Consider the following 56,458-nt stretch of genomic DNA (forward strand, 5'->3'; position numbering starts at 1 on the left):
AAAAACACATCACTCATCACGGTCTCCTTTCCGAAACCGTGAATCACATCTCAAACCAAATTAATAGGTCCTGAGCCTAGCTCTGACCTCCGTCGTAATTTCGAACTGCACGGGTCGTCCGGTCTTCTGCTGGACGACCATCGCCCAAGTGCGAATGTCGTGGCCGGTGACAAGTGTCCCGATTCTGAGTTTTACCAGATCGCAGCCGCGGAGCTTGCTGTCGATGGCAAGATCGAAAAGCGCCCGATCTCGCATCCTTCCTTCACGGTCCATGAAGAAGCGGACTGCCCAGATCTGGCGCTGCTTCAACGGCTTCTTGATGCCAACTTGCTTGCCTGCGTTCCAAGCCGGTCGACCCAGTGCGCCAGGATCATATTATGAGATACCCATTTCAGTTCTCCTATGGCCACCATCGGCCACAGGGAGAACGCGCACCTTCGATTCCAATGACCGGGCCGACATCGGGATGTCCGGTTACAGCGCACGGATCTTCGATAGCGGCCACCTTAGAAAACGCGCGTTGCAGGCCTCTTTCACACGATTAGCGCGGTCGCTGGAAGCGGAGCAGGCTTGCGAAAGAGATGACTGCCATGACTGCAAGGCCGATGATTCCACCAATCGACGCCGAGATCCCGAACGAGCTCATCGTAAGGGCGAGGACAAAGGGCGCCAGTGCCGAAGCGACCAGACGGGCCGCCATCATGCGCCCCTGAAGCCTGCCGTAGCCGTCGCTGCCAAACAGCGACAGCGGAAGTGTGCCCGAGACGATACTCAACAGGCCATTGCCCATGCCGAAGATCACGGCGAACAGCATCGCGCCTGGAACGGACGGTGCGGTCAGGATCAGGATCACCGCGCTGAACGGGATAAGAGCCGCGGAAATCAGAGCGAGATGCAGGGGATCGAGCCGCCTTCCAAGACCCATGTTGATCAGGCGGCTTGCGACCTGCGACGGGCCGAAGAGCGAGCCGACCACAGCAGCACTCGCGCCAAGTCCCAGCCCGGCCAATAGTGGCACCATGTGCACCAGCACCGCGGAGCCAGCAAGGTACTGCAGGGCGAATGCAAGCGTCATGACCACAAACGCCACGCGCCGACGCTCTGGCGGCAGAGTGCCGATGACTGGCTGTGGCAACGCTGACGCGGACTGCTTGCGGCTCCGTGACACTCTCTTTGCCAGCCACGCATGCAGAGGAAGACATATCAGAAGGTTCAGTGCTGCGAAGATCAGATAGACGTCCTGCCAGGAGAGAACTGCATGCAGCCTTGATGTCAGTGGCCAGAAAAGCGTCGAGGCGAACCCGGCGATCAACGTTAGGTAGGTGATGCTGCGCTGGGCCGAGTTCGGCTGAAGCTGGACGAGCAGCGCAAACGCGGCTCCGTATTGGACGAGGTTGGCGGCGACCTCAATGCCGATCAGGGCGGCAACGTAGGTGCTTCCACCAGGCGCGAAGGCGCAGGCGACCAGGGCGGCTGCTGCCGCAACAGAGCCGAACGTCATGACAACACCGGCCCCGACGCGATCGATCAGGCTACCGAACCATGGAGCTGTGAAGCCGCCGACGAGCAGCGCGACCGAGAGAGCGGCGAATACCCATTCACGCGACCAGCCGAAGGAGGCACCCATGCCCGGTGCCAGGATGCTGAAGCTGTAATAGAGCGTGCCGTAACCGACGATCTGCGTCACGCCCAATGCGGCGATCGCGCCAATTGGCAGTCTTGCGGTCATATGGATTTGAGGCTCACGCGCTGTTCCAGCTTCTCCGCCTCTTCTTTCCGCTCGCTGTAGCGATCGGTGAGATAGGTGCTCGCGTCCCGCGTCAACCATGTGAACTTCACCAGTTCCTCGCAGACGTCGACGACGCGGTCATAATAGGACGACGGCTTCATGCGGCCATCTGCGTCGAACTCCTGGAACGCCTTGGCAACCGAGGATTGGTTGGGGATCGTGACCATGCGCATCCATCGGCCAAGCACGCGGAGCTGGTTCACGGCATTGAACGACTGGGAGCCTCCGGAGACTTGCATGACCGCCAGCGTCTTGCCCTGCGTCGGTCGGATCGACCCGACCGCGAGCGGAATCCAGTCGATCTGGGCCTTCATGATGCCCGTCATCGCCCCATGACGTTCCGGCGAGACCCACACCTGCCCTTCCGACCATTGCGTCAGCTCGCGCAGCTCCTGGACCTTGGGATGGGTTACGGGTTCGGCGTCAGGGAGCGGTAGGCCGGCCGGGTCGAAGATCCGTACCTCGCAGCCGAAGTGCTCCAGCAGCCGGCCGGCCTCCAGCGCCAAGAGGCGGCTGTACGAAACCGAACGCAGCGAGCCGTAGAGGATCAGAATGCGGGGTTTATGGCTCGAGAACGCCGGACGCAGCGCGTCCAGGTCCGGCTGGCGCAGATGCTCCAGCGAGGCTGCGGGCAGGTCAGCCAATGCGCTTGCCCTCCGCATCGAGCACCTGCTCGCCGTCTTCCTTCGTGAACGCCCCCCGGTGCGTGTCCGGCAGGATGTCGAGCACGACCTCCGAGGGCCGCGACAGACGGGTGCCGAGAGGGGTTACGACAAAGGGACGGTTGATGAGGATCGGATCCTTGAGCATGGCCTCGAGCAGTTGGTCATCCGTGAGCGCCGGATCGTCGAGACCAAGTTCCGCATAGGGCGTCCCGTTCTGGCGGATCGCCTCGCGCACAGTGAGCCCGGCATCCGTGATCATCCGCACCAGTTCGTCGCGGCTGGGCGGTGTCTTCAGATACTCGACGACCGTCGGCTCGATCCCGGCGTTGCGGATCATTTCCAGCGTGTTGCGCGAGGTGCCGCAGGCGGGATTGTGGTAGATGGTGACGTCCATGCTATTCAAGCCTTTCGGATGGCAGAAGTGCCGGGCCGCACGGCCGCGCCACGCTCGTACCAGCCCTTGCTGCGGTTGACGATCCAGACCACCGACAGCATCACCGGCACCTCGACCAGCACACCGACAACCGTGGCCAGAGCCGCGCCGGAGGTGAAACCGAACAGGCTGATGGCGGCCGCGACGGCCAGTTCGAAGAAGTTGGAGGCACCGATCAGCGCAGAAGGACCGGCGACGCAGTGCTCCTCCCCGCTTATGCGGTTGAGCAGGTAGGCGAGCCCAGAGTTGAAGTAGACCTGGATCAGGATCGGGACCGCCAGCAGCGCGATCACCGCCGGCTGCGCGATGATCTGTTCGCCCTGGAAGCCGAAAAGCAGTACGAGGGTCGCAAGCAGCGCCACAAGCGACACCGGCTGCAGGCGCGCAGCCAGTCGCTCCGCATGGGTCATGCAGCGCAGGACCTGCGCTACGATCACCGGGAGCACGATGTAGAGGACCACTGAGAGGATCAGCGTGTCCCACGGTACCGTGATGGCGGACAGGCCGAGCAGCAGGCCGACGATCGGCGCGAAGGCGACGACCATGATCGCGTCATTCAGCGCCACCTGGCTCAGCGTGAAATGCGGCTCGCCACGCGTCAGGTTCGACCAGACGAAGACCATGGCCGTGCAGGGTGCGGCAGCCAGGATGATCAGGCCGGCGATGTAGCTGTCGATCTGGGTTTCCGGCAGGTAAGGCCGGAACAGCCAGCCGATGAACAGCCAGCCGAGCAGCGCCATGGAGAACGGCTTCACCGCCCAGTTGATGAACAGAGTCACGCCAATCCCGCGCCAGTGGCGGCCAACTTGGCCGAGCGCTGCGAAATCGATCTTGAGCAGCATTGGGATGATCATCAGCCAGATCAGCACCGCCACAGGCAGGTTGACCTTGGCGACTTCGGCTTCGCCGACGGCCTGAAACACGCCGGGCATCAGATGCCCAAGCGCGATGCCGACAACGATGCACAGCGCGACCCAGAGGCTTAGGTAACGTTCGAATGTCGACATCAGGCCACCTGGTTTGGAGATGTACAGCAAGGAGCGAGCGCCGAGATGATCGGCGCGCAGAGTTCCGCGCTTCCGCCACAGCAGTCTTTGACCAGGTATAGGGTAAGGTCGCGCAGGGCGTCGATCTCGGCGCGGTAGATGATCGAGCGGCTATGGCGCTCGCCTTTGATCAAGCCGGCGCGCGACAGGATCGCGAGATGCGCCGACATGGTATTTTGCGGGACGCCAATCAGCCGGGCGAGTTCGCCGGCAGGAACACCCTCCGGCTCATGACGCACAAGCAGGCGGAAGGTATCCAGGCGGGTGGATTGGGCAAGGGCGGCAAGTGCCGCTATAGCGCTTTCTGATTCCATAAATCCAGATTATCGGATTCATAATGTATAAGCAAGGATCCTGAGGTCGGTTGGGTGACACAGGTTTGCGCTCCTCAGTTTCTGTCGCCATGCCATCGACAGGCTCGCGACCGCTACTGTTGAGCGCGACGACCTGGGCAGAACCAGCCATGTCTGCTTTCGGGCAAAAAAGGGAGTGACCGCCAGGTCCGGAAAGACGGCTGAAGCTGCCAGTCTGGAACACCTGTGCCACGAACACTGAGAGCGGAAATCATTTCCGCTCCGGTGGACCTGCTTTCCGCTTTCGCCGAGCGATCGCCTCGAAATCCAGTCCCTCGAAGATCGAGTAGTCGATCTCTGGATCGAGCGGCAGGGCTTTGAGCTTGCGCGCCTCCTTCTCGGTCGCGACGTCGAAACCGTAGAGGTCGTGCTCATCGACCCCGGCGCTGTGCCCTGCCTGGACACGGCGTTCGCGCGGATCGATCCCGATTCGCGCATGTCCTGGATGTTGCCGCTGCGGAGAGAGTGGAAGACCTCGCGCCGCCCGTTGCTCTCCCCACCAGACTTCGGCTTGATGCCCGCCTTGACGAACAGCCTCTGCATATAGGACGAGCCGCTCTTGCTCGGGTCCTTCAGGTTCATGATGTTGGGGAACAGGAAGTTCGATTCCTGGCTGATAGCCCAGTCGATGAATCCGATCTGCTTCAGGAAATCGTGGAGGACGAAATATCGTTCGCTGTCCTGCGTCTTCACGGGAATCGTGGTCCATGTGCCGTTGACGTTCGACAGGCGCGTTACCTGCCCGACCCAGACATCCGGATACTGCTCGCGAATATCCGTGCCGCGCAGATGGATCAGCAGGCCCAGGCGTCGGGAGGTGAGATGGCCAAGCAGCGGCAACATGATGTCTTCCATCAGTCCGGACTCGATACCTGCGCGGAACGGGCCGTTCATCTTGGTGAAGCCGATCGGGGTTGCCTTGCGAGGGCTCGCCGCCGTTTTCGGAATCGTGATCTTGGCACCTGCAAACGGGTCGCTGAAGCCGCCTGCGGTGATGGCTGAGCGGATCGCGGCCTTGACGACGGCGAGATAGCCCTCATCCAGCGTCTTCCTGGCCAAAGGGCTTCAGGTGAAGGTCCCGGTTGTCTTCGATGACCTGCCAGGGTGTCAGATCGGGGTCGCGTTGATTATTGTCTCCCGGCCAAAACTGCATGTGGTTGACGAAGGCCTGCAGGTCGGCGGGAACATAGGTGTCGACGCGATGGTCTCCGATCAGTTCGATGAACAGCGCGAGGCGGCTCTGTGCCGTGGCAAGGTCTCGGGCGATATTGGCGCCGCCGGAAGGACGGCGTGCGGCGACGTAGGTCGGGATCACGTCGCTGAGTTTCGGCTGCACGGACTTCGGCCGCCGAACGGTTCGCCGATCCAACTCGAAGGCAGGGATCAGCCTGCCCTGGGCGTCGCGCGGCAGATCCTCATCGTCGGATTGGTCGTCAGCGCCCGTATCGCGGTGAAGGACATCGGCGCGCGATACCGGAGGTGCCACTGTCGCAGACGTCGCGTTCGGAACCTGCAGCGGTGCGGGATCGGAGAGCACCGACGACGCAGACAGTTTCGCGATCGCGGACTGCTTCAGCATGTCCGCATGACCAACGATGAGTTCGCTGAAGGGCTCGCCCCGGGCCTGATGCTCCAGTTCACGATTGAGGCTGACGAGGTCGCGGATACCAGCAGCCTTCTGCATCTCCTCGACGGGGATCGGTGCGTCCGAGCGGTCGATCATCCGAAGATAAGTCTTTAGCTCACCCTTCATCTCGATGACCGCTTCGATCGCCCGTAGCGCGCTGTCGTCGTCGTCCTCGTCGTGCATGCCTTCGCCGCCAGAAGGTCGGCCAGAAGCCGTGCGCGTCTGTGGGAGCAGGCGCCGAGGCTGAGCCGCAAGGGCGGGATGGCACGCGTGCCGCCGCTCGTCTTCGGCAGCTTAATCTGGAAGATGTAAACGGACCCTGATTTCGCAAGATAGGCGCCGGGCCCTCTGGCGCGCTTCAGCGTGGCAGGTTCAGTCTGATTCGACGCCTCGGGCGATACCCCGACGTGTGCCGGAAGGTGTACCGGACGCGATACCCGCATGATGTCCACTCCTCAACGGCCGCTGAAGAGCAGGGGTTTTGCGAGGAAATCCAAAGCTTTGCAGGTAACTGGCGGAGAGTGGATACAACCATGGCGGAGAGGGGGGGATTCGAACCCCCGATGGGCTTGCACCCATGCCGCATTTCGAGTGCGGTGCATTCAACCACTCTGCCACCTCTCCGCGGGGCTGGTTGTCGCTGTAGCGCGGGGCGGTTCATAACGGCAGATTCGGGTTGTGACAAGGGGATTTCCGAAGAAGTTTTCATAAGAGCGTCACAAGCAGGGTGTCGCGCCGGCGCTTTGCGCGGCGTGCCAAGGGCAAGGGGCGCGCATTTGGCGCGGTGAGCCTGTCGGATGGGCTTGATTGGGGCGCTGGTGAATGGTGTGTTCGGCGGCAGGCGGCAGGCGGCAGGCGGCAGGCGGCAGGCGGCAGGCGGCAGGCGGCAGGCGGCAGGCGGCAGGCGGCAGGCGGCAGGCGGCAGGCGGCAGGCGGCAGGCGGCAGGCGGCAGGCGGCAGGCGGCAGGCGGCAGGCGGCAGGCGGCAGGCGGCAGGCGGCAGGCGGCAGGCGGCAGGCGGCAGGCGGCAGGCGGCAGGCGGCAGGCGGCAGGCGGCAGGCGGCAGGCGGCAGGCGGCAGGCGGCAGGCGGCAGGCGGCAGGCGGCAGGCGGCAGGCGGCAGGCGGCAGGCGGCAGGCGGCAGGCGGCAGGCGGCAGGCGGCAGGCGGCAGGCGGCAGGCGGCAGGCGGCAGGCGGCAGGCGGCAGGCGGCAGGCGGCAGGCGGCAGGCGGCAGGCGGCAGGCGGCAGGCGGCAGGCGGCAGGCGGCAGGCGGCAGGCGGCAGGCGGCAGGCGGCAGGCGGCAGGCGGCAGGCGGCAGGCGGCAGGCGGCAGGCGGCAGGCGGCAGGCGGCAGGCGGCAGGCGGCAGGCGGCAGGCGGCAGGCGGCAGGCGGCAGGCGGCAGGCGGCAGGCGGCAGGCGGCAGGCGGCAGGCGGCAGGCGGCAGGCGGCAGGCGGCAGGCGGCAGGCGGCAGGCGGCAGGCGGCAGGCGGCAGGCGGCAGGCGGCAGGCGGCAGGCGGCAGGCGGCAGGCGGCAGGCGGCAGGCGGCAGGCGGCAGGCGGCAGGCGGCAGGCGGCAGGCGGCAGGCGGCAGGCGGCAGGCGGCAGGCGGCAGGCGGCAGGCGGCAGGCGGCAGGCGGCAGGCGGCAGGCGGCACTGGGCCGTAGGGGAGGGGCGGTTGTCCACGGCTTTGCGCATCCCGTCGCTTGACATATTCGGCGCCGGAGACCTTGACAAAATTGCGACTGTCCCGTAAGTCGCGCGGGTCGGAGCTGTGTCCTGCCTCAGGATTTCGGGTCCGGCCGGGCTTTTTGGCCTGTTCGCCGGCGGGCGCCTTGTCGTCCCGCCATCCCTCCGACTGAAAAAAGACGGCCGCGTCCTTCGTCCGAGCATGCTCGGCCGGCGGTGCAGAGCCGGTCCGAACATAAGGAAAGAACAATGTTCGCAGTCATCAAGACCGGCGGTAAGCAGTACCGCGTGGCCGCCAACGACGTCATCACCATCGAGAAGCTCGAAGGTGTCGCAGGCGACAAGATCGAATTCACCGAGATCCTCATGGTCGGCGTCGGCGCCGATGCCAAGATCGGTGCGCCCTTCGTCGAGGGCGCGCTCGTCAGCGCAGAAGTCGTCGAGCAGGGCCGCGCCAAGAAGGTTCTGTCCTTCAAGAAGCGCCGCCGCCAGAACTCCAAGCGTATCCGTGGCCATCGCCAGCACCAGACGACCGTCCGCATCGTGGACATCGCCGGCGCCGGCTCGAAGGCCGCTGAATAAGCGCGCGGACCCCATCAGGATTTAAAGGAGAACATCCATGGCACATAAAAAAGCAGGCGGCTCCTCGCGCAACGGTCGCGATTCCGAGTCCAAGCGTCTTGGCGTGAAGAAGTTCGGCGGCGAAGCTGTGATCCCCGGCAACATCATTCTGCGCCAGCGCGGCACCAAGTGGCATCCGGGCGCCAATGTCGGCCTCGGCAAGGACCACACCATCTTCGCCCTGACGGCAGGCAATGTGAACTTCCGTACGAAGGCCAATGGCCGCACGTACGTTTCTGTCATGCCGAAAGCCGAAGCAGCGGAATAAGCCGGTAGCGCTCTAAAACAGCCGGCGTCTCATCGACCCGGCTGGCGCTCTCTCGGTTTCAGAGTCCAGGCATCCAGAAGGGGAGATGGGGCAAGACCCACCTTCCCTTTTTTCTTGCCTCGATGGAGAAACACGATGCAGAGCGAATTGTTGATGGACGACCGGTTGCGGTCGCCCGAGGAAAGGCCCAGGCCTTTAAGAACCGGGAGCGATTGCCCCGTCCTCTTGTCCGCGCGGCTGGTTCTGCGCGCGCCCCATGAAGACGACATCGACGCCCTTGCCCATCTTGCCAATAATTCTTCCGTTGCCACGATGGTATCGCGCATGCCGCATCCCTACACCGTGGCCGACGCCGCCGATTTCGTGCGACGTTCGCAGGCGGGCACGATGGGCAAGTGCGTCTATGCCATTACCAAAGCGGAAAATGGTGCCTTCCTCGGTTGCTGCGGCATCGAACCGCATCGAGACCCCGAAACGGTCGAGCTCGGCTATTGGCTGGGCGAGCCCTATTGGAACCGGGGTTACGGGACAGAGGCCGCCCAGACCCTGATCGACATGGCCTTCCGCACCCGCGACATCGAGCGGATCGATGCGCGCTGCCGGGTCATGAACATCGGCTCGCGCCGGGTGATCCAGAAGTGCGGCTTCCAGTTCCAGGGCTCGGGCATGGCCCACAGCCTGGCGCTCGGCACCATGGTGCCGGTCGAGTGGTACCGGCTGGACCGCAAGATCTGGATGTCGCTGAAGAGCTGGGGGACCGGACGATGAGCGCCGCCCCCGTTCTGAGCCTCCCCGTCGTGCGCGATCCCGGCCCGGCGCCGGTTGTTGCCGCAGGTCCGGTTCATCTCAGGCCGTTCCGGTTGGCCGACGCCGACGCCGTGGCCAACTCGCTGTCCGACCAGGCGGCCGCGCGCATGCTTCTGGGCGTGCCGGCGCCCTATCTGCGCCAGGATGCGCTGGACTGGCTGATGCTGGCCACATCGGGCCTGCTGCCCGGCTGGCGGCTGGCCGTGACCATGGCCGACGACGTGACGATCGGTGCCGTGAACATCCTGCCCAAGGCTGGCCACTGGACCCTCGATTACTGGCTCAGCCGGTTCTACTGGCGGCGGGGCCTTGCGCGTCAGGCAGTCTCGGCCGCGCTGGATCGCTTCTTCCAGCGCATGCCGGAGGCGGAGATCCTGACGCTGACGCCGGCCGACGATGCCGCGGCACTCCGGCTTCAGGCCGGGCTCGGCTTCACCGTCACCGGCTGCCGCGAGGCTTTCGTCGAGGCGCGGGGCCGCATGGTGCTGATGATCGAAGCCCGTGTGGACGCGGCGGCGCTGCGCCGGGTCTGACTTCGGGCCGGTCCTTTGAGCAGGCCGCTTGAATGGGGAGGTGCATCCGTCCCGTCCGGCGGCCGCTTTAATGATGATAAAATGCCCGTGCGCGGCCTCAAGTCGGGGCGGCGCGCGGGATCGACCGGGCCGGAAGGCGCCGATTGTCTTTGACCTGCCGGCTGAGCGACGATATCGAAAGACGGCATTTTGAAAGGCCGGCGGATCTGCCGGGTGACGGGCATGAAATTTCTCGATGAAGCCAAGGTCTATATCCGCTCGGGCGATGGCGGCGCCGGCGCCGTCTCCTTTCGGCGTGAAAAATTCGTCGAGTTCGGCGGCCCCGACGGCGGCGATGGCGGGCGCGGCGGCGATGTCTGGGTCGAGGCGGTCAACGGGCTGAACACGCTGATCGACTTCCGCTTCCAGCAGCATTTCAAGGCCGGCACCGGCATTCACGGCATGGGCCGCAACCGCACGGGCGCCGGCGGCGCCGACGTGACGCTGAAGGTGCCCGTCGGCACCCAGATCTTCGAGGAAGATGGCGAGACGCTGATCATCGACATGATGGAAGAGGGCCAGCGCTTCCGTCTGGCGGCCGGCGGCAATGGCGGATTTGGCAACGCCCATTTCAAGTCCGCCACCAACCAGGCGCCCACCTGGGCCAATCCGGGCCTTGAAGGCCAGGAAAAGACGCTGTGGCTGCGGCTGAAGCTGATCGCCGATGCCGGTCTTGTCGGCCTGCCCAATGCCGGCAAATCCACCTTCCTTGCCACCTGCACCCGCGCGCGGCCGAAGATTGCCAACTATCCTTTCACCACGCTCCATCCCAATCTCGGCGTTGCCACCATCGACGGGCGCGAGTTCATTCTGGCCGACATTCCCGGCCTGATCGAGGGCGCGCATGAGGGCACGGGGCTGGGCGACCGTTTCCTCGGCCATGTTGAGCGCACCCGCGTGCTGCTGCATCTGGTCTCCGCCCAGGAGGAGGATGTCGCCAAAGCCTACAAGACCGTGAAATACGAGCTTGAGGCCTATGGCGGCGATCTGACCGACAAGCCGGAGATCGTCGCGCTGTCGCAGATCGACACGCTCGATCCCGACACGCTGAAGAAGAAGCAGAAGGCGCTGGCCAAGGCGAGCGGCGCCACGCCGCTTCTGATTTCCGCCGTGGTCGGCACCGGCATGACTGAGACGCTGCGCGCGCTGCGCGACATCATCATCGCCGCCAAGGCGCAGGATGGCATCGTTGACGACGATGACGATGGCGATGAAGACGACGGCGACGCAGTCTACAGGGACGAGGACTGAGCATGACCACGCGCCGCAAACCGCTCGACCGGCATCGCCGGATCGTCATCAAGATCGGTTCGGCACTTCTCGTCGATCGCGCCACCGGGCTGAAGGCGGCTTGGCTGCGATCGATCTGCGCCGATATCGCGGCGCTGCGCAAAGCGGGGGTGGAGGTCATGGTGGTCTCCTCCGGCGCCATCGCGCTCGGCCGATCGGTGCTGAACCTGGCCCCGGGCACGCTGAAGCTGGAGGAAAGCCAGGCGGCGGCGGCCGTCGGCCAGATCGCGCTGGCGCGGGCCTGGTCGGAATGCCTTTCGGCCGATGCGCTGGTGGCCGGCCAGATCCTGCTGACGCTGGGCGATACGGAGGAGCGGCGGCGCTATCTCAATGCCCGGGCCACGCTGAACCAGCTTTTGAAGCTCGGCGCGGTGCCGATCATCAACGAGAACGACACGGTCGCCACCTCCGAGATCCGCTATGGCGACAATGACCGTCTGGCCGCGCGCGTGGCCACCATGGCCGGCGCAGACCTGCTGGTGCTGTTGTCGGACATCGATGGTCTCTACACCGCCCCGCCGCATCTGGACCCCAAGGCCGAATTCCTGCCGCTGATCGAGGCGATCACGCCTGAGATCGAGGCCATGGCCGGCGGCGCGGCCTCGGAGCTGTCGCGCGGCGGCATGCGCACCAAGATCGATGCCGGCAAGATCGCCACCACCGCCGGCTGCGCCATGATCATCGCCTCGGGCAAGGTGGATCATCCCTTGCGTGTGCTCGGCGAGGGCGCGCGGTCTTCCTATTTCGCGCCCTCGCGCGCGCCCGTGACCGCGCGCAAGACCTGGATCGCCGGGCAGCTGCAGCCGGCCGGCCGCATCACTGTGGATGCCGGGGCGGAAGCGGCGCTTAAGGCCGGCAAGAGCCTGCTGCCGGCGGGCCTCAGCGAGGTGTCCGGCAGCTTCAGCCGGGGCGATACGATTGCCATTCACGGGCTTTCCGGCCGCGAGTTGGCCCGGGGCCTGGCCGGTTACGATGCCGACGAGATGCGCCAGATCGCCGGCCGCCGCTCGGGCGAGATTGCCGAGATCCTCGGCCATGCCGGCCGCTCGGCTGTCGTCCACCGCGACGATATGGTCATGACCATGGCGCATGCCACCAGCATTTCCGCCCATGAAAGGAGCCCTGCCGATGCTTGACCGGATCGAGACGACCCCGCGCGAGACAGGGCTGCCGCCGGAAGACGCTGCGATCGCGGCGGAAACGGCTGAGCGCCTGTCCGTCGAGGCTGTGATGGCCGAGATCGGCGCGCGGGCGCGTGCGGCCCGCCGGCCGCTCGCGGTTGCCACGACAGCGCAGAAGAATGCGGCACTCCTTGCCATGGCCGAGGCGATCCTGGCGCGGCAAAGCGAGATCCTCGAGGCCAATGCCCGCGATGTCGCGGCCGCCCGGGCTGCCGGCGTCGCCGGCTCCTTTCTCGATCGGCTGCTGCTGGACCAGGGACGGCTGGCCGGAATCGCCGCGGCCTTGCGCGACATCGCCGCGCTGCCCGATCCCGTGGGCACGGTGATTGCCGCCTGGGAGCGGCCGAACGGGCTGAAGATCGAGCGCGTTCGCACGCCGCTGGGCGTGATCGGCGTGATCTATGAAAGCCGGCCGAACGTCACGGCGGATGCCGGCGCGCTCTGCCTCAAGGCGGGCAATGCCGTGATCCTGCGTGGCGGCTCGGACAGCGTCCATTCCTCCCGCGCCATCCATGCCTGCCTGGTCGAAGGGCTGGAGGCCGCCGGCCTGCCGGCCGATGCCATCCAGCTCGTGCCTGTCACCGACCGTGCCGCCGTCGGCGCCATGCTGACGGGCCTTGCCGGGGCCATCGACGTCATCGTTCCGCGCGGGGGCAAAAGCCTCGTGGCGCGGGTGCAGGCGGAGGCCCGCGTGCCGGTTTTCGCCCATCTGGAAGGCCTCTGCCATGTCTATGTCGACCGTTCGGCCGATCTCGACATGGCGCTTGCCGTCGTCGTCAATGCCAAGATGCGCCGCACCGGCATTTGCGGCGCGGCCGAAACCCTGCTGATCGATGCGGACGATGCCGGCCGTCTTGCCCGCCCGCTGGTCGAGGCTCTGCTGAAGGCCGGCTGCACGGTGCGTGGCGATGCCGCGCTCAAGGCCCTGCTGCCCGACATCGCCGCGCTGGAGCCCGCCACCGATGAGGACTGGGCGACGGAATATCTCGATGCGGTGATCTCGGTCGCGCTGGTGGACGGCATCGACGGCGCCATCGCCCATATCGCCCGCTGGTCCTCGGCCCATACCGAGGCGGTGATTGCCGAGGATGAGGCTGTCGTCGCCCGTTTCTTCGCAGAGGTCGATTCGGCGATCCTGCTGCACAATGCCTCCACGCAGTTCGCCGATGGCGGCGAATTCGGCATGGGCGGGGAAATCGGCATTGCGACGGGCAAGATGCATGCGCGCGGCCCCGTCGGGGTCGAGCAGCTGACCTCTTTCCAGTACAGGGTGCATGGCACCGGTCAGGTCCGGCCATAAGTGGAACCGCACGCCGTCGGCCGTCGCTATCTGGTCATGCCGCATGCCGAGCGGGGCATGGTTGTCGGCCTGTTCGGCGGGTCCTTCAACCCGCCGCATGACGGCCATCAGCTGGTGGCCGACATCGCCCTGCGCCGCCTGCGGCTGCAGCAGCTCTGGTGGATGGTCACCCCGGGCAATCCGCTGAAAAGCCGCAGCGATCTGGCGCCGCTGTCGGAACGCATCGGTCTCAGCGAGGCGCTGGTTCACGATCCGCGCATCAAGGTCACCGCCTTCGAGGCCTCCTTTCCCGCGAGCTTCACCGCGCAGACGATCGCGCGCATTCGGGCGCGCAACCCGGCGGTGCGCTTCGTCTGGATCATGGGGGCCGACAATCTGGTGAGCTTCGACCGCTGGCAACGCTGGCGCGAGATCGTCGGCAGCGTGCCGATCGCGGTGATCGACCGGCCGGGTGCGACGCTTGGCTATCTCTCGTCGAAAATGGCCCGCACCTTCGACTATGCCCGTGTCGACGAGGAGGATGCCGCCACGCTCGCCTTCCGCCGGGCCCCGGCCTGGACCTTCATCCACGGCCCGCGCTCGCCCCTGAGTTCCACCGCGCTCCGGGCCGCCCGTAAGAGCTAGTGCGAGGCTTGTGACGCGGCAGGACTTTCCACACTGCCTGTCTTGAAAGATTAAGGGTTCGGTGCCTACATTTACAGCACGGGCAAATCGGAAGACGACCGAACAGCCCGGCACTGCCTGTTCTGTTCTTCGGAAAGGAAAGACCCTGACAACAGTACACGCGAAGGGAAGTGTCACCCGCATTTTCCCGCCCCGCACGGATAGCAGCAAAATCGCAGCAGACCGCGCGCTCACCGTCGTTCTTGGCAGCCTCGAAGACTCCAAGGCCGAAGATATCGTCACGATCGACATTGCCGGGAAGTCGGCGCTCGCAGACTACATGATCGTGGTCTCCGGGCGATCGAACCGCCATGTCGGCGCGATCGCCGATCATCTCCTGACCGACCTGAAAGAGGCCGGCCTCGGCACGGCCCGGGTCGAAGGTCTCGAAGCGTCCGATTGGGTGCTGATCGACAATGGCGACGTGATCATCCATATCTTCCGCCCAGAAATCCGCGAGTTCTACAATATCGAGCGGATGTGGTCGGAGCCGGATATCGAGGACGGCACGGTTCACTGAACCGGCCCCGCGGCCAGTGTGCGAAAGGCGATGCCCGGTGCGGCGATCTCCGGGCGCAATAGTCTTTGTGCGCTTGCACCTGTGCCGCGGCGTACGTCAAAGCCATCCGGCAGGGACCGCGCATCCCAGACCGGAGGGGGCCTGACCTGAAGGCTTCGGGTCTTGTTTTCGTGTCGGATTGTCTGACAAGCCTGTTTCCGCTTTTCCGACCGGTGCTTTATTGTCCCCGCTTTCGAATCGCCCGTCTTTGACGGGTCCGTTAGAGCAGCGGACTGACAATCATACGCAGTCTGATGCTCTGGAATTTTGTTTTTGCATCGGATTTTTCCGAAAGCCGGTTCTCACTTTCGGTCCGATGCTTCCAGGGGGGCTTCATTGCGTATCGGTCTGTTCGCCGTTGGACGGCTCAAGGCTGGGCCGGAGCGGGAGCTTGCCGCCCGTTATCTCGATCGTTTCGCCAAGGCCGGGCCGGCCATCGGCCTGGAATTTGCGCGCATGACCGAGGTGGCCGAGAGCCGGGCGGGCAGTGCGCCGGCACGAATGAAGGAAGAGGGCGCGCTTCTGGAGAAGGCGCTGCCGGAGAATGCCGTTCTGGTGCTCCTGGACGAGCGCGGCAAGGCCATGGGCTCCGAAGAGTTCGCCCAGCTCATCGCCGGCTGGCGCGATGGCGGCAAGCGCGAGATGATGATCGCCATCGGCGGCGCCGACGGGCTGGACCCGCCCTTGCGCGAGCGGGCCGATGCGGTTCTCTGCCTCGGGCGGATGACCTGGCCGCACCAGTTGGTGCGCATCCTGATCGCCGAGCAGCTTTACCGCGCGGTCACCATTCTTTCGGGTCATCCCTATCATCGCGCCTGAGGCAGCACATACGTCACCTGTCATGACCGATGATCGACGGGCCGGGTAACGGCGGAAGCCGCCGCGTGGCGCCTTGCCCTATTCTCGCCCGGTTGCTGCGCAACGGCCTTTGATGGCCCCGATCGCCATCGGTCGGTCCAAGGGGTCGATCCGGCAAGGACGACAGCTCCGGAAAAGACGGGCGCGGTAGCAGACAGACTTTGATCCCCTGATGCGGGCAAGGAACGGGTGTCGGGCGGCATGGACGCTCAGCGGAAGATCGGTCGGGACCGACGCGGCGTGGCCACCGGCCGGCGCGCGCTGTCGCGCGTCCTTCTCTCCGCCCTTCTGCTGTCCTCCGCCTGCCTCATCGGCCCTTGCGGCCGGGCCTGGGCGCAGGAACCTTCCGCATCTCCTGAAAGCACATCCCCCGCGGCCGGCAGCTCATCGCCGGATGCGGACCTGTCCACGCAGGCCCTTTCTCCCGCGTCGGACACCGCGAGCGCTGCTCCGGATGCGGCCGCCGATCTGGCCCGCCGGCGTGATTCCACCCGCAACGAGCTGACAGCCCTCGAACAAACGATCCAGCTTTCCGAGGGCAAGGCCACCGAGCTCGAAAAGACCATTGCCGAGATCGAGAAGTCCAACGGCGCCCTGCGCCAGGCGCTGGTCGATTCCGCCGCCAAGCGCCGCACGCTGGACGAGCAGATCCGCGCGGGCGAGGACAAGCTGATCGATCTGCGCGCCCGCGAGGCCGCGGTTCACGAATCTTTGAAAGCGCGGCGGGGTCTCCTGGCCGAGGTGCTGGCGGCGCTGCAGCGCATGGGCCGCAATCCGCCGCCGGCGCTGCTCGTCACGCCTGAGGATGCGCTGGGCTCCGTGCGCAGCGCCATCCTGCTCGGCGCCGTGGTGCCGGGCATTCGCGGCGAGACGGAAAAGCTCGCGGCCGATCTGGCGGCGCTGAACGGGCTGGTGCGCGATATCGGCAATGAACGCGACCGGCTGACGGGCGATATGACTGCGCGGCTGGAGGAAGAACACCGCACAACCCTGCTTTTGCAGGAAAAAGAGAAGCTGAACGGCGAGACCGCAGGCGCGCTGGAGGCCGAGCGACGCCGGGCGGCCCAGCTCGCGGCGCAGGCGAAGAACCTCACCGGCCTGATCGGCACGCTCGAAAGCCAGATCACCTCGGTGCGCCAGGCGGCCGAGGCGGCACGGGTGGAAGAGGCGGCGCGGCAGATGCAGTCTGAGGCCGAGCGGGAGGCGGCGCGGGCCCGCGCCGAGGCCGGCGTGCCCGACAAAAACCGCATTGCCCCCGCATATGCGTTCAACGATTTGCGGGGCAAGCTCGCGCTGCCCGCCACGGGGTCCGTCCTCAAGCGGTTCGGCGACGATGACGGAACGGGCCATTCCCTGCAGGGCATGATGCTGGAGACGGGTGCGGCTGCGCTGGTCACGGCCCCTTCGGATGGCTGGATCGTCTATGCCGGCCCCTTCCGCAGCTATGGCCAGATGATCATTCTCAACCCGGGCGACGGTTTCCATCTTGTGCTCTCGGGCATGGAGACGGTGAACGTGCGCCAGGGACAATTCGTCGTCGCCGGCGAGCCGCTGGGAACGATGGGTGCCACCCGTGTGGCGAGTGCGGCCGCTTTGGCGCTGGAAACCAAAGAGCCAACCCTTTACATTGAATTTCGAAAAGACGGCAAACCGGTTGATTCACAACCCTGGTGGGCCAAATCAGACACCAGAAAGGCACGCAATGATACGTAGGGCTTCACTCGTTCTGATCGGGGCGTTGATGGGCGCGTCCGCGATGGGCGTCGTCTATTCGGCCTCCGTTCCCGCAGTTGCGGCGAACGCGTCGACCTATCGCGAATTGTCGATCTTCGGCGACGTCTTCGAGCGCGTGCGCGCCCAGTACGTCACACCGCCGCAGGACGACAAACTGATCGAAGCCGCGATCAACGGCATGCTCACCTCGCTCGATCCGCATTCCAGCTATATGAATGCGACCGATGCCGAGGATATGCGCACCCAGACCAAGGGTGAATTCGGCGGCCTGGGCATCGAAGTGACGATGGAGAACGACCTCGTCAAGGTGACGAGCCCGATCGACGACACGCCGGCCGCCCGCGCCGGCGTGCTGGCCGGCGACTTCATTTCCAAGATCGACGGACAGGACGTGCGCGGCCTGAAGCTCGAGGAAGCCGTCGACAAGATGCGCGGCCCGGTCGGCAAGGCGATCAAGCTGACCATCCTGCGCAAGGGCGCCGACAAGCCGATCGAACTGTCGATCGTACGTGACGTCATCGCCGTGCGCGCCGTCAAGTTCCGCACGGAAGGCGATGTCGGCTATCTGCGCGTGATCTCCTTCACCGAGAAGACCTTCGACGACCTGAAGAACGGCATCGAGAAGATCAAGGCGGAAGTGCCGGCCGACAAGCTCAAGGGCTATGTCCTCGATCTGCGCCTCAATCCGGGCGGCCTGCTCGACCAGGCGATCAACGTCTCCGACGCCTTCCTGGATCGCGGCGAGATCGTCTCGACGCGCGGCCGCAACCCGGACGAGACCCGCCGCTTCAACGCCACGCCGGGCGACCTGACCGATGGCAAGCCGGTGATCGTGCTGATCAATGGCGGCTCGGCCTCCGCGTCTGAAATCGTGGCCGGCGCGCTGCAGGATCTCAAGCGCGCCACCGTGCTCGGCACGCGCTCCTTCGGCAAGGGCTCGGTCCAGACGATCATTCCGCTCGGCGATGCCGGCGCGCTGCGTCTGACCACTGCGCTCTATTACACGCCCTCGGGCAAGTCGATCCAGGGCACCGGCATCACGCCGGATATCAAGGTCGACCAGCCGCTGCCGCCGGAACTGCTGGGCAAGGTGGAAACCACGAGCGAATCCAGCCTGCGCGGCCATATCCAGGGTCAGAACGAGACCCAGGAAGGCTCGGGCTCGATCGCCTACGTGCCGCCGGAAGCCAAGGACGACATCCAGCTCAACTATGCGCTGGACCTCCTGCGCGGCCAGAAGACCGACCCGGCCTTCCCCGCCAGCCCGCTGAAGGCCGAACTGAAGAAGTAAGCGGGATCGTCGCCCGTACGATCCATCCAGCCGCCGCCGGCCCTGCCCGCGGCGGCTTTTTCATGCGCGGACGGCTGCGGGGCTGGCCAAGCGGGCACCGGCGCAGCCCTCGCGCAAGCCAATCCATGGCAAAAGGGGCAGGCTCGGGCAGTCTCATGTCCGGGCCGTCGCTTTCCCTTTTTCGCCGCCGCCCGAGGATCCCTTGGCCACCGACCTCCACGCCCCTCTCGGCCAGAACAGACGGCCGCCGCCCCGCCGGCGCGGCGGGGCGCTGACATCCGGCCGGCTTCTGGCCGGGCTGGCCGTTTGCGCCCTAATCGGCGGCTCGGCCGCCGTGGCGCTGATGCGGCCGGACGGGCTGCTGGATGCTGCGCCGACTGCCTTGCAGCAGGCGAAGGCGCCGGAGGCGGTCACACCTGCCGGACCTGCCAAGGCGCAGGCCAAGCGCGCAGACGGCATCGAGCACACCACCAATCCCGATGGCTCCACCATCACCAAATATACCCCGCGCCGGCAGGGGCTGGACGGCCCCGCCATGATCGAGGTCGGGCCGAACGGCACGCAGGACCCGCGCATGGCCGCCACGCCCAATGCCGCGCTCTACGAGGAGACGGCCGATGGCCGCCTGCCCATCATTGCCGACAACGGCACGCGGCCGATGGACTTCTATGCCCGGCCCTGGTCCGGCGCGCGCGGCACGCGCATCGCCATCGTCGTGGGCGGGCTGGGGCTCAGCCAAACCGGCACCGACCGCGCCATCCGCACGCTCGATCCGGCCGTGACGCTCGCTCTGGCTGCCAGCGGCAACAGCCTGATGCGCTGGACCCAGGATGCGCGCCGCGCCGGCCACGAGATCCTGCTGCAGGTCCCGATGGAGCCTTTCGATTACCCGGCCAACGATCCCGGCCCGCGTACGCTGAAGGTGCGCGCCGGCGGCGAGACCAATCTCGCCAATCTGCACCAGGCCATGGGCAGCATCACCAATTATACCGGGATCATGAACTTCCTCGGCGGCCGCTTCCTGTCCAGCTCCGCCGCGCTGGAGCCGGTCCTGCGCGAAGCCGGCGCGCGCGGCCTGCTGTTCCTTGACGACGGCACCTCCGCCCAGTCCCTGACGGGCAGGCTGGCGGAGGCTCTTTCCGTTCCCCATGCCTTTGGCGATCTCGTCATCGACGGCGCGCTCGACCGCGCCGCGATCCTGAAGAAGCTGGACGAGCTCGAACGCATCGCCCGGCGCAATGGGACGGCCATCGGCACGGCCTCGGCCTTCGATGAAACCATCGACGCGCTGGCCGACTGGATGCCGGAGGCCGAGGGACGCGGCATCGAATTCGTTGGCGTTTCCGCGCTCACCCGCGATCCCGCCAAGGAGCCGCTGAAGAGCGCGGCCACGCCTTGAGGCGCCGTTTCCTCTAACCCCGTCCTCTCCTCCCGCATCGCATGGTGTTTGACATCAAAGCGCGCTAGACAGGCTCCGCCTGCCTGCGCCTCTGCCCGGCGCGGCGGGTGAAGACAAAGGGGCCGAAGGGGTGCGCGATGAGCAAGAAGGATGACGCCGTGCGAGTGCGGGCCGAGGATCTGCCCTACCGCCCCTGTGTCGGCATCATGGTGCTGAACCGGGAGGGGCTGGTCTGGACCGGCCGGCGGCTGACTGAGGGCAATTCGGAGTTCGACGGCTCCGCCGAGCGCTGGCAGATGCCGCAGGGCGGCATCGACGAGGGTGAGGCGCCTCTGGAGGCGGCCTATCGCGAACTCTACGAGGAAACCGGCATGAAAACGGTGAGCCTGCTCGCCGAGGCGCCGCACTGGATCCATTACGACCTGCCGGAGCATCTGATCGGCATCGGCCTGCGCGGCAAATATCGCGGCCAGACCCAGCGCTGGTTCGCCTTCCGCTTCGAGGGTGACGAGAGCGAAATCGCCATCGACCCGCCGCCCGGCGGCCATGCGCAGGAATTCGATGCCTGGGCCTGGCGCCCGATGGAGGAGGTGCCGCAGCTGATCGTCGCCTTCAAACGCAAGGTCTATGACGAGGTGGTTGCCGCATTTCGCCCTCTGGCGCCGTGAGAGGCGGCCTCTTGGAGCATTGGACCAAAATGGTATCAGGTTCTGACTTTTTGATGTGACTTCTGCACGTTTCGCTTGAGCAGCGGGCCGAAACCTCTCGGACGTCATGCTCGGGCTTGTCCCGAGCATCTGCAACGCTTTGATTTTGTTGATGTCAGCAGATCCTCGGGACAAGCCCGAGCATGACGAAAGGAGAGGTTCCGCATCATAGGGCCGTCACGCTGAAGCGATCTTCCCGACCTCACGGAAAATCGTTTGAAGCAATTAAGTCCTTTGTTTCGTGTATCGTATCCGACTTTCAGTCGACTGCTCTCAAGAGGCCGCCGCATCAAGCCGGGAATGCGGTCCCCGCTCTGGACCGATGCCGCGGCCTCAATGCCCCGGCGCGCCGCCGCCCTGCCGGCCCGGATCCACCCGCCGCAGGATCAGCGCCAGCGGGATCACCGCGAGCGAGATCATCGACAGCGTGTAGAACACGTCGATATAGGCGAGATAGCTCGCCTGCTCCGCCACCTGCCGGCCGATGGCGGCCATGGCTTGCGCCTGCGCATCGGCCGCGCCCGTGCCGTGCTGAAGGAAATAGGCCTTCCAGCCCTGCAGCGCCTGCTGATAGCCGGGGTCGGAGGGGATGACATGCTCCACCAGCCGGCTCTGATGCCATTGCTCGCGATGGGCCAGCACGTTGGAGGCGATGGAGACGCCGATCGAGCCGCCGGTGTTGCGCGCGGCATTGATCAGGGCCGAGGCCTGGTCCGTCTGGTCGGGCCGCAGGCCGTCATAGGAGGCCGAGGTGATCGGGATGAAGATCAGCGGCAGGCCGAGGCCGAGGATCATGCGCGACCAGGCGAAGAAGCCGAAATTCAGGTCGCCATTCAGCCGCGTCAGGTCCCACATGGCGGCGGCGATGATCGCGCAGCCGATGGCGATCAGATATTTCGGCTGGATGATCCCGGTGATCCGCCCGGCCACGAACATCATCACCATCGTCACCAGGCCGCCCGGCGAAAGCGCAAGGCCCGCCCAGGTTGCGGTATAGCCGAAATTCTCCTGCAGCACCTGCGGGACGAATTGGGTGGTGGCGATCAGGATCGCGCCGGTGGCCATCATCACGATGAAGCAGGAACCGAACTGCCGGCTGGCCAGAAGCCTGACGTCGATCACCGGATTGCCGGCTGTGAGCAGCCAGGGAATGGCCAGCAGAAAGGCGAGCCCGCAGATTGCCGTCGCGACGATGATGAAGTTCGAGCCGAACCAGTCCTCCGTCTGGCCCCGGTCGAGCACCAGTTCCAGCGCGCCCAGGAAGGTGGCGACCAGCAGGAAGCCTGTGATGTCGAAGCGCACGCCGCGGCGCTTCATCTCAGCGCGCTCCTGCTTCAGCCCTTCCGGCTCCTTCACCAGGAGATAGACCAGGGTGAAGGCCAGAATGCCGACCGGGCCATTGATGAGAAAGCACCAGTGCCAGGAGAGATTGTCGGACAGCCAGCCGCCGAGCGTGGGGCCGACGACAGGCGCGACCACCACGGCGACGCCGAACAGGGCGAAGGCCTGGCCGCGCTTGGCCGGCGGAAAGCTGTCGGCGAGGATCGACTGGGAGATCGGCACCATGCCGCCGCCGGCAAAGCCCTGGATCATGCGGAAGATCAGCAGGGATTCGAGGTTCCAGGCCAGGCCACAGAGCACGGAGGAGAGGGTGAAGGTGGCAAGGCAGGCCAGATAGAACGACCGCCGGCCATAGCGCTTGGCGATGAAGCTGGAGGCCACCAGCACGATCGCATTGGAAACCAGATAGGTGGTCACCACCCAAGAGGCCTCGTCCGCGCTCACCGCCAGGCCGCCGGAGATATAGCGCAGGGCAACATTGGCGATCGTCGTGTCCAGCACCTCCATGAAGGTGGCGATCGAGACGACCACGGCGATCAGCCAGGGATTGGTGGCGCCGGCCGCGGCGCTCCCCGAGGCTGCGCCGCTGTGCGAGGCTGCCGCGCCGGCCATCTCAGGACCTCGGACGGACGGTGACGGTCGGCACGACCGACATTCCCGGCCCCACGGGCACATCGGCGGGCCAGCGATCGACGGTGATCTTGACCGGCACGCGCTGGGTCACCTTGACGTAATTGCCCGTGGCGTTTTCCGCCGGCAGCAGCGAGAAGGCGGTGCCGGAGCCCGGCTGGATCGACTCCACCTTGCCGGTGAGCGGATGATCGGGATAGGCATCGATGCTCAGCGCCACGGCCTGACCGGGGCGCATATCGGTCAGCTGGGTTTCCTTGAAGTTCGCCACCACCCAGACTTCGTCCGGCACGAACATGGCGAGGCTCTGGCCCTCGGTGACGAATTGCCCCTTGGCGCCGGAAAGCTGGACGACGCGCCCGGCTTGCTGGGCGATGATGACCGTGTCCTTGAGCTTCTGCTCCGCCGCCGCCGCGCCGGCTTCCGCCTGATGCAGCGAGGCGATGGCATTGGCGCGCTGCGCTTCCGCGACAGCCTTGTTCTTCATGGCCGAGACCACACTTGCCTGGGTCTGGGCCGCATTGGCCTGGGCCTGGCGCAGAGAGGAGGTGGCCTGCTGCGCGGTCTGCACCGTGCCCGCCCCGCTCTTGGCCAGATCCTGCTGGCGATTGGCCTCTTCCTGGGCAAATTGCAGGGCGGCCGCCGCCGAAGTCTGCTGCGCCCGCTCCTCGTCGATGGCGGCCCCTGCCGCGGCGATCTGGGCCTCGGCGCTTTCAATCGCCGCGCGGGCCGATTCCACCTGTCCCTTGGCCTGGTCGAGCGCGATCTGGTAGTCGGTCGGGTCGATGGTCATCAGCCGCGCGCCCGCGTCCACATGCTGGTTGTCGGTCACGTCGATGGTCTCGACATAGCCCGACGCTTTGGTGGCGATGGCGAAGCTGCGGGCCTCGACAAAGGCATCGTCGGTCGATTCGTAGGGGTGGAAATAGACCAACCAGACAAAATAGCCGACAATGCAAATTGCCGCGACAGCCAGAAGGCCGAAAAGGATCCATAGCGGATGCCGGCGCAGGATCGACGGCTTCTTCGCTTCGCTCTTATTTCCGTCAGCCGCGTTCTCGGACTGCGGCGGAGACTTGGCGGTGGAGGACGCGGGCGAGCGGGCTTCGCGGGCGGCGGGCGAAGACGAACGCGGTTCGGCGGTCATGGGGAGATGCTCCGGTCTTGAGCAGGCTCGAAAGATGGTTCAGACCGGACAAGTAGAGCGGCGCTGCGCGACGGCTACTGCGGGACCGCTCAAACAGCAAGATCTTGCCTATGGCATCAGACTGGGTATCAGGCGGCCAGCGGCAGGCTGATCGCAGACAAGGCCTCGAAGCTCGGCCGGGCGACGAGGTAGCCCTGGATGTAATCGACATTCAGATCCGCCAGCGCGTGGAACTCGGCTGTGGTCTCCACGCCTTCGCACACCACCTCGACGCCGAGCGCATGCAGCATCTCCACCATCTTGCCGACCATGATCTGGCGCACCCTGTCCGTGTCGATGCCGCGGATCAGCTCCATGTCGAGCTTGACGATATCGGGCTGGAAGCGGCTCAGCAGGTTGAGCCCGGCATAGCCGGCGCCGAAATCGTCGATCGCCGTCTTGAAGCCGATCTCGCGATAGGTCTTGAGGATGGAGAGTACATGAGCGGTGTCGAGCTGCTCATCCTCGGTGAATTCGAAGATGATGCGATCAAGCGGAAAGCCGGTGCGCTTGGCCGTATCCAGCGTCAGGCGGATGCAGGCGCGCGGCTCGTAAACGGCGCGCGGCATGAAGTTGATCGACAGGAAGGGTTTTTCGGCATGGTCGAACAGGGTCGAGGCAAGCTCGATGGCCTTGACCCGGCATTGCTGGTCGAAGGCGTAGCGCATCTCGTCCTGCACCAGGGAGAGCACCGAGCCGGCGCCTTCTCCCGCCACGCCGCGCACCAGCGCCTCATGGGCGAAGATGCGCCCGGAGCGCCGGTCGACAATCGGCTGGAAGGCCATGGAGAAGGGATGCGCGAAGGCGGCGCCGTCGCGGCAGCCGAGGCAAGCGTGAGCCATGAAAGATCTTTCCTCACAAGGGGAGCATCAGCCCTTGGACCTGAACGGGCCCGATGCTCCGGACGATAGGGCAGGCACGTCGTTTCCCTTCGTCCTCATCAGCCCCCGCTGCACGATCGAGAAAAGTCAGTCCGAACAATAGCGCGGTCGCGCCGGAGCGTCACGGCATGATTGCGCATATGGATAAGAGAGTCTGTCCGAGACCCTGCGTCAGGGTTGCAGCATGGGTGGATGGCAGGACGGAACCTTGCAGGCTGCGCTCTGTTGGACCCTGCATCACCCGTTTTCCCACTGGAGTGCTTGCCATGGTCCGCCGTCCGCTCATCATCCTTCTCGCCGTCGTCGTGGTCGCGCTTCTGGCCATGTTCCTGATGCGCGGTCCCGGCAATATGGGCCGCAATGACGGCGCCGAGCAGACGCAGACTTCGCCCCACGCGATCAACCAGTCGCCGTAAGCGATCTTGCGAGAATAGGGTCGGCGCTGCGTCCGCGCCGCCTTCAGCAAGGCCCGCAATGCGGGTTGGGGGCGAGTCGGGGCCGAAAGCCGGTTGCGATAGGCAGAAATCGCCACAGAGGCCGGGGAACTGCGGCAGGAGGCTTTTGTTAGCAGGGAGAGTGCGCGAAGGACAGGCGCGGGATGTCCCGGTCCTTGGCGGGCGCCCTGCGCTGCGCATTCGCCCCCTCGTGCGGCCAGGCTTCCCTTTCAGCCGGCTGCGCCCGAGCGGACCTGGTGCGGCGGCGCCGGGTCCGCTCTTGGGACGGACCCTTATGAGGACCGGATGATCTGAACGGAATCGTGCTCCGCGCCCAGCCATAAAAAAGCCGGCGCTTGCGCACCGGCTTTCTCAAAAACAATCGCTCTTTAAAACCAGTCAGGCGGTCGCGGATTAAGCGCTCGTCTTCGGGGTCAGAACCTGGCGGCCGCGATACATGCCGGTCTTCAGGTCGATGTGGTGCGGACGGCGCAGTTCGCCCGAGTTCTTGTCTTCGATATAGGTCGGAGACTTCAGCGCGTCAGCGGAACGGCGCATGCCGCGCTTGGACGGGCTCGTTTTTCTCTTCGGTACAGCCATTTCTAAAACTCCACGTGTCTGGGCAAACACCGTTCGCAGCCTCGCAATCGGGGCCCATCGAAACAGATGTCGATCTTCGAAAGTGGGGCGGCTTATACATGCAATAGCCGTGCTTGACCAGTCCCCACAGGTTTTTTTTGGCAGGAGGTGGACGCAAGGTCCTATGCCGGTGACCGTCGATCGGCGACCGGGCTGGGGATCGGTGGCCAGGCAGATGCGTGCCCGGCAACATCACCGATGATTCTAGCCTTCGCCCCTTTGCCTCGCAAGCCCTGCGGCTTCACTTCGCCTCAGGCCTCGTCTTCCGGCACGATCCAGGGCTCGGCCAGCGCGGCCTCCTGCCAGGCGCGGAAGGCGGGATGGGCCTCGACCGCCGCCATATAGGCGCGCGAGCGCGGATCCTGCGTCAGCGCATAGATCTCGAAGCGGTTGGTGACGGGGGCATACATGGCATCGGCCGCGCTGAAGGCGCCATAGAGGAAGGGTCCGCCGGAGCGCGCCAGCCGCTCGTGCCAGATCGTCTCGATCCGCGCGACATTGTCCATCACGCCCTCGGGCAGGTCGATCGCCTTCACGGGACGGCGGATGTTCATCGGGCAGGCATTGCGCAGCGCATGGAAGCTCGACAGCATTTCCGTGGCGATCGCCCGGGCATCAGCGCGCGCGGCCCGGTCCTTCGGCCAGAGCCCGGCATCGGGAAAGAGCTCATGGGCATATTCGATGATGGCGAGCGATTCCCAGACCTTCAGATCGCCATCGACCAGCAGCGGCACGCGCCCGGTGGGCGACACCGCCTTGAGGCCGGGATTGCCGGCGGGAAAGTCGAAGAGGATCACCTCGTCGCGAAAGGGGATGCCGGCGGCCGTCAGCGCCAGCCAGGGACGCAGCGACCAGGAGGAGTAGTTGCGGTTGCCGATGTAGAGAACGAGATCGCGCATGCGGGGCGGCTCCGGGAGGGATGAGGTGTTGCGACCCTAGCCCGCCGCCCGTTTCGCCGGCCAATGAAAAGGCCTCATGCTACGGATAAAGACAGGTGATGTAATCGGCCGAAGCGCCGGCGCGCCGCTCGATCAGGGTGGCCAGCCGCTTCAGCCCGCGCCCGGGCTTGGCCGGATTGCGGTCGAAGGGGTTGGGCAGGGAAACGGCGAGAAGGGCGGCCTGTCGCCGGCTGAGATTGGCGGCCGACACGCCAAAATGGTGCCGTGCGGCCGCTTCCGCGCCATAGATGCCCGGCCCCCATTCGGCGATGTTGAGATAGATTTCCATGATCCGCCGCTTCGACCAGACGACATCGGCCGTGAGTGCCAGCGGCAGCTCCAGAAGCTTGCGCAGGAAAAAGCGGCCGTTCCACAGAAACAGGTTCTTCACTGTCTGCATCGGGATGGTCGAGGCCCCGCGCGTCGTCTCGCCCTCCAGAGCATCCTGCACCACCCCGCGCATCTGCACCCAGTCCACCCCGTCATGGGCGCAGAACTGCCCGTCCTCCGAAACCATCACCGAGCGCACCAGATGCGGCGAGATCTTCTCGAACGGGGTCCATTGCCGGTCATAGCCGCCGCGCAGCACCACGTCGCGCAGCATCAGCGTGGAGACCGGGTGGACGAAGCCGGGGGCATAGAGGAGGATCAGTCCGTAGGGGGCGACCAGCAGGACCAGGAGGACGAGAGCGATCCGCCGCAAGGCGCGGCGCAGCCCGGATGGCGCGCGCGTGCCGCCTTGCGCCATGCCGCTCTCCTCGCGTTCACCCTGCCGTTCCGGCGCATTCTCCAAGCCGACCGTCCTTACCGCCCGCTGTCTCCACGGCGCCGCCTCCGGCCGACTATGCCGCGCCCTGCCGTCCTCGGCAAAGGCAAATCCACGGATGTCCCTTCCCATCAACGGAAATCGCGCGCAATCCGGCGCGCTTGGAGGGTTTCACCCGCCCTGTTGCCGGACGGAGGGCATGCCCCGCCCTGTCAGCCCCAGCCTTTTCAGGTTCAAACGTGCCGACAGTTCGGACGGGATCTCGCACCCGCCAAGCCACGGCTTGAAAGCCGCCTCGACCCATGCCAAACAGCCGGCATGACCGAGCCAGACCGCCTTTTTCTCGCCGATCTCGCCCGCGCCGCGCAGGCGGTGGAAGCCTGTCTCGACGGGCTGCTTTCGCCCGAGCCCGGCGCAGACGAAATCGCCCGCCCATCGCGGCTTCTCGCCGCCATGCGCCATGGGGTTCTGAACGGCGGCAAGCGGCTGCGGCCCTATCTGGTGCTGGAAAGCGCGCGACTGTGTGGTGGCGACCATCTGGCGGCGCTGCGCATCGCCGCCGCGCTCGAATGCATCCATTGCTATTCCCTGGTGCATGACGACCTGCCGGCCATGGACGACGACGATCTGCGCCGGGGGCAGCCGACCGTGCATATCGCCTTTGACGAGGCCACCGCGATCCTGGCCGGCGATAGCCTGCTGACACTCGCCTTCGACATTGCCGCAGCACCTGAGACGCCGCTGTCGGGCGAAAGCCGGGCGGCGCTGGTGGTGGCGCTGGCGCGCGCGGCCGGTATCGGCGGCATGGCCGGCGGCCAGGCGCTGGATCTGGCGGCGGAACTCAGCCCGCCCGACGAGGCGGGAATCGTGACGCTGCAGGCGATGAAGACCGGCGCCCTCATCCGCTTTGCCTGCGAGGCGGGCGCGCTGATCGCCGGCGCCGATGCCGCCACGCAGGCCAGCCTGCGCCGCTATGGCGAGGTGATCGGCCGCGCCTTCCAGATCGCCGACGACCTCCTGGACATCACCTCCGATGCCGCGAGCCTCGGCAAGGCCACCGGCAAGGACGAGGGACGCGGCAAGGGCACGCTGGTGGGCCTGCGCGGGATCGACTGGGCGCGCGAGGAGCTCGGCCGGCTGGTGGCCGAGGCGGAAGACCTGCTTTCGCCTTTCGCGGAAAAGGGCGAGACGCTGAAGGCGGCGGCGCGTTTCGTGGCCAATCGAAAGAATTGATTGCGGGCTATGGAAGCCGATCCCGAGCAGGGCGCCATGCTCCGAAGACTGCAGGGCTCGCCATTTTATTCGGTCAGGTGGTTTACCTGCTCTTCAGACACCTTTGCTTGCAAAGGTCGATCAAACCGCGTGGCCATTCTTGCAGGGCCATTCATCCCAAGGGATGAGGCGCATCCGACCCCTGGCTTCGTTTCTTCTCTTTGACGGCATGCACCAATGCGTCGGAAAGGGCTGTGATCAAAGGCGGAAATCGCTCGACCGTCACGTCAGCGCTTGAGCTGAGGATATTGTTTTTCAAGCACTTACGTGTTCGACTATGGATCCTCGGCTCAAGCCCGAGGATGACCTCACGCGAGAAGAGAAACGGTCCATCGGCTCAAGTCAGCAAGGAAGCGGGCCTGAGCCGTCCCTACTCCGCCGCCGCCTGGCCATTGCCGAAGCGCTTCTCGATGTAGTCGCCCACCAGCGTCTCGAAGTCGCCGGCGATGTTGGTGCCGCGCAGCGTCATGGCCTTCTTGCCGTCGATATAGACGGGGGCGGCCGGCAGCTCGCCGGTGCCGGGCAGGGAAATGCCGATATCGGCATGCTTGCTCTCGCCAGGGCCGTTGACGATGCAGCCCATGACCGCGACCTTCAGCCCCTCGACACCGGGATATTTCGCCCGCCAGACCGGCATGTTGCGGCGGATATCCTCCTGGATCTTCTGGGCGAGCTCCTGGAAAACGGTGGAGGTGGTGCGGCCGCAGCCGGGACAGGCGGCGACCACGGGCAGGAACTGGCGGAAGCCCATGACCTGCAAGAGCTCCTGCGCCACCTGCACCTCGCGCGTACGGTCTCCGCCGGGCTCGGGGGTCAGCGAGATGCGGATCGTGTCGCCGATGCCCTGCTGCAGCAGAATGCCGAGCGAGGCGGAGGAGGCGACGATGCCCTTGGTGCCCATGCCGGCCTCGGTCAGGCCGAGATGCAGCGCATGGTTGGAGCGTGCCGACAACATTGCATAGCAGGCAATCAGATCCTGCACATTGGAGACCTTGGCCGAGAGAATGATGCGGTTTCGCGGTAGACCGATTTCCTCGGCCAGCTCGGCCGAGATCAGCGCCGATTGCACGATGGTCTCGCGCATGACCTCCTCGGCCGTCAGCGGAAAGCCCTTGGCCTGGTTGTCGTCCATCAGCCGGGTCAGAAGCTCCTGATCGAGCGAGCCCCAGTTGACGCCGATGCGCACCGGCTTGTCGAACGCAATCGCCCGCTCGATGATGGCAGCGAACTGCTTGTCCTTCTTGTCCTTGAAGCCGACATTGCCGGGATTGATCCGGTATTTGGCCAGAGCCTCGGCGCAGGCCGGATGATCGGCCAGCAGCTTGTGGCCGATATAGTGGAAATCGCCGATCAGCGGCACGTCGAGGCCGAGACGCTCCAGGCGCTCGCGGATCTTCGGCACGGCGGCCGCGCTCTCGTCGCGGTCGACGGTGATGCGCACCAGCTCGGAGCCAGCCTTATGGAGAGCGGCCACCTGCGCGACCGTGGCGTCGATATCGGCCGTATCCGTATTGGTCATCGACTGGACGACCACGGGCGCGCCGCCGCCCACCGTGACGCCGCCGACGGAAACGCCGACCGTGGTGCGGCGGGGCTGGGGAGCGAAAGCAAAGGCAGACATGACCGACCTCGTCTCAAGGACCTGAAAAGACCGTCCGGCGGCAGGATGCGCGGGCGCGCCATCGGCGCCTCTGCACAAGGGCTGCATCGAACCGGACCTGCCTTCAGGTGAAGGAGGCCGGCCCGCTTGTCAACGGCAGCGGCCCTTACGCCCTGGCTTTGACGGCATTGTGACGCATAGCCACGGCAGTCGGCGAAAGGTCAGGGGCGGAAACAGCGCTTCCCGCCACGCGGCCATGCCGCCTTCAGGGCTCAGCCCTTGCCGGCGTCGGCATGGCGGGCCAGATGCGACAGGGCCAGCACCACGATGAACAAGGCCGGCACCGAGAGGAACACCACCGAGAGGCCGGTATGTTCGGCGATGAAGCCGATCAGCGAGGGCGCGAACAGCATGCCGGAATAGCCCATGAAGCTCGCCACGGATATGCCGATGCCCGGCGCCAGGCCCGGCATGTTGCCGGCGGCGGAAAAGGCGATCGGCACCATGTTGGAAATGCCGATGCCGGCAATGGCGAAGCCGAGAATGGCGAGCGGGGCATCCGGGGCGAGGCCGGAGAGAACGAGGCCGACAAAGGCTGTCATGGTCGACAGGCGCAGGGTGCGCACCGCGCCGAACCGGTCGCGCACGAGATCGCCGGCAAAGCGCATGATCGCCATGCTGGCCGAGAAGGCGGCATAGCCGAGGCCTGACAGCGCGACGGATGCGCCCTGCTCGTTGCGCAGGTAGAGCGCGCCCCAGTCGAGCACGGAGCCTTCCGGCACCATGGAAAACAGCGCCACCAGGCCGATCAGCCAGGGCAGGGGATTGAGCGGCAGCCGGGTCTTTTCCGCCTTGGTGTCGGGATGCGGCGCATCGGAGAAGATCATCGGCCAGGCGAGCGCGATAAGCGCCAGGCCGATCCCGGTGACGACAAGCGCATGGACCAGCACGCCGAAGCCTGCCATCAGCGCTCCGCCGATCGCCGCGCCGAACAGGCCGCCGAGGCTCCAGTAGGCATGGCAGGAGGACATGATCGCCCGGCGCATGGATTTTTCCACCTCCACCGCATTGGCGTTCATCGCCACATCCATCGCGCCGATGAAGCCGCCGAAGACGAACATGGCGATCGTCGCCGCCCAGAGATCCGAGGCAAGCGTGAGCAGGAGCAGGAGCGGCGAAAGAAGGAGTGCCGCGACCTTGACCACCGGCTTGGAGCCGAGCCTGGCAATGGCCGCGCCAGCGACCGGCATCATCACCAGCGAGCCGATGCCGAAGGTGAGGATCAGAAGACCGAGCACGCTTTCGCCGATGCCGAGACGCTCCTTGAATTCGGGAATCTTCGGCGCCCAGCTGCCCGTGACGAAGCCGTTCATCAGGAACAGCATGGACACGGCAAAGCGCGGCCGGGACATATAGGCGCTGCGGGGCAGGGCATTGGTCGAGCTTTCGCTCATCGGGGTGTCTCCAGGGTTTCGGGCGCCGCCGGGCAGCGGCGGGCAATGTCTTCGGGTCTTGTTTTTTGGTCTGGCGGTCAGGCGGGCATTTCCGCCTATTTCGCAGCCGGCCGCCTTGCCCTGATCAGGCCGATGCCGGCCTCGGCTAGGGCGGCGAGGTCGGCATCGGGTGCATCCGCCTCCACGGCCAGATGATCGAGCCCGCCGGGCGGCAGCACGGCGAAGGGCGCGCGCGTGCCGAGCTTGTCGCTGGTGGCGGCGCTGGCCACGCTGGCGGAGCGCTCGGCGATCAGCCGCTTGAACGAGGCGTCGTCGTGATCCTGGGCGGACACGCCGCCGGCCGCATCGATGCCGCAGGCGCCGAGAATGCAGATGTCAGGCACCAGTCGCGCTGCCTCGCGCTCGGCCGGGCCCCCCAGCGCCGCACCGATCGCAGGCGAGACCCGCCCGCCGATCAGGATCAGGGTGAGGTCGGTGCGCTCTGCCAAAGCCGCGGCGATGACCGGCGCATGGGTGGCGACCGTCAGCGACAGACCATATGGGATGGCGCGAGCCACGGCGAGATTGGTGGAGCCGACATCGAGAAACACCAGCATGCCCGGCTGGAACAGGGGAACCAGTGCTTGGGCGAGCGCGGCCTTGCGCTCCGGCTTCTCGCGCAGCCGCGCCGCCATGGGCATGGCCGCCTCCCGCCGCAGCGCCCCGCCATAGACGCGGGTGCAATGGCCGGCGGCGGCCAGTTCGCGCAGGTCGCGCCGCACCGTATCCTCCGAGACGGAAAAGGCGCGCGCGAGATCGGCGGCGATCACCCGCCCCTCCGCCTCCAGCCGAAGGCGGATCTGCGACTGGCGCTCGCGTGAGAGAAGGTCAGGCTGCATCGTCAACCATGCATGAACGGGAATGAATCGGTAAGAACATGCATATCCCGCTCCCCGGGAAAGGCAAGGGCTCATTCTGCGCTTATGTCACCCAGGCCTGCCCTTTCGCCGGATCTGACAGGTCCTTGCGGCCGCGCCATCTTGATTTCGTCGCCGGGCGCGGCATTTCCGCCAAAGCGCATGGCGCGCGGAAAACTATTCCGCGCGAGCGCGCCTGCGGCAGAAGCGGCGCGCTCGCCTCGGTCGCCCCCGGCATGCGATGGTGCCGACCCCTTCGCCGGGCTTGCGCATCGGGACGCGTGCGCAAGACGGGCGCAGGACAATAAAGAACAGGATGAGGTAACACCATGAAATGGCTTTCCACGCTCGCTGCCGTCGCAGCGCTTCTCCCGGTGCTGGCCGGCACGCAGGCTGCGGCTGGAGAACGGCTGGATCAGATCAAGAAAGCCGGTGTGCTGAAGATCGGCACCGAGGGCACCTATGCGCCCTTCACCTTCCACAATGCCGAGGGCAGGCTGGTCGGCTTCGACGTCGAGATCGGCGAGGCCGTCGCCAAGGAAATCGGCGTGAAGCCGGAATTCCTGGAGGGCAAGTGGGACGGGCTGATCGCCGGTCTGGATGCCAACCGCTATGACGTCGTGATCAACCAGGTCGGCATCACCGAGGAGCGCAAGAAGAAATATGATTTCTCCGAGCCCTACATCGCCTCCAAGGCCGTGCTGATCGTCAAGGCCGACAACGATGCCATCAAGGGCTTCGCCGACCTCAAGGGCAAGCGCGCGGCCCAGTCGCTGACCAGCAATTTCGGCAAGCTCGCAGAGGCGAATGGCGCCGAGCTCGTCGGCACCGACGGCTTCGACCAGTCGATCCAGCTCGTGCTGACCGGACGCGCCGATGCCACCGTCAATGACAGCCTCTCTTTCCTCGACTTCAAGAAGCAGAAGCCGAACGCGCCGGTGAAGGTCGTGGCCAGCCAGGACAAGGCGGAATATTCCGGCATCATCCTGCGCAAGGGCGAGCCGGAGCTTCGTGACGCCATCAACAAGGCCTTGGCGGCGATCAAGGAAAACGGCACCTACAAGACGATCTCGGACAAATATTTCGGCGCCGACGTCTCGAAGTAAGACCGAAGGGCGGGACCGGGCCAACGGGCCGGCCTCACAGCCTGACCGGCACAAGATCGGCCCTCGGGTGCTCGCCCGAGGGGCCCATCTGTTCTAGGTCCTGTGCACAGGCTCCTGTGGACAGGCTGTGGATAGGGTGGGTCTTCAGCGGGGAAAAGCCGGGGAAAGACCCTGGCGGCATTCGCTCAATCCGCTGATGGCTTGACGGCGAAAGAGCAGGGGCCGAAAGCGGGAACCGGCCTTCGGGCGAGATCGCGGCGGAAACAATCAGCGGGAGCATCGGCGCGATGCTCCCATTTTGTCAGCAAAACGAGGATGGCGCGTGCCCGACTGGCTCCAGCTCATGATTCAATCGCTGCCCTCGCTCCTGATTGCGGGGCTGCGCTTCACCGTGCCGCTGACGCTGCTCTCCTTCGTGCTGGGGCTGGCGCTGGGGCTGCTCACGGCGCTGGCGCGGCTCTTCGCCCCCGCACCCTTGTCGATGATCGCGCGCTTCTATGTCTGGGTCATCCGCGGCACGCCGCTGCTGGTGCAGCTCTTCGTCATCTTCTACGGTCTGCCGAGCGCCGGCATTCTGCTCGATGCCTTTCCCGCCGCGCTGATCGGCTTCACCTTGAATATCGGCGCCTATTCCTCCGAGATCATCCGCGCCGCGATCTCCTCCGTGCCGCGCGGCCAGTGGGAAGCCGCCTATTCCATCGGCATGAGCTGGTCGCAGGCCCTGCGGCGCACGATCCTGCCCCAGGCCACGCGCGTGGCCGTGCCGCCCTTGTCCAACACCTTCATCTCGCTGGTCAAGGACACCTCGCTCGCGGCCGCCATCACCGTGCCGGAACTGTTCCAGACCGCCCAGCGCATCGTCGCCGTCACCTATGAGCCGCTGATCCTCTATATCGAGGCGGCGCTGATCTATCTGGCGCTGAGTTCGATCCTCTCGTCGCTGCAGCGCCGGCTGGAGGCGCGTTTCGCCCGCTATGGCGGCTTTCTGGAGGCCCGGACATGATCACGCTTTCCGGCATCGAGAAAAGCTTCGGCGAGACGGTGGTGCTCAAGGGCATCGACGTGACCATCTCCGAGGGCAGCGTCACCGCGCTGGTCGGCCCGTCGGGCGGCGGCAAGTCCACCCTGCTTCGCTGCATCAACCTGCTGGAAGTGCCCGAGCGCGGCAGCCTGACGCTGGGCAGCGAGACCATCCGTTTCGAACCCGGCCGCCGGCCTTCCTCCGAACGCGTGCAGAAGCTGCGCCGTCAGACCGGCATGGTGTTCCAGAACTTCCAGCTCTTCCCGCACCAGACCGCCATCGGGAACGTGATGGAAGGCCTCGTCACCGTGCTCAAATGGCCGAAGGACAAGGCGCGGTTGAGGGCGATGGAACTGCTCGAAAAGGTCGGCATGGCGCATAAGGCGGAGGCCTGGCCGGCGACGCTGTCCGGCGGACAGCAGCAGCGCGTGGCGATCGCCCGTGCGCTCGCCCCTTCGCCGCGCGTGCTTCTTTGCGACGAGCCGACCTCCGCGCTCGACCCGGAACTGTCGGAAGAAGTGGTCGATGTCCTGAGCCGTCTGGCGCAGGAGGGCACCACCATGGTCATGGCCACTCACGACCTACGCCTCGCCTCGCGCGTGGCCGGCCAGGTCCTGTTCCTCGATGGCGGAACGATCGCCGAAAGCGGGCCGCCCTCTGCGATCTTCGGCGCGCCGCAGAAGGAGCGCACCAAACGCTTCATCGCCTCGCTGGGGCTGTCGCAGACGGCATGACGGCTTTTTTCCGGGAGAGCTGCGCCCGCGGTCGATGACGGCTGCGCGCCCACCGATTGCGGGCCTTTCCCTTGAACAAGGCGGAGGTCTTCAGACCCTTACCCCAATGATCGCGGCAAGGCGGCTGTGACACTGGATGCTCAGCGCAAAGCCGAGCATGACCGCGGGAGGGGAAGGATATGCATCGTCAGCCCCGCTGAAGCCACTGCATCCCCGCCCCACGTTTCCACTCGTCGTCCTGACCCTGTCGTCGTCCTCGGGCCTTGCCCGAGGACCCATCCTTTCAGGCCACGCTCTGTTACAGCGCTGTGCAAGGGCGGCGGAGCGATCCCCCGCGCCGCCCCTGTTTGCGGCCCTCAGCCGAAGACGATCAGCAGGTCCTTGCTGTCGATCTGGTCGCCGGCCTTGACCAGGACCTCGGCGATGGTGCCGTCCTTTTCCGCATGCAGCGCCGTTTCCATCTTCATGGCTTCGATGGAGAGCAGCACGTCGCCGGCCTTCACCGCCTGGCCGGTCGAGACGAAGACCGTGGAGATGACGCCGGGCATCGGCGCGCCGAGATGGGCGGCATTGCCGGCTTCGGCCTTGCGGCGGGCGATGCTGGTGGCGGCGCGGTTGCGGTCCGGCACCTTGATCAGGCGCGGCTGGCCGTTGAGCTCGAAGAACACCTTGACCATGCCCTGCTCGTCCGGCTCGCTTTTCGCCTGATGCAGGATCACCAGCGACTTGCCGCGCTCCAGCTCCGGCAGAAGCTCCTCGCCGGTCGCCAGCCCGTAGAAATAGGCCGGCGTCGGCAAGACGCTGACCGGGCCGTAGGTGTCGGCCGCCAGCGCATAGTCGGTGAAGACCTTCGGATACATCAGATAGGAGGCGAATTCGAAGTCGTTGACCGGCCGCTCCAGCTTGGTCTCGATCACCTTGCGCTCGGCATCGAGATCGGCATCCTCCAGCAGAGAGCCCGGGCGCACCGTATAGGCCGCCTCGCCCTTCAGCGCCTTCTTCTGCAGCGCCTCCGGCCAGCCACCCGGGGGCTGGCCGAGATCGCCCTTGAGCATGGAGACGACCGATTCGGGGAAGGCGATGTCCTTCTCAGGGCTTTCGACATCGGCCACCGTCAGATCCTGGCTCACCATCATCAGCGCCATGTCGCCCACCACCTTGGAGGAGGGGGTGACCTTGACGATGTCACCGAACATGCGGTTGGCGTCGGCATAGGCCTGGGCAACCTGGTGCCAGCGGGTTTCCAGGCCGAGCGAGCGGGCCTGTTCCTTGAGGTTGGTGAACTGGCCGCCCGGCATCTCATGCAGGTAGACTTCCGATGCGGGCCCCTTCAGGTCGCTCTCGAAGGCCGCATATTGATGGCGTACCGCCTCCCAGTAGAAGGAAATGCGGCGGATCCATTCAGTGTCGAGACCCGGATCGCGCTCGGAGCCCTTCAGCGCCTCGACGATCGAGCCGAGGCACGGCTGGGACGTGTTGCCGGAAAAGGCGTCCATGGCCGCATCCACCACATCCACCCCGCTTTCGACCGCGGCCAGAACGGTGGCGGCGGCGATCCCCGAGGTGTCATGAGTGTGGAAGTGGATCGGCAGGTCGGTCGCCTCGCGCAGCGCCTTGAACAGGATGCGCGCGGCGGCGGGCTTCAGCAGCCCGGCCATGTCCTTGAGCGCGATCATATGCGCGCCCGCCCGCTCCAACTCGCCGGCCAGCGCGGTGTAGTATTTCAGGTCGTATTTCGGCCGGGCGGAATTGAGGATGTCGCCGGTGTAGCAGATCGTCGCTTCGCAGATCTTGTTCTCTTCGGCCACGGCGTCCATCGAGACGCGCATGTTCTCCACCCAGTTCAGGCAGTCGAACACGCGGAAGACGTCGATACCGCCTTTGGCCGCCTGACGGACGAAGTACTTCACGACATTGTCGGGATAGTTCTTGTAGCCGACGCCGTTGGCCCCGCGCAAGAGCATCTGCAGCAGCAGGTTCGGCGCGCCCTCGCGGATGCGGGCAAGCCGATCCCACGGATCCTCGGTGAGGAAGCGCATGGAGACGTCGAAAGTGGCGCCGCCCCAGCATTCCAGCGAGAAGAGTTCCGGCAGGGCCGTCGCATAGGTACCGGCGATGCGGGCGATGTCATAGGTGCGCACGCGCGTGGCCAGAAGCGACTGGTGGCCGTCGCGCATGGTGGTGTCGGTCAGCATCACCCGCTGTTCGGCGCGCACCCATTCGGCGAATTTCTTCGGGCCGAGCGCATCGAGCTTCTGCTTGGTGCCGTCGGCAATGGCGCCTTCGACATGCGGCACCACGGGCTTGGCGATGCCCGGCACCGGGCGCGGCCGGCCCTTGGCTTCCGGATGGCCGTTGACGGTGACATCGGCCAGATAGGTCAAAAGCTTGGTGGCACGGTCCTGGCGCTTGACCTGCTGGAACAGCTCCGGCGTCGTGTCGATGAAGCGGGTGGTGTAGCTGTTGTCGCGGAACTTCGGATGGCTGATGATCGCTTCGAGGAAGGTGAGGTTGGTCGCCACGCCGCGAATGCGGAATTCGCGCAGCGCGCGCTCCATGCGGGCGATCGCCTCCGGCGGGCTCGGCGCCCAGGCGGTGACCTTGACCAGCAGCGGATCGTAGAAGCGGGTGATGACCGCGCCGGGATAGGCCGTGCCGCCATCCAGACGAATGCCGAAGCCGGCGGCCGAGCGATAGCCGGTGATGCGGCCATAGTCGGGAATGAAGTTCTGCTCGGGATCTTCGGTGGTGATGCGGCACTGCATGGCATGGCCGTTCAGCCGGATCTGCTCCTGCGGCGGCACGCCCGATTCCGGCGTGCCGATGGCAAAACCGTCGAGAATGTGGATCTGCGCCTTGACGATGTCGATGCCGGTGACGACCTCGGTGACGGTATGCTCCACCTGGATGCGCGGATTGACCTCGATGAAGTAGAACTTGCCGGTATCGGCATCCATCAGATACTCGACCGTGCCGGCACCGATATAATTGGTCGCCCTGGCGATCTTCAGCGAGTAATCGGCCAGTTCCTTGCGCTGCGCCTCGCTGAGATAGGGGGCCGGCGCGCGCTCGACGACCTTCTGGTTGCGCCGCTGGATCGAGCAGTCACGCTCGAACAGGTGCACGGCATTGCCATGGGTATCGCCGAGGATCTGGCTTTCCACGTGGCGGGCGCGCTCGACCAGCTTTTCCAGATAGACCTCGTCCTTGCCGAAGGCGGCGCGGGCCTCGCGCTTGGCCTCCGTCACCTCGCGCAGCAGGTCCTTCGGGTCGCGGATGGCGCGCATGCCGCGTCCGCCGCCGCCCCAGGAGGCCTTGAGCATCACCGGGTAGCCGATCTCCTCGGCGAGGCGATGGATCTCGGCCTCGTCTTCCGGCAGCGGATCGGTGGCGGGCACGACAGGAACGCCGACGGAGATGGCGAGATTGCGTGCGGCCACCTTGTTGCCCAGCTGGCGCATCGTGTCGGGGCGCGGGCCGATGAAGATGATGCCGGCCGCATCGCAGGCATCGACGAATTCCGGGCTTTCCGACAGCAGGCCGTAGCCCGGATGGATGGCATCGGCGCCCGACAGCTTGGCGACGCGGATGATCTCATCGATCGACAGATAGCTCTCGATCGGACCGAGATCGCGGGCAAGATGCGGGCCGCGGCCGATCAGGTAGCTCTCGTCCGCCTTGAAGCGGTGAAGCGCCAGCTTGTCCTCCTCGGCCCAGACGGCGACCGTTTTCAGGCCGAGTTCGTCGGCGGCACGAAAGACACGAATGGCGATTTCGGATCGATTGGCAACGAGGATTTTCGATATGGACAAGTCACACTCCCCCTGACGACTTGAAGAACAATCTTATTGCACTGCGATATGATGTGTTAGCGCGGTTTTGGGCCAACTGCAATTTCGCTGAAGCCGGCAAAGGGCGGCTCGATGCAAATATCCTGTCGGCTGCTCTGGCCTGCCTCTCGTTTTGCCGTCGCCCGTCAGGTCAAAAGGCCGAGCCGGAAGGCCCGGGCGACGGCGTGGTGCCGGTTTCGCGCCTGGAGCTTCATCTGCAGCCGGTTGACGTACCAGTCCACTGTATGCACCGAGATCGACATGCGCTGGCTGATTTCGGCCGAGGTCATGCCGTCTGCGAGATAGTGCAGCGTTTCCTCCTCGCGCTGCGTCAGCGCCACCGCGGGTACGGCCGCGGCCTCCTCCGGCGCCTGCAGGCGCCAGAATAGCTTGCGCGCGAGCGTCTCGAACAGTGCGATCTCCACCGGGCCGAGATCCACGGGTTTGCCGCCGAGAACCAGGCCGCCGACCAGGCCGCGCGCGCTATGGATCGGGAAAGCATAACCGTCCGCCATTCCCCGCGCACGTGCTTCGCCGAGCATGCGGTCGATTCGCCGTCGCAAAGCAGCGCTGACGGAGGCGGTCATGGTATCGCGCCAGCGAAAGCCCAGGCTGCGCGAGCCGATCTGCAGAAACACGGGGTCGATCAGCCGATAGCTGCGCTCCGCATAGGTCTTCTGCCATCCGTCCGGCCAGCGCTCTGTCAGCGCCGTCAGCGAGGTCCTTGTGGTGATCCCGTCCGGCTGGCTGCGCTGGTAAAGCGCATAATAGCGCAGGTCATAATGCTCGATCAGTCGCTCAAACTCCCGGATGACGGCGCGCGCATCCTGAAACTCGTCGACCAATGCAAGCATATGAATGACCAGAGAAATTTTCAATTCCAGGCTCCGCGGGGATCATGACGGACGGTGGGTGGCGAGCGGCGGCCCGGGCGGCCTTTTGCCCGGTGCACCTGTTCGGGGAGGGTGGCGGGCCGGCGTGGGACGGCCTTGCCTTCAAGGGTTTTAGGCCATCGCCGAAATCTCTCGGGTTTCAGGATCCTGCGGCGCCATCATGCGCTGCCGCAGCTTAAATTTCTTTTCGTGCGGCGCAGTATGAACGTCCTGTTCAGCGCCCATTCATGTTGCAAGCGCGATAGTCCCGTCATCCGATGAGGATTGATGACGACCGAACGGTTCGCATCGAAGGGAGAGCTGCCCGCACCAGGGCCCTAACGGCAATATCTGTTAGACCGGGCTTTAACATAGGGTTGCATTCTTCTTCGAGAGCAAATTTTTGTGACGGCCGTTTTTTGATCCCCATCTCCTTTCCAGACCGGGCCTTAGGCCCTTTTCGGGCGCAGGTCGCCCGAGAGCAAAAAGCCCGGCCTGCTTGCAATTGACCCGCTCCAACAGGATCGATGAACGATTCCGAAGGCGCGCACAGGTTCCACGAGGACAAGACAGTGACATTGTTCCAGGTCTATATCCGGGCGCTGCGGTATCTCGGCGTACACAAGGTTCGCGTCAGCGCGATCGTGCTGGCCAACATCGTGCTGGCCGGCATCACGATCGCAGAACCGATCCTGTTCGGCCGCATCATCGACGCGATCACCAACAAGACGACGGTAACGCCGATGCTCCTGATGTGGGCGGGCCTGGGTCTGTTCAACACGATCGCCTTCGTTCTGGTCGCCCGCGAGGCGGACCGGCTGGCGCATGTGCGCCGCTCGACGCTGGTGACCGAAGCCTTCGGTCGCATCATCTCCATGCCGCTGTCCTGGCATAGCCAGCGCGGCACCTCGAGCGCGCTGCACACGCTGCTTCGGGCCTGCGAGACGCTGTTCGGCCTGTGGCTGGAATTCATGCGTCAGCACCTGTCGACCGCCGTCGCGCTGATCCTGCTGGTTCCGACCGCTTTTGCGATGGATTACCGCCTGTCGCTGGTGCTGGTCGTTCTCGGTGCGCTTTATGTCGTCATCGGCAAGGTGGTGATGAACCGCACCAAGGAAGGTCAGGCTGCGGTCGAGGAGCACTATCACACGGTCTTCGGCCATGTGTCGGACTCCATCAGCAACGTCTCGGTCATCCATAGCTATAACCGCATCGAAGCCGAAACCCGCGAGCTGAAGACCTTCACGCAGAAGCTGATCTCGGCCCAGCTGCCGGTTCTCGACTGGTGGGCGCTGGCAAGCGGCCTTAACCGCATGGCCTCCACCATCTCGATGATGGTCATCTTGGTGATCGGTACCTATCTCGTGCAGAAGGGCGAACTGGCCATCGGCGACGTCATTGCCTTCATCGGCTTTGCCACGCTGCTCATCGGCCGCCTCGACCAGATGAAGGCTTTCGTGACGCAGATCTTCGAGGCCCGCGCCAAGCTGGAAGACTTCTTCGGCCTGGAAGATTCGGTGCGCGACCGTGAAGAGCCGGATACGGCCGGCGAACTGGGTGCCGTGAAGGGCGAGGTCGAATTCCGCGACATCTCTTTCAGCTTCCCGAACTCGACCGAAGGCCTGCACAACGTCTCGTTCACGGCCAAGGCCGGCCAGACCATCGCCATCGTCGGTCCGACCGGCGCCGGCAAGACCACGCTGGTCAACCTGCTTCAGCGCGTTCATGAGCCGAGCGCCGGCAAGATCCTGGTCGATGGCGTCGATATCGCCTCGGTGACCCGCAAGTCGCTGCGCTCTTCGATTGCCACGGTCTTCCAGGATGCCGGCCTGCTCAATCGATCGATCGCGGACAATATCCGCCTCGGCCGGGACGATGCCTCGATCGACGAGGTGCGCGACGCCGCTGCCGCCGCTGCAGCCGCCGACTTCATCGACGCCCGCAACACGGGCTTCGACACCAAGGTCGGCGAGCGGGGCAACCGCCTGTCGGGCGGCGAGCGCCAGCGCATCGCCATCGCCCGGGCGATCCTGAAGAATGCACCGATCCTGGTGCTGGACGAAGCCACCTCCGCGCTCGACGTGGAGACGGAAAACCGGGTGAAGGAAGCGATCGACAATCTGCGCAAGGATCGCACCACCTTCATCATTGCGCACCGCCTGTCGACGGTTCGCGAGGCCGATCTGGTCCTGTTCATGGATCGTGGCCGGATCGTGGAAATGGGCGGGTTCAACGAACTCAGCCAGTCCAACGGTCGCTTCGCCGCCCTCCTGCGGGCCAGCGGCATCCTGACGGACGACGACGTCCGCCGCGCCCAGACGGCCGCCTGACGCCGAGGCCCTGACAAGACAAAAGCCCTCCGGCCGAAAGGCCGGGGGGCTTTGTCGTCTCGGGGGAAGGAAGGTGTCAGGGGAAAGCTGGCCGATTCACAGTGACGGCTTTCAATAATCGGCCAGCGGCCCGTGCGTGTGATCGCGGGCGGCGAGCGTCTCGATCACCTTGCACTGCGCCACCGAGCCATGGGCGCAGGCTTCCACCATGCGCTCCAGCTCAGCCTTCAGCGCCTGAAGATTGGCGATGCGCTGCTCCACCTCCTTCAGCCGCGCGCGGGCGATGGCATCGGCCTCGTGGCAGGTCTGCTGCGGCCTGTCCTGCAGCGACAGGAGCGTGCGGATCGCTTTCAGATCGAAGCCGAGCTCGCGGGCATGGCGGATGAAGGCCAGCCGGTCGGCCTCGGCGGGGCCATAGAGCCGCTGGCCGCCATCGCTGCGCGCCGCCTCGGGCAGAAGCCCCACCTGTTCGTAATAGCGGATCGTCGGCACCTTCACCCCCGTCCGCTTCGACAGCCATCCGATCGTCGCCTCGACCGCCATGATCCTTCTCCGTTCCGCTTCTGTTATCCCCTTTCATATAGGGCCAAGCCGGCGGCGGCGATGGGCTCGTTTTCCGACCAGCGGTTGCGGGTGGTTCCTGCTCGCTGCGGCCCTTGGCGGAAAAGGCGGTGCGGCGCTATCAGCACTCATCGAAACATGCTGATAACATATTGTATTGATGAGATTTTTCCGGAAAAATGACAATTTGAAACTTGATCTGGCGAAGGAATTCGCCGACCATCGGTCCGTTGTTGAGCCACGGGAGATGAAGACAGAATGCGCTTTTCGTCCGAACTGGAGTGCCAGCTGGCCGGCTATGGCCTGACCACAGCCCACATCCTCTACCGCATGCCGGATTTCACTTCGGTGCTGCAGACCTATGTCTGGCAGGATTACGATCTGGCGCCGGATTTTCCTGAAATGAGCCGCTTCCTCGCCTTCTGGCAGCGCACGCTGGACGGGCCGATCCATTCTGTGCGCTACAGCCACAAGCGGCTGATCGGCCCGAACGAATGGCGCCAGGTAAAGGGCGAGATCGTCCTGCATTGACCACGCCTTTGTGACCGAAACGAAAGAAGCGCGCGGAGCCTTGATGCTCCACGCGCTTCCTCTGCTCGAACAGTATTGGTCTCAGTCCTCGCTGGCGGCGAGCTGGGAGAGGACCTGGCCCTTGCCACGGGCGCGCAGCACCGCCGGCACGATCAATGCAAGCGCCGCGATCGCCAGAAGAACGGCGGCGATCGGCGAGGTGAAGAGCACGCTCGGGTCGCCCTGGCTGATGGCGAGCGCGCGGCGCAGCTGCTGCTCGGCCAGCGGCCCGAGGATGAGGCCGACGACGACGGGGGCGATCGGATAGCCGAACACCCGCATGAGATAGCCCATCAGGCCGAAGGCCAGCAGCATGCCCAGCTCGAACACCGAGGGGTTGGCGCCGATAGTGCCGAGCGTGGCGAAGGTCAGGATGCCGGCATAGAGCCAAGGGCGCGGAATGGTCAGCAGCTTCACCCAGAGGCCGACCAGCGGCAGGTTCAGCACGAGCAGCATGAAATTAGCGATCAGCAGCGAGGCGATCAGGCCCCAGACGAGCTGCGGATTGGTGGCGAACAGCAGCGGCCCGGGCTGCAGGCCATATTGCTGGAAACCGGCCAGCATGATCGCCGCGGTCGCCGTGGTCGGCAGGCCGAGCGTCAGAAGCGGCACCAGCGTGCCGGCTGCGGACGCATTGTTGGCGGCTTCTGGACCGGCCACGCCCTCGATGGCGCCATGGCCGAATTCTTCCGGATGCTTGGTCAGGCGCTTTTCGGTCGCATAGGAGAGGAAGGTGCCGATCTCGGCGCCGCCGGCCGGCATGGCGCCGATGGGGAAGCCGATCACGGTGCCGCGCAGCCAGGGCTTCCAGGAGCGCGCCCAGTCCTGTCCCGTCATCCAGACCGAGCCGCGCACGGCCTCGACCTTGTCCGGCCCCTGCTCGCCCTGGGCGGCGATATAGAGCGTCTCGCCGATGGCGAACATGGCGACCGCGAGCGTCGTCACCTCGACGCCATCGAGCAGGTCGGGCACGCCGAAGCTCATGCGCGTCTGGCCGGTCAGCTGGTCGATGCCGATGATGGCGAGCGCGAAGCCGAGGAACAGCGAGGTCAGCCCGCGCAGCGTCGAATCACCGAAGGCCGAGGAGACGGTGACGAAGGCCAGCACCATCAGCGCGAAATATTCGCGCGGCCCGAAGACCAGCGCCAGCTTGACGATGGCGGGCGCGATGAAGGCGAGCCCGATCGTGGCGATCAGCCCGGCGACGAAGGAGCCGATGGCGGCGGTGGCCAGCGCCGGCCCGCCGCGCCCGGCCCGCGCCATCTTGTTCCCTTCGAGCGCGGTCACGATCGAGGAACTTTCCCCCGGCGTGTTGAGCAGGATCGAGGTGGTCGAGCCGCCATACATGCCGCCATAATAGATGCCGGCGAACATGATCAGCGAGCCGCCGGGATCGAGCCGGTAGGTGACCGGCAAGAGCAGCGCAACGGTCAGCGCCGGGCCGATGCCCGGCAGTACGCCGACGGCGGTGCCGAGCGTCACGCCGATCAGCGCATAGATCAGGTTCATCGGCTGCATGGCGACCAGAAGGCCCTGCAGAAGAAAATCGAAGGTGCTCATCGCTTGAACCCTCTAGGCGCGCGCGACGCCAGCGGCGGCGGAGCCGGCCGGTGCAGAAACGCGGAAAATGGATGGGAAGGGCTGCCGGCGGGCGCATTGCGGCCCGCCGGAGACCGGGAGGATCGGCCGGAGCCGTCACCGTCAGCGGCGCAGGAGATGCTCCAGCGGGCCGGCCGGCAGCGACAGCTGCAGCAGACCGGCAAAGAGCAGCCAGATCGCCAGACAGAGAAGGATGCCGAGCGGGATCGTCACATGGAGCTTGCGCTTGCCGAAGGCGGCGGCCGTCATGGCGAAGAGCAGGCCGGTGGCGATCGAAAAGCCGAGCGTCTTCAGGCACAGCATCTGCAACACGAGCCCGCCGACTACCCAGGCGACCGGGCCGATTTCCTGCCGCTCGCGCCGGGGAAAGTCCCCCGCCCTTGCGGCCACCGCCGTCCACACCGCCAGGCCGAGCAGGCAGGCGGCGATGACGGTCGGAATGGTCGCGGGGCCGACGCGCGAATAGCTGGCCACCGCCTGGAGACGCGAGGCGTCCCAGAAGATCAGCGCCGAGAGCGCCGCCAGGAACAGGGCGATGCCGAAGGCGGCCTTGTCCGCCTTGGCGCGCGTGGAAGGGATGGCGTTACCGCTCATTGAACCAGACCGATGTCTTTGAGAATGGTTTCGGTGGCGGCGATATCCTTGTCGAGCTGCTCCTTGAAGGCCTCGCCCGCCAGATAGGTGTCCTGCCAGCCCTTGGTCTTCAGCACTTCGGCCCATTGCGGCGACTTGGCGAGCTTCTCGACATCGGCCGAAACGGCGGCCTTCTGCTCGGCCGAAAGGCCGGGGGCGGCGGCGACCATGCGCCAGTTCTGCACGGCGATGTCGAGGCCGGCTTCCTTCAGCGTCGGCGCATCCACGCCGGGCAGGCGCTCGGCCGAGGAGACGGCGAGAAGGCGCAGCGTGCCGGACTTGATCTGCGATTCGAATTCGCCATAGCCGGAAATGCCGGCGGTCACCTGCGCGCCGAGAATGGCGGCCAGCGCCTCGCCGCCACCGGAGAAGGCGATGTAGTTGATGGCCTTGGGATCGACGCCGGCCGCCTTGGCGATCAGGCCGGCCATGATGTGGTCCGTGCCGCCGGCCGAGCCGCCGCCCCAGGAGACGGCGCCGGGGTTCTTCTTCAGTTCGGCGACGAGGTCGGCCATGGTCTGGATCGGCGAGGAGGCCGGAACGACGATGGCTTCATATTCGCCGGTCAGCCGGGCGATCGGCTCCACATCGCGCAGCGTCACGGGCGAGTGGTTGGTGAGGATGGCGCCGACCATGACATAGCCGCCGACGAGCAGCGTGTTGGGATTGCCCTGGCCCTGGCTGGAGAACTGGGCCAGCCCGATCGTGCCGCCGGCGCCGGGAACGTTCTGCACCTGGACATTGCCGGAAATGCCGGCCTGCTGCATCACCTGCTGCATCGAGCGGGCCGTCTGGTCCCAGCCGCCGCCGGGATTGGCCGGGGCGATGATGGTGTAGTCGGCCGCAAAGGCGGGAAGGGCGAGCGCAGCGCTCAGGAAGGTCGTCATCAGAAAATGCTTCACGGGGTGCTCCTCCAGCGGCTTGTCCACATGGTCGCGTTGATGCGCCTGCGGTGCCGGTTTCAATCGATTGAAGCGGGAAGGGAGCCTGAAGACCCGTTGCGCCCTTTTCGGCGCAGGCCTTCGTCATCGTGGCGTCTCCTCCCTGCCGTCCCGTCCGCCGCCTCCACGGTGGTCGAGAGCTGCAAGGCACCACAGCAAGCTGACATTTACCTGACATAAAGGATGAGAAATGGCGCAGGCGGGCAAAGTGGCCGCGCAAGATCGGCGGATGCAACGTGACAGATCGGGGGATCTGCCAGAAAGCCGTGTCCTCTCGCGCGGATCGATGCGCTACTGCAGCCGCAGCATTTCGTTCCACCGGGCGATCACCCGGGCGCGCTTGACCCGGTCGAGATAGACCACAAGCCCCGGACTGACCGGAACGGGACGCAGCTGCTGGGCGAGCGCGCCGGTGAAGACCCCGCCCGGCTCCTCCGCCGGTGTCTGGGCGGCGTTGACGGCCGGCACGTGCAGCTCCCGCGCCATGATCGTCTGGCCCGGCTGCGACATGAAGAAGGCGAGATAGCGCTTGCCGAGATCCGGCCGCGCGGCCGCCTGCGGCACGAGGCCGATGCGCGACATCACCACCGTATAATCCTTGGGCAGGACGATGCCGACCTCGGGATGGCGCGCGGCCCATTCGGCGGCATAGGAGCCGAGAATATTGTAGCCGATGACGAAGCGGCCATCGGTGATGCGCTCAAGGATTGCGGTGCTGGTGGAATAGAGTTTCACCCCTGCCTTGCCCATGGCGCGCACCACCGACCAGATATCGCCGAACTGTTCCTGGTCGCGGGCCATGAACAGGAAGCCGACGCCGGAGCGTTCGATGTCATAGGTGCCGATGCGGCCATGGACGGTGTCGCCATGGCGTTCGAGATAGGCGACGAACTGCGCCCGCGTGGCCGGCGGCGGCTCGGTGGTGAAACTCGGCTTGTGATAGACGAAGACGGCGGGCTCGAAGGTCAGCGCATAAGCCGTGTTGCGCCAATTGGCCCAGCCCGGCCAGCTGGCGCTGAGCGGCAGGTCGCTCGCCTGGGCATAACCGTCATTGGCGAGCTTCACCTGCAGGTCCATGGCCGAGGAAAAGGCGAAGTCCGCCGTGGTCTGGCCGGCATCGGTCTCGCGCATGATGCGCTCGTGGATCTCGCCCGTCAGCATGTCCTCGTAGCGCACGGCCACATCGGGATTGGCCGACTGGAAGCCCGCGATCATCGGCTGGGCCAGCCCCTCGTCCAGCGAGGAATAGATGGTCAGCACCGGCGCATCGGCGCGCCCATTGGCGGCGGGAAACAGAACGGGGGCCGCGCCGGCCGGGCCGGACAGGAGCAGGAAAAGGGCGGCGAGGCGGAGCATGGCGTCATTCTGCCCGAGCCTGCCCGGCCCGGCAAGGCCATGCCCGTTGCCGCCAGGGGCGACAAAGGCCCGACGGGGCCGCTCCAGCCGTTTCGCCCGCCGCCTCTGTCGGCTATAACTGACCTGGAATGGCCCTCGCGAGACGCAGACGCGGGTGGCCCGGGAGGGAAAGACAAGGTGCGCATTCTCCTGGTGGAGGACAACAGGGCGCTGTCGGAAGGCCTGTCGGCCATCCTGCGCGGCTCCGGCTATGCCGTGGATCTCGTCGCCGACGGCGTGTCGGCCGATGCGGCGGCGGCGGCGGAAAGTTTCGATCTGATCATCCTCGACCTGACCCTGCCGGAGATGGACGGGCTCGACGTTTTGAAATCGCTGCGCGCCCGACAGAACAAGGCGGCGGTGATGATCCTGACCGCGCGCGGCAGCGCGGAGGAAAAGGTGCGCGGGCTCGATCTTGGCGCCGACGACTACATGATCAAGCCCTTCGACATCGGCGAGTTCGAGGCGCGGGTGCGCATGCTGCTGCGCCGGCAGGCGGGCCTGCGCACCTCCAGCATCACCTATGGTCCCGTGGCCTTTGACATGACCTCGCGCAGCTTCTCCGCCGAGGGTGCGCCGCTCGACATTCCCGCCCGCGAGGTGGGCCTGCTCGAAATGCTGTTCATGCGCGCCGGCAAGGTGGTGCCCAAGGAGGCGATCATGCAGTCGCTCGCCGCCTTCGACGACGACCTCAGCGCCAACGCCATCGAGCAATATGTGAGCCGGCTACGAAAGCGACTGTCCCCCCACGGCCTGACGGTGAAGACCGCGCGCGGCATCGGCTATTATCTGGTGAAGACCAGCGAGGCGCCATGAGCGCGGCGCCGGTGGCAGACGAGGCGGGAGAGGCAAAGGCGGAGGCGGGCGCATGGTCCGGCGCTGCCAGACCCAGCGTCGCGAGGCCAAGACCCTATTCGCTGCGCCGGCGGCTGCTCGGCGGGCTTTTGATGGCCACGGCGGCGATTGGCGTGGCCGCACTGGCCGATACCTATAGCGAGGCGGTGAAGACGGCGGCGACCGTATCCGACCGGGTTCTGGCCGGTTCGGCGCTGGCGATCGCCGACCGCGTGGTGGTGGCCGAGGACGGCTCGCTCGATGTCGACGTGCCCTATGTTGCGCTGGAGATGCTGACCTCGGCGGCGCAGGACCGGGTGTTCTACCGGGTGGAAGGTCCGCCCGGCCATTTCATCACCGGCTACGAGAGCCTGCCTTCGGTGGGCGACATGGCCGGGCGCACCGCCGTCTATGCCGATGGCGAATTCCGCGGCGAGCCGATTCGGCTGGCGGCGCTGGAGCGCTCCGCCTCCACCGGCGTCTCCTCCGTGCCCTTCGTCGTCACCGTGGCCGAAACCACCATCGCCCGCCAGCAGCTGGCGGAGGCGCTGCTCTTGCGCTCGGCGATCCGGCTGGGTCTGACCATTCTGGCGGCGGCGGCCGTCGTCTGGCTCGCCGTCACCGTCTCGCTGCGGCCGCTGACGCGGCTTTCCGAGGCGATCGGCGCGCGCAATCCCGACGATCTTCAGCCGATCGACCCCGTGGTGCCGCGCGAGATCCGCCGGCTGGTGGATACGGTCAACGGCTTCATGGTGCGGCTGAAGGCGGCTCTGGACGCGCTGCGCCGGTTCAACGGCAATGCCAGCCACCAGCTGCGCACGCCGCTGGCCATCGTGCGCACCCAGCTGGCGCTCGCTGCCCGGGCGCAGGATCTGGGCGAGGCGAAGGCGGCGGCCCAGCGCGCCGATGCCGCCGTCGCCCATGCCGAGCGCATCCTGGCCCAGCTGCTGCTGCTCGCCAAGATCGACGCCGCCGGTTCCGAAATGCCGCCGCAGCCCGTGCGCCTGGATCTGACCCGGCTGGCCCAGGAGCTGACGGCCGACCACGTGCCGCGCGCGAGCGACGCGGGCATCGACCTCGGCTTCGAGGGGGAGGCGGGGGTCATGCTTTCGGCCGAGCCGATCCTTGTCGGCGAGCTTCTGCGCAATCTCGTGGAAAATGCGCTGGCCTATGCCGGTGCCGGCGCTGAGGTGACGGTGCGGGTGGGCGAGGGAACGGACGGCGTGTTTCTCGAGGTGGAGGACAATGGGCCCGGCATTGCGCCGGAGCGGCTCGCTAGCCTGCGCCAGCGCTTCGTGCGCGGCAGCGAGGCGGCGCCGGGCCTCGGCCTCGGTCTTTCCATCGTCGAGGAGATCGCCGCGCGCTTTTCAGGCCGGCTGATCCTGCGCCCCGGCGCCGGCGGGTGCGGGCTCAAGGCGCGGGTGGTCTTTGCGGGCCAGGGGGCCGATCCGGTCGAGCTTCACGCGCCCGCTGCGGCCCCGGCCTGACCGGCTCTTGCCGCTGATCGATCAGCGGGCGGAATTGTCCGCATCACAAGTTTTCGTTGGGCGGCGGGCGGCAAAGGGATTAGGTCATCGGCTCCCTTTTCCCCCTTCGACCGAGGGCCTGGCGCGCGTGAGGGATGCGGCCGGCCTTCTGGAGACCCTGCCATGTTCGTCACCCCGGCGCTGCTCAGCCATCTCAAGCATCCCGCGCTGATCGAGGCGGCGGTGGCCGCTCTGCCGCCTTTTGCCTCCAGTTTCGATGTGCTGGACCCCGCGACCGGCGATCTGCTCGCGACCCTGCCGGATATGGGGGCGGCGGGGGCGGAAGCCGCCGTGGCCAAGGCATCGGCCGCGCAAGCGGACTGGGCCGGGCAGACGGCGGGTGCGCGCAGCCGGATTCTCCGGCGCTGGTACGAGCTGATCCTTGCCCATGCCGAGGATATCGCCGCCATCCTGACGGCCGAGATGGGCAAGCCGCTCGCCGAATCGGCCTCCGAGGTCGCCCATGCCGCGGCCTATGTCGAATGGTATGCCGAGGAGGCCAAGCGCATCTATGGCGAAACCTTTCCCGCTCCCGGCAACGACCGGCGCATGCTGGTGATCAAGCAGCCCGTCGGCGTCACCGGCACGATCACGCCCTGGAATTTCCCGGCCTCGATGGTGGCGCGCAAGGTCTCGCCGGCGCTGGCGGTGGGCTGCACCATCGTGCTGAAACCGGCCGAGCAGACGCCGCTGGTGGCGCTGGCCCTGCATGCGCTGGCGCGTGAAGCGGGCTTTCCCGAGGGGGTGTTCAATCTGGTCCTGTCGTCGGAGGGCGAGCCGGTGGGCCGCGTGCTCTGCAGCCATCCGAAGGTGCGCAAGATCTCCTTTACCGGCTCGACCGAGGTGGGGCGGCACCTGATGCGCCAATGCGCCGACCAGATCAAGAAGATGAGCCTGGAACTCGGCGGCCACGCGCCCTTCATCGTCTTTGCCGATGCCGATCTCGATGCGGCGGTCGATGGCGCGATCCAGGCCAAGTTCCGCAATGGCGGCCAGACCTGCGTTTCGGCCAATCGCCTCTTCGTCGAAGCGCCGGTCTATGACGCCTTCGTCGAACGCTTCGCCGCCGCCACGCGCCTGCTCAAGGTCGGTAATGGTTTCGATCCCGGCACGGCGATCGGCCCGCTGATCGACCGCGCGGCCTTCAACAAGGTGGCAGCCCATGTGGACGAGGCGCTGGCCGACGGCGCGCGGCTGATGGCGGGCGGACAGAGGGTCGGCGATGAGGGCACTTTCTACGCCCCGACGGTCCTGAGCGCGGTGACGCCGGCCATGCGGGTGGCGCGCGAGGAGACCTTCGGCCCCGTCGCCCCGATCCTGCGCTTCGACGACCCCGCCGAAGTGGTCGCCATGGCCAATGAAACCGAATACGGCCTTGCCGCCTATTTCTACGCCACCGAGCTGAAGAAGGTCTGGCGCGTGGCCGAGGCGCTGGATTACGGCATGGTCGGCATCAATACCGGACGCATGTCCTCGGAAGCTGCACCCTTCGGCGGCGTCAAGCAATCCGGCATGGGCCGGGAAGGGTCTCGCCACGGGGCGGAGGAGTATCTCGACATGAAATATCTCTGCATGGGGAATATTTGAGGCGCACCATGCCGAAAAGGGATTTCCTGGAATTTCACGCTGTCGATGCGGCCGTCATCGATCACCTGATCGACCGGGCGATCACGCTCGCGACGCTGTGGACCGAGCGCAGGATGCCGCAGAGCCTGACGGGCCGAAGGGTGGGCTTGATCTCGGACGATACCGGCTGGCGCAACATGACCGCTTTCGATCTTGGCATTCAGGCGATGGGTGGCCTGTGCACCCATGCGCCCGTGCATCTCGGCCAGCGTGAAGCCACGGCCGATCTCGCCGGCTATCTTCAAAACTGGTTCGACCTTCTGGTGATCCGCACGCGGGAGCTGTACAATCTCAAGGCGCTTGCCGCCTCCGCCGTTATCCCGATCATCAATGCGCGTACCAGCAGCAATCACCCCTGCGAGACCCTCGGCGACCTTGCCTATATCAAACAGCAGCGCGGAAGCCTTGAGGGTTTGAAGGTCTGCGGGATCGCGCCCGATGCCAATATTCTCCGCTCCTGGGTCGAGGCCTCCCTGATCCTGCCGATCGAGGTGGTGCAGGTCTATCCGCGCCTCTGGCATGTCCGGGATCCCGCGCTGGCCAATGCCAACTTTCGCGTGAGCGAGGACATGGACGAGATCCGCGATGCCGATGTGATCCTCACCGACTCCTGGCCGCAAGAGCGGGAAGCGGCGGATCTGGCGGCCTATCGTGTCTCGGCAGCCCAGCTAGACCGCGCAAAGAGCGACGTGGTTTTCCTCCCCTGCCCGCCGGTCGAACGCGGAGAGGAAGTCTCGGACGATGCTCTGCTGCATCCTGCTTACAAAAGCCTGGAGGCGAAGGCCTTTCTTCTGCATGCGCAAAATGCGCTCGTCGAATGGGTGCTTGAGGAGCGGTAGAGAAGCGGACCGAGGGCTGGGAGGCTGCCTTCGGAAACATCCGATGCGGGAAAAAGAGCCGAGAGCATAGGATGTCCATGATGTTCGGCCCGATGTTCCCGCTTCACTGGGTGGCGATGACGACGCGTCCCCCTCCTCGCTGCCGTGGCTGAAACCTACCGCTCACAGCCGCGCCTGCGCCTCCTTCACCGCCGCGAGATCCGCACGGAAGCGCGCGATCTCTTCCTGGCGCCTTGCCTCGTCGGGCAGGCGCAGCAGGTAGGAAGGGTGTACGGTGGTGTAGAGGGTGCGCCCTTCGCCCAGCTCGGTGAAGCGGCCGCGATGGTCGGCGAGTTTCTCCGTGTGGTTCATGACCGAGGTCAGCGCGGTCGCGCCCATGGCGACGATCAGCTTCGGCTTGACGATGGCGATCTCGCCCGTCAGCCACCAGCGGCATGCACGGATTTCTCCGGCATTCGGTGTCTTGTGCAGGCGGCGCTTGCCGCGCGGCTCGTATTTGAAATGCTTGACCGCATTGGTGACATAGAGGACGTCGCGCGCGAGCCCCGCCTCGTGCGCGATCTTGTCGAACATGCGGCCCGCCGGTCCGATGAACGGCCGGCCGGCGAGATCCTCCTGGTCGCCCGGCTGCTCGCCCACCACCATCACTTTGGCGTCATCAGGCCCTTCGCCGAAGACGGTCTGGGTGGCGTTGCAATGGAGCGGGCAGCGGGTGCAGGAGGCGGCGGCCGACCGCAGCGCCTCGATCGTGCCCTCGGGCGGGGCCTCGCCCTCGACCACGTTTTCGCGCGCCTTGCGGCCGGCGCCGGCGTGGAAGGCGGGCGGATGGGTCGGTGCGCGCGCGGCCATCTCCCGCACCCGCGCTTCCGCGCCGGCGATCAGCTCGGGGATCAGCGCCGCCTCGGGCAGGTTCTTCCAGTATTTCTTCGGCATCTCCGCCTGCATCGCTTTGACCTTGAGCCGCGCGGGATTGAAGATGTTGCGGAAATAGGTCCGCCACAGCCCGTCGGCATCGTCGGTAAGATTGGGGCGGGGGACCGTTTCATGTGAATCATGGGTGACGCTCAGCCGCTCGCCATTCCAGGCGGCCGTGCCCTTCGGCGTGGCGATGATCCAGTCCATGTCGTTGAACCGCCGCTCGAAGAAGGGGGCGGTGCGGGCAACGATGTAATGGTCCGGCTCGAACCAGGCGAAGAACCGCCGTCTGTTGCCGTCCGAACCCGTCTCGTCGGGGGCAAGTTCCTTGAAACGGACGAAGGCGGTCATCTTGTGCGCGTCGCGGCGCACGGACTTGGCCAGGGCCAGCGCCCTGGCGACCTCCGGGTCGGAGACATCGGCCAGAAGGTCGCGCTGCCCGCGCAGCCGCCAGAGCAGGCGGTAGAGCAGGTCGAAACGGCTGGGATCGCTGTGGCAGAGGACGGCCTCGGCCAGCGTGATGAAATCGCGCGGCACCGCGAAGGAGGGCATCGCCTCTTGTGGCCTGGGCGCATCGGTTGCGGCCTGCACTGTCGAGAGGGGAGCGCTGCCGCTCAGACCCTTGCTATCGGCAAAGAGATCGGTCGCGTCCCGCCGGCTCGTCCAGTCCACCGCCTCGGGCGGGATGGCCCGCGCAATCAGGCCGCGCGCGGCCTGGCGCCACTCGTCCAGCGCGCCGACGCCTTCAAGGGTGATGCGGATCCTCGTCATCGCCATGCGCGCCGCCTTGCTCGCTCCCTCTGCGCCCGTTCCATGTGATACGTCGGCAGCCAAGCTCACAGCAGCGACAATTGTTCCGGCTTGGGCTCGAACAGGCTCTTCAGGTCCGGCCGGTCGATCAGCCGGTGCGGCGTCCAGCCCTCGGCGACGATGAAGCTTTTCACCTTCTTCACCGAGACATGCAGCCGCGCGAGATCATCGAGTCCCAGGCGGCGCAGGCGGCGGGCGGAGAGGATCGATTTCACCGCCTTGGTGCCGAAGCCGGGCACGCGCAGCAGCATCTCCTTGTCGGCCGTATTGACGTCGACGGGGAAGCGCTCGCGATGGGCCAGCGCCCAGGCAAGCTTCGGATCGAGCGAGAGATCGAGCATGCCGTCGGGCCGCCGCTCCAGAAGCTCGCGCATCTCGAAGCCATAGAAGCGGTAGAGCCAGTCGGCCTGATAGAGCCGGTGCTCGCGCATCAGCGGCGGCTTGACCAGCGGCAGGGCGCGGGAGGCATCGGGGATCGGGCTGAAGGCGGAGTAATAGACGCGGCGCAGGCCATAGCTGCCATAGAGCCGGGCGCTGGTGGAGAGGATCGTGCCGTCATCGGCGGCATCGGCCCCGACGATCATCTGCGTGCTCTGCCCGGCAGGCGCGAAGCGCTTGCGGCTCTTCGTCTTCAGCGTGGGCTCGCCCGCCTCCTCGATCAGGAGCCGCACATTGCCCATGGAGCGGCGGATCTCGGACGGCCGCTTTTCCGGCGCATAGGCAGCAATGCCCGTATCCGTCGGCAGCTCGATATTGATCGACAGGCGGTCGGCATAGAGCCCGGCCTCTTCGATCAGCGCCGGCGAGGCCTCGGGGATCGTCTTCAGATGGATATAGCCGCGAAAGGAATGGGTGGTGCGCAGCTCCCGGGCAATGCGCACCATCTCTTCCATTGTGTAATCCGAGGAGCGGATGATGCCGGAGGAGAGGAACAGCCCCTCGATATAGTTGCGGCGGTAGAATTCCAGCGTCAGCCAGACCACCTCCTCGACGCTGAAGCGCGCGCGCTCGACATTGCTGGAGGAGCGGTTGATGCAATAGGCGCAGTCGAAGATGCAGAAATTGGTCATCAGGATCTTCAGAAGCGATATGCACCGGCCATCGGGCGCATAGGCGTGGCAGATGCCCGAACCCTCGGTGGAGCCCAGTCCGCCGGCCCCGTTGGGCCCGCCTGCATGCCGCTTTGCCGTCCCGCTGGAGGCGCAGGACGCATCGTACTTCGCGGCGTCCGACAGGATCGCCAGCCGTTCATTCAGCGACTTCTTCATAATTGTTCATCTTATGTTCTTGTCGGTGCATCGTCAAGGCAAAGGTGTCGCGCGTCAGCGCTGTGCGACACTCTGGCGCTCGTCGCTTTCTCGGGAACGAATTGTCTGGGCTCTCGTTAACGGCTCGACCCCTCGCGAAAACGATTTGAGAAAGGACTGACCA

General features: G+C 65.9%; 52 protein-coding genes and 1 tRNA gene (1 of these 53 cut by a window edge). 26 read left to right on the forward strand and 27 right to left on the reverse strand.

What is annotated here, in order from left to right:
- Nucleotides 1–541: 541 nt before the first annotated feature.
- From arsK to BJF92_RS25735, 9 genes are all read right to left on the reverse strand, one after another.
- Nucleotides 542–1,729 carry an arsenite efflux MFS transporter ArsK gene (arsK, locus tag BJF92_RS07200; RefSeq protein WP_075634092.1) on the reverse strand — a complete coding sequence of 396 codons (1,188 nt, stop codon included), beginning with the start codon at nt 1,727–1,729 and terminating at the stop codon, nt 542–544.
- On the reverse strand, nt 1,726–2,451 hold the full coding sequence (gene arsH / locus BJF92_RS07205) for an arsenical resistance protein ArsH (protein ID WP_075634093.1): 726 nt from the start codon (nt 2,449–2,451) through the stop codon (nt 1,726–1,728). The genes arsK and arsH overlap by 4 nt, the downstream gene beginning before the upstream one ends.
- Nucleotides 2,426–2,848, reverse strand: coding sequence for an arsenate reductase (glutaredoxin) (gene arsC / locus BJF92_RS07210; protein WP_075634094.1), 423 nt, complete (start codon nt 2,846–2,848; stop codon nt 2,426–2,428). Before arsC ends, arsH begins: the two co-directional genes overlap by 26 nt.
- A 5-nt stretch (nt 2,849–2,853) precedes the next feature.
- Nucleotides 2,854–3,894, reverse strand: coding sequence for an ACR3 family arsenite efflux transporter (gene arsB, locus BJF92_RS07215; protein ID WP_075634095.1), 1,041 nt, complete (start codon nt 3,892–3,894; stop codon nt 2,854–2,856).
- Nucleotides 3,894–4,247 (reverse strand): ArsR/SmtB family transcription factor, encoded by a 354-nt coding sequence (locus BJF92_RS07220; RefSeq protein ID WP_075634096.1) that lies wholly within the window; start codon nt 4,245–4,247, stop codon nt 3,894–3,896. Before BJF92_RS07220 ends, arsB begins: the two co-directional genes overlap by 1 nt.
- Nucleotides 4,248–4,265: 18 nt before the next feature.
- Nucleotides 4,266–5,345: a site-specific integrase gene (locus BJF92_RS07225; protein WP_075634097.1), complete on the reverse strand. Its 1,080-nt coding sequence runs from the start codon at nt 5,343–5,345 to the stop codon at nt 4,266–4,268.
- Nucleotides 5,323–6,096, reverse strand: a complete 774-nt coding sequence (locus tag BJF92_RS07230) for a hypothetical protein (protein WP_075634098.1) — start codon at nt 6,094–6,096, stop codon at nt 5,323–5,325. Before BJF92_RS07230 ends, BJF92_RS07225 begins: the two co-directional genes overlap by 23 nt.
- 351 nt (nt 6,097–6,447) lie before the next feature.
- Nucleotides 6,448–6,537: transfer RNA gene (locus tag BJF92_RS07235), tRNA-Ser, on the reverse strand.
- A gap of 92 nt (nt 6,538–6,629) precedes the next feature.
- The gene (locus BJF92_RS25735) at nt 6,630–7,595 is read right to left on the reverse strand and encodes a ribosomal eL19 family protein (RefSeq protein WP_198931537.1); all 966 of its coding nucleotides are present in this window, start codon (nt 7,593–7,595) and stop codon (nt 6,630–6,632) included.
- A 252-nt stretch (nt 7,596–7,847) separates the two neighbouring features.
- On the opposite strand from BJF92_RS25735, the gene rplU reads away from it, so the two are divergent.
- The 14 genes from rplU to BJF92_RS07315 all read left to right on the forward strand — a co-directional run bounded on the left by rplU (nt 7,848) and on the right by BJF92_RS07315 (nt 20,809).
- A complete protein-coding gene (gene rplU, locus BJF92_RS07250; protein WP_075634099.1) occupies nt 7,848–8,180 on the forward strand; it encodes a 50S ribosomal protein L21 in 333 nt (110 codons plus the stop codon).
- 37 nt (nt 8,181–8,217) lie between these two features.
- Entirely contained in the window at nt 8,218–8,487 is a 270-nt protein-coding gene (rpmA, locus tag BJF92_RS07255; protein ID WP_075634100.1) for a 50S ribosomal protein L27, read from the forward strand.
- A gap of 135 nt (nt 8,488–8,622) precedes the next feature.
- Nucleotides 8,623–9,255, forward strand: a complete 633-nt coding sequence (locus BJF92_RS07260; protein ID WP_075634101.1) for a GNAT family N-acetyltransferase — start codon at nt 8,623–8,625, stop codon at nt 9,253–9,255.
- A complete protein-coding gene (locus BJF92_RS07265) occupies nt 9,252–9,827 on the forward strand; it encodes a GNAT family N-acetyltransferase (protein WP_075634102.1) in 576 nt (191 codons plus the stop codon). Before BJF92_RS07260 ends, BJF92_RS07265 begins: the two co-directional genes overlap by 4 nt.
- 222 nt (nt 9,828–10,049) lie before the next feature.
- Nucleotides 10,050–11,117, forward strand: a complete 1,068-nt coding sequence (obgE, locus tag BJF92_RS07270) for a GTPase ObgE (RefSeq protein WP_143523964.1) — start codon at nt 10,050–10,052, stop codon at nt 11,115–11,117.
- Between the two features lie 2 nt (nt 11,118–11,119).
- A complete protein-coding gene (gene proB, locus BJF92_RS07275) occupies nt 11,120–12,292 on the forward strand; it encodes a glutamate 5-kinase (RefSeq protein WP_075634103.1) in 1,173 nt (390 codons plus the stop codon).
- Nucleotides 12,293–12,386: 94 nt separating this feature from the next.
- The gene (locus tag BJF92_RS07280; RefSeq protein WP_075634288.1) at nt 12,387–13,637 is read left to right on the forward strand and encodes a glutamate-5-semialdehyde dehydrogenase; all 1,251 of its coding nucleotides are present in this window, start codon (nt 12,387–12,389) and stop codon (nt 13,635–13,637) included.
- Between the two features lie 36 nt (nt 13,638–13,673).
- A complete protein-coding gene (locus BJF92_RS07285) occupies nt 13,674–14,261 on the forward strand; it encodes a nicotinate-nucleotide adenylyltransferase (protein ID WP_075634289.1) in 588 nt (195 codons plus the stop codon).
- A gap of 61 nt (nt 14,262–14,322) precedes the next feature.
- Nucleotides 14,323–14,820, forward strand: coding sequence for a ribosome silencing factor (gene rsfS, locus BJF92_RS07290; protein WP_078057906.1), 498 nt, complete (start codon nt 14,323–14,325; stop codon nt 14,818–14,820).
- 375 nt (nt 14,821–15,195) lie between these two features.
- Nucleotides 15,196–15,678: a 23S rRNA (pseudouridine(1915)-N(3))-methyltransferase RlmH gene (gene rlmH, locus BJF92_RS07295; RefSeq protein WP_075634104.1), complete on the forward strand. Its 483-nt coding sequence runs from the start codon at nt 15,196–15,198 to the stop codon at nt 15,676–15,678.
- A gap of 240 nt (nt 15,679–15,918) precedes the next feature.
- Nucleotides 15,919–17,430, forward strand: a complete 1,512-nt coding sequence (locus BJF92_RS07300; protein ID WP_078057907.1) for a murein hydrolase activator EnvC family protein — start codon at nt 15,919–15,921, stop codon at nt 17,428–17,430.
- Nucleotides 17,420–18,742 carry a S41 family peptidase gene (locus BJF92_RS07305; RefSeq protein WP_075634105.1) on the forward strand — a complete coding sequence of 441 codons (1,323 nt, stop codon included), beginning with the start codon at nt 17,420–17,422 and terminating at the stop codon, nt 18,740–18,742. Before BJF92_RS07300 ends, BJF92_RS07305 begins: the two co-directional genes overlap by 11 nt.
- A gap of 202 nt (nt 18,743–18,944) precedes the next feature.
- Nucleotides 18,945–20,141 (forward strand): divergent polysaccharide deacetylase family protein, encoded by a 1,197-nt coding sequence (locus tag BJF92_RS07310; RefSeq protein WP_075634106.1) that lies wholly within the window; start codon nt 18,945–18,947, stop codon nt 20,139–20,141.
- Nucleotides 20,142–20,278: 137 nt separating this feature from the next.
- On the forward strand, nt 20,279–20,809 hold the full coding sequence (locus BJF92_RS07315; protein WP_075634107.1) for an RNA pyrophosphohydrolase: 531 nt from the start codon (nt 20,279–20,281) through the stop codon (nt 20,807–20,809).
- A 372-nt stretch (nt 20,810–21,181) separates the two neighbouring features.
- Here BJF92_RS07315 and BJF92_RS07320 read toward each other — a convergent pair whose 3' ends face one another.
- The 3 genes from BJF92_RS07320 to BJF92_RS07330 all read right to left on the reverse strand — a co-directional run bounded on the left by BJF92_RS07320 (nt 21,182) and on the right by BJF92_RS07330 (nt 24,847).
- Complete coding sequence (locus BJF92_RS07320) at nt 21,182–22,801, reverse strand: DHA2 family efflux MFS transporter permease subunit (protein WP_075634108.1); 1,620 nt, start codon at nt 22,799–22,801, stop codon at nt 21,182–21,184.
- Between the two features lies 1 nt (nt 22,802).
- A complete protein-coding gene (locus tag BJF92_RS07325; protein WP_078057908.1) occupies nt 22,803–23,966 on the reverse strand; it encodes an HlyD family secretion protein in 1,164 nt (387 codons plus the stop codon).
- A gap of 128 nt (nt 23,967–24,094) precedes the next feature.
- Nucleotides 24,095–24,847, reverse strand: coding sequence for an EAL domain-containing protein (locus BJF92_RS07330; RefSeq protein WP_075634109.1), 753 nt, complete (start codon nt 24,845–24,847; stop codon nt 24,095–24,097).
- A 305-nt stretch (nt 24,848–25,152) separates the two neighbouring features.
- Between BJF92_RS07330 and BJF92_RS25525 the strand changes: the two genes are divergently transcribed.
- Complete coding sequence (locus BJF92_RS25525; protein ID WP_158032210.1) at nt 25,153–25,302, forward strand: hypothetical protein; 150 nt, start codon at nt 25,153–25,155, stop codon at nt 25,300–25,302.
- Nucleotides 25,303–25,734: 432 nt separating this feature from the next.
- Here the strand turns inward: BJF92_RS25525 and rpmF are convergent, their stop codons facing one another.
- The 3 genes from rpmF to mtgA form a co-directional block, all read right to left on the reverse strand.
- Nucleotides 25,735–25,920 (reverse strand): 50S ribosomal protein L32, encoded by a 186-nt coding sequence (rpmF, locus tag BJF92_RS07335; RefSeq protein WP_056323739.1) that lies wholly within the window; start codon nt 25,918–25,920, stop codon nt 25,735–25,737.
- A 290-nt stretch (nt 25,921–26,210) separates the two neighbouring features.
- Nucleotides 26,211–26,858, reverse strand: a complete 648-nt coding sequence (locus BJF92_RS07340) for a glutathione S-transferase family protein (protein WP_075634110.1) — start codon at nt 26,856–26,858, stop codon at nt 26,211–26,213.
- Nucleotides 26,859–26,937: 79 nt separating this feature from the next.
- Entirely contained in the window at nt 26,938–27,690 is a 753-nt protein-coding gene (gene mtgA, locus BJF92_RS07345; protein ID WP_425356456.1) for a monofunctional biosynthetic peptidoglycan transglycosylase, read from the reverse strand.
- A 291-nt stretch (nt 27,691–27,981) separates the two neighbouring features.
- Between mtgA and BJF92_RS07350 the strand changes: the two genes are divergently transcribed.
- Nucleotides 27,982–28,896, forward strand: a complete 915-nt coding sequence (locus tag BJF92_RS07350) for a polyprenyl synthetase family protein (protein ID WP_075634111.1) — start codon at nt 27,982–27,984, stop codon at nt 28,894–28,896.
- 409 nt (nt 28,897–29,305) lie between these two features.
- Here BJF92_RS07350 and ispG read toward each other — a convergent pair whose 3' ends face one another.
- From ispG to BJF92_RS07365, 3 genes are all read right to left on the reverse strand, one after another.
- Nucleotides 29,306–30,556: a flavodoxin-dependent (E)-4-hydroxy-3-methylbut-2-enyl-diphosphate synthase gene (gene ispG / locus BJF92_RS07355; protein ID WP_075634112.1), complete on the reverse strand. Its 1,251-nt coding sequence runs from the start codon at nt 30,554–30,556 to the stop codon at nt 29,306–29,308.
- 251 nt (nt 30,557–30,807) lie between these two features.
- Nucleotides 30,808–31,989, reverse strand: coding sequence for an MFS transporter (locus BJF92_RS07360; RefSeq protein ID WP_075634113.1), 1,182 nt, complete (start codon nt 31,987–31,989; stop codon nt 30,808–30,810).
- 95 nt (nt 31,990–32,084) lie between these two features.
- Nucleotides 32,085–32,867 (reverse strand): DeoR/GlpR family DNA-binding transcription regulator, encoded by a 783-nt coding sequence (locus BJF92_RS07365; protein WP_075634114.1) that lies wholly within the window; start codon nt 32,865–32,867, stop codon nt 32,085–32,087.
- 347 nt (nt 32,868–33,214) lie between these two features.
- Here BJF92_RS07365 and BJF92_RS07370 point away from each other — a divergent pair, with 347 nt between their 5' ends.
- The 3 genes from BJF92_RS07370 (at nt 33,215) to BJF92_RS07380 (ending at nt 35,746) form a co-directional block, all read left to right on the forward strand.
- Nucleotides 33,215–33,991 carry an amino acid ABC transporter substrate-binding protein gene (locus BJF92_RS07370; protein ID WP_075634115.1) on the forward strand — a complete coding sequence of 259 codons (777 nt, stop codon included), beginning with the start codon at nt 33,215–33,217 and terminating at the stop codon, nt 33,989–33,991.
- Nucleotides 33,992–34,313: 322 nt separating this feature from the next.
- A complete protein-coding gene (locus BJF92_RS07375; protein ID WP_075634116.1) occupies nt 34,314–34,994 on the forward strand; it encodes an ABC transporter permease subunit in 681 nt (226 codons plus the stop codon).
- Nucleotides 34,991–35,746, forward strand: coding sequence for an amino acid ABC transporter ATP-binding protein (locus tag BJF92_RS07380; RefSeq protein ID WP_075634117.1), 756 nt, complete (start codon nt 34,991–34,993; stop codon nt 35,744–35,746). Before BJF92_RS07375 ends, BJF92_RS07380 begins: the two co-directional genes overlap by 4 nt.
- A 356-nt stretch (nt 35,747–36,102) precedes the next feature.
- On the opposite strand, the gene pyc is transcribed toward BJF92_RS07380, so the two are convergent.
- Nucleotides 36,103–39,558, reverse strand: coding sequence for a pyruvate carboxylase (gene pyc, locus BJF92_RS07385; RefSeq protein WP_075634118.1), 3,456 nt, complete (start codon nt 39,556–39,558; stop codon nt 36,103–36,105).
- Nucleotides 39,559–39,722: 164 nt separating this feature from the next.
- Entirely contained in the window at nt 39,723–40,430 is a 708-nt protein-coding gene (locus BJF92_RS07390; protein ID WP_143523965.1) for a helix-turn-helix transcriptional regulator, read from the reverse strand.
- A gap of 590 nt (nt 40,431–41,020) precedes the next feature.
- Between BJF92_RS07390 and BJF92_RS07395 the strand changes: the two genes are divergently transcribed.
- Entirely contained in the window at nt 41,021–42,778 is a 1,758-nt protein-coding gene (locus BJF92_RS07395; protein ID WP_075634294.1) for a glucan ABC transporter ATP-binding protein/ permease, read from the forward strand.
- 111 nt (nt 42,779–42,889) lie between these two features.
- Here BJF92_RS07395 and BJF92_RS07400 read toward each other — a convergent pair whose 3' ends face one another.
- Entirely contained in the window at nt 42,890–43,321 is a 432-nt protein-coding gene (locus BJF92_RS07400) for a MerR family transcriptional regulator (protein WP_075634120.1), read from the reverse strand.
- A 276-nt stretch (nt 43,322–43,597) separates the two neighbouring features.
- Here BJF92_RS07400 and BJF92_RS07405 point away from each other — a divergent pair, with 276 nt between their 5' ends.
- A complete protein-coding gene (locus BJF92_RS07405; RefSeq protein WP_075634121.1) occupies nt 43,598–43,870 on the forward strand; it encodes an usg protein in 273 nt (90 codons plus the stop codon).
- A gap of 81 nt (nt 43,871–43,951) precedes the next feature.
- Here the strand turns inward: BJF92_RS07405 and BJF92_RS07410 are convergent, their stop codons facing one another.
- The 4 genes from BJF92_RS07410 to BJF92_RS07425 form a co-directional block, all read right to left on the reverse strand.
- A complete protein-coding gene (locus tag BJF92_RS07410) occupies nt 43,952–45,469 on the reverse strand; it encodes a tripartite tricarboxylate transporter permease (protein WP_075634122.1) in 1,518 nt (505 codons plus the stop codon).
- A 141-nt stretch (nt 45,470–45,610) separates the two neighbouring features.
- The gene (locus BJF92_RS07415; protein ID WP_075634123.1) at nt 45,611–46,102 is read right to left on the reverse strand and encodes a tripartite tricarboxylate transporter TctB family protein; all 492 of its coding nucleotides are present in this window, start codon (nt 46,100–46,102) and stop codon (nt 45,611–45,613) included.
- The gene (locus BJF92_RS07420) at nt 46,099–47,028 is read right to left on the reverse strand and encodes a tripartite tricarboxylate transporter substrate binding protein (RefSeq protein WP_425356459.1); all 930 of its coding nucleotides are present in this window, start codon (nt 47,026–47,028) and stop codon (nt 46,099–46,101) included. Before BJF92_RS07420 ends, BJF92_RS07415 begins: the two co-directional genes overlap by 4 nt.
- Before the next feature lie 345 nt (nt 47,029–47,373).
- Nucleotides 47,374–48,438, reverse strand: coding sequence for an ABC transporter substrate-binding protein (locus BJF92_RS07425; RefSeq protein WP_075634124.1), 1,065 nt, complete (start codon nt 48,436–48,438; stop codon nt 47,374–47,376).
- 177 nt (nt 48,439–48,615) lie between these two features.
- Between BJF92_RS07425 and BJF92_RS07430 the strand changes: the two genes are divergently transcribed.
- The 4 genes from BJF92_RS07430 to BJF92_RS07445 all read left to right on the forward strand — a co-directional run bounded on the left by BJF92_RS07430 (nt 48,616) and on the right by BJF92_RS07445 (nt 53,302).
- Nucleotides 48,616–49,293: a response regulator gene (locus BJF92_RS07430; RefSeq protein WP_075634125.1), complete on the forward strand. Its 678-nt coding sequence runs from the start codon at nt 48,616–48,618 to the stop codon at nt 49,291–49,293.
- A 131-nt stretch (nt 49,294–49,424) separates the two neighbouring features.
- Complete coding sequence (locus tag BJF92_RS07435; protein ID WP_075634296.1) at nt 49,425–50,798, forward strand: sensor histidine kinase; 1,374 nt, start codon at nt 49,425–49,427, stop codon at nt 50,796–50,798.
- A gap of 162 nt (nt 50,799–50,960) precedes the next feature.
- Nucleotides 50,961–52,424 (forward strand): NAD-dependent succinate-semialdehyde dehydrogenase, encoded by a 1,464-nt coding sequence (locus BJF92_RS07440; RefSeq protein WP_075634126.1) that lies wholly within the window; start codon nt 50,961–50,963, stop codon nt 52,422–52,424.
- 8 nt (nt 52,425–52,432) lie between these two features.
- A complete protein-coding gene (locus tag BJF92_RS07445) occupies nt 52,433–53,302 on the forward strand; it encodes an ornithine carbamoyltransferase (protein ID WP_075634127.1) in 870 nt (289 codons plus the stop codon).
- Nucleotides 53,303–53,464: 162 nt separating this feature from the next.
- Here BJF92_RS07445 and BJF92_RS07450 read toward each other — a convergent pair whose 3' ends face one another.
- Together BJF92_RS07450 and BJF92_RS07455 are read right to left on the reverse strand one after the other, a co-directional pair.
- On the reverse strand, nt 53,465–54,994 hold the full coding sequence (locus tag BJF92_RS07450) for a UdgX family uracil-DNA binding protein (RefSeq protein ID WP_425356457.1): 1,530 nt from the start codon (nt 54,992–54,994) through the stop codon (nt 53,465–53,467).
- 59 nt (nt 54,995–55,053) lie between these two features.
- The gene (locus tag BJF92_RS07455; protein ID WP_075634128.1) at nt 55,054–56,295 is read right to left on the reverse strand and encodes a putative DNA modification/repair radical SAM protein; all 1,242 of its coding nucleotides are present in this window, start codon (nt 56,293–56,295) and stop codon (nt 55,054–55,056) included.
- Nucleotides 56,296–56,457: 162 nt separating this feature from the next.
- Between BJF92_RS07455 and BJF92_RS07460 the strand changes: the two genes are divergently transcribed.
- Nucleotide 56,458 carries a 1-nt sliver of a type 1 glutamine amidotransferase domain-containing protein gene (locus BJF92_RS07460; RefSeq protein ID WP_075634129.1) on the forward strand. Its footprint extends 560 nt past the window's final position, so only 1 of the gene's 561 nt is visible here; only part of the start codon is in view: it crosses the right edge, with 1 base visible at nt 56,458; its stop codon lies off the right edge, out of view.

Source organism: Xaviernesmea rhizosphaerae, assembly GCF_001938945.1.
GTDB classification, from domain to species: Bacteria; Pseudomonadota; Alphaproteobacteria; order Rhizobiales; family Rhizobiaceae; genus Xaviernesmea; species Xaviernesmea rhizosphaerae.

What these genes read in the sequence shown, in the direction of transcription:
- rpmF (WP_056323739.1), bottom strand. Translation starts at nt 25,920, where the DNA reads ATGGCTGTACCGAAGAGAAAAACGAGCCCGTCCAAGCGCGGCATGCGC.
- BJF92_RS07440 (WP_075634126.1), top strand. Translation starts at nt 50,961, where the DNA reads ATGTTCGTCACCCCGGCGCTGCTCAGCCATCTCAAGCATCCCGCGCTG.
- BJF92_RS07455 (WP_075634128.1), bottom strand. Translation starts at nt 56,295, where the DNA reads ATGAAGAAGTCGCTGAATGAACGGCTGGCGATCCTGTCGGACGCCGCG.
- BJF92_RS07380 (WP_075634117.1), top strand. Translation starts at nt 34,991, where the DNA reads ATGATCACGCTTTCCGGCATCGAGAAAAGCTTCGGCGAGACGGTGGTG.
- arsB (WP_075634095.1), bottom strand. Translation starts at nt 3,894, where the DNA reads ATGTCGACATTCGAACGTTACCTAAGCCTCTGGGTCGCGCTGTGCATC.
- BJF92_RS07360 (WP_075634113.1), bottom strand. Translation starts at nt 31,989, where the DNA reads ATGAGCGAAAGCTCGACCAATGCCCTGCCCCGCAGCGCCTATATGTCC.
- BJF92_RS25525 (WP_158032210.1), top strand. Translation starts at nt 25,153, where the DNA reads ATGGTCCGCCGTCCGCTCATCATCCTTCTCGCCGTCGTCGTGGTCGCG.
- BJF92_RS07220 (WP_075634096.1), bottom strand. Translation starts at nt 4,247, where the DNA reads ATGGAATCAGAAAGCGCTATAGCGGCACTTGCCGCCCTTGCCCAATCC.
- BJF92_RS07410 (WP_075634122.1), bottom strand. Translation starts at nt 45,469, where the DNA reads ATGAGCACCTTCGATTTTCTTCTGCAGGGCCTTCTGGTCGCCATGCAG.
- BJF92_RS07305 (WP_075634105.1), top strand. Translation starts at nt 17,420, where the DNA reads ATGATACGTAGGGCTTCACTCGTTCTGATCGGGGCGTTGATGGGCGCG.
- BJF92_RS07340 (WP_075634110.1), bottom strand. Translation starts at nt 26,858, where the DNA reads ATGCGCGATCTCGTTCTCTACATCGGCAACCGCAACTACTCCTCCTGG.
- BJF92_RS07445 (WP_075634127.1), top strand. Translation starts at nt 52,433, where the DNA reads ATGCCGAAAAGGGATTTCCTGGAATTTCACGCTGTCGATGCGGCCGTC.
- BJF92_RS07330 (WP_075634109.1), bottom strand. Translation starts at nt 24,847, where the DNA reads ATGGCTCACGCTTGCCTCGGCTGCCGCGACGGCGCCGCCTTCGCGCAT.
- arsK (WP_075634092.1), bottom strand. Translation starts at nt 1,729, where the DNA reads ATGACCGCAAGACTGCCAATTGGCGCGATCGCCGCATTGGGCGTGACG.
- BJF92_RS07400 (WP_075634120.1), bottom strand. Translation starts at nt 43,321, where the DNA reads ATGGCGGTCGAGGCGACGATCGGATGGCTGTCGAAGCGGACGGGGGTG.
- BJF92_RS07425 (WP_075634124.1), bottom strand. Translation starts at nt 48,438, where the DNA reads ATGCTCCGCCTCGCCGCCCTTTTCCTGCTCCTGTCCGGCCCGGCCGGC.
- BJF92_RS07435 (WP_075634296.1), top strand. Translation starts at nt 49,425, where the DNA reads ATGGCCACGGCGGCGATTGGCGTGGCCGCACTGGCCGATACCTATAGC.
- BJF92_RS07370 (WP_075634115.1), top strand. Translation starts at nt 33,215, where the DNA reads ATGAAATGGCTTTCCACGCTCGCTGCCGTCGCAGCGCTTCTCCCGGTG.
- BJF92_RS07260 (WP_075634101.1), top strand. Translation starts at nt 8,623, where the DNA reads ATGCAGAGCGAATTGTTGATGGACGACCGGTTGCGGTCGCCCGAGGAA.
- BJF92_RS07300 (WP_078057907.1), top strand. Translation starts at nt 15,919, where the DNA reads ATGGACGCTCAGCGGAAGATCGGTCGGGACCGACGCGGCGTGGCCACC.
- BJF92_RS07450 (WP_425356457.1), bottom strand. Translation starts at nt 54,994, where the DNA reads ATGGCGATGACGAGGATCCGCATCACCCTTGAAGGCGTCGGCGCGCTG.
- obgE (WP_143523964.1), top strand. Translation starts at nt 10,050, where the DNA reads ATGAAATTTCTCGATGAAGCCAAGGTCTATATCCGCTCGGGCGATGGC.
- BJF92_RS07280 (WP_075634288.1), top strand. Translation starts at nt 12,387, where the DNA reads ATGGCCGAGATCGGCGCGCGGGCGCGTGCGGCCCGCCGGCCGCTCGCG.
- BJF92_RS07420 (WP_425356459.1), bottom strand. Translation starts at nt 47,028, where the DNA reads ATGACGACCTTCCTGAGCGCTGCGCTCGCCCTTCCCGCCTTTGCGGCC.
- arsC (WP_075634094.1), bottom strand. Translation starts at nt 2,848, where the DNA reads ATGGACGTCACCATCTACCACAATCCCGCCTGCGGCACCTCGCGCAAC.
- BJF92_RS07285 (WP_075634289.1), top strand. Translation starts at nt 13,674, where the DNA reads ATGCCGCATGCCGAGCGGGGCATGGTTGTCGGCCTGTTCGGCGGGTCC.
- BJF92_RS07415 (WP_075634123.1), bottom strand. Translation starts at nt 46,102, where the DNA reads ATGAGCGGTAACGCCATCCCTTCCACGCGCGCCAAGGCGGACAAGGCC.
- BJF92_RS07405 (WP_075634121.1), top strand. Translation starts at nt 43,598, where the DNA reads ATGCGCTTTTCGTCCGAACTGGAGTGCCAGCTGGCCGGCTATGGCCTG.
- rplU (WP_075634099.1), top strand. Translation starts at nt 7,848, where the DNA reads ATGTTCGCAGTCATCAAGACCGGCGGTAAGCAGTACCGCGTGGCCGCC.
- arsH (WP_075634093.1), bottom strand. Translation starts at nt 2,451, where the DNA reads ATGCGGAGGGCAAGCGCATTGGCTGACCTGCCCGCAGCCTCGCTGGAG.
- proB (WP_075634103.1), top strand. Translation starts at nt 11,120, where the DNA reads ATGACCACGCGCCGCAAACCGCTCGACCGGCATCGCCGGATCGTCATC.
- BJF92_RS07320 (WP_075634108.1), bottom strand. Translation starts at nt 22,801, where the DNA reads ATGGCCGGCGCGGCAGCCTCGCACAGCGGCGCAGCCTCGGGGAGCGCC.
- BJF92_RS07365 (WP_075634114.1), bottom strand. Translation starts at nt 32,867, where the DNA reads ATGCAGCCTGACCTTCTCTCACGCGAGCGCCAGTCGCAGATCCGCCTT.
- BJF92_RS07230 (WP_075634098.1), bottom strand. Translation starts at nt 6,096, where the DNA reads ATGCACGACGAGGACGACGACGACAGCGCGCTACGGGCGATCGAAGCG.
- BJF92_RS07265 (WP_075634102.1), top strand. Translation starts at nt 9,252, where the DNA reads ATGAGCGCCGCCCCCGTTCTGAGCCTCCCCGTCGTGCGCGATCCCGGC.
- BJF92_RS07390 (WP_143523965.1), bottom strand. Translation starts at nt 40,430, where the DNA reads ATGCTTGCATTGGTCGACGAGTTTCAGGATGCGCGCGCCGTCATCCGG.
- ispG (WP_075634112.1), bottom strand. Translation starts at nt 30,556, where the DNA reads ATGTCTGCCTTTGCTTTCGCTCCCCAGCCCCGCCGCACCACGGTCGGC.
- BJF92_RS07350 (WP_075634111.1), top strand. Translation starts at nt 27,982, where the DNA reads ATGACCGAGCCAGACCGCCTTTTTCTCGCCGATCTCGCCCGCGCCGCG.
- BJF92_RS07325 (WP_078057908.1), bottom strand. Translation starts at nt 23,966, where the DNA reads ATGACCGCCGAACCGCGTTCGTCTTCGCCCGCCGCCCGCGAAGCCCGC.
- rpmA (WP_075634100.1), top strand. Translation starts at nt 8,218, where the DNA reads ATGGCACATAAAAAAGCAGGCGGCTCCTCGCGCAACGGTCGCGATTCC.
- BJF92_RS07315 (WP_075634107.1), top strand. Translation starts at nt 20,279, where the DNA reads ATGAGCAAGAAGGATGACGCCGTGCGAGTGCGGGCCGAGGATCTGCCC.